Genomic DNA, 57,671 nt, shown 5'->3' on the forward strand with positions numbered 1-57,671 from the left:
TATAAGAATATATTTTTTCTTTTGTCAAGGTATCAAGTTTGAGTCAACTATTTATAATTACTCTTTAAAGATTTTTAAGCCTTTATTTGGATTAGTTGGACACTCTATTCTGAGCTCGATAGAGAATAAATTTAATTTTGTTATAGAAAATAAAAATATTGCCTAAAAGGGGATTTCCAGTTAAATAGAAAGCATTCTTTCAAATATTTCTCTCTTACCAATCTAAATATATTAATACGAGAAATATTCTCCAAGAAAATCTTGAAACAACCTGTTTTCTTCTGTATCCGCACGAGTAACTATATAGGTAGATGCCTTTGGAAGCTTTAACCCGGGCGTTCTTACTTCCAGCAATCTTCCTTCCATTAGTTCTCGATTCAAAGCGATTTTAGGAAGAAAAGAGAAACCAAGCCCCTCCTCGATAAATTTTTTCGTAATGTGGACCTGTGTAACAACCATAGTACGAACCTTGTGATACTTTACATGGATCGCATTTAATAGATCATCCCAGTATTCGGGATGATTATAGGTGAACAATGTCTGATTTTCAAATAGATCATGAATATCAATAGGCGGGCTGCTTTCTAAATCACCACCATCATGAGAGCATACACAAATCACATCATCTTCTTTTATTTTCTCCACTTGCAATGATCCTTGTACGGGTTTCATCTGCAATAGCCCTAAATCTGCTTCACCCTTTTCAATCATTTCGCTTATTTCCATGGATTCTTTTATTTGCACGATCACTTCCACATCCATGTGTCTTTCCATAAATTGTCTAATAATATATGGAAGAATAGAGGCAGCTAATAATGGAGAAATAGCGATGGTTAACTTTCTTTTATACCCCTGTTCCCAAGCTAGTAAATCATGAGTTCCACGGTCATAGTTGGATAATATTAATCGGGCGTGCGGTAAAAATCGGCGTCCAGCTTCCGTAAGAACGATATTACGTCCAGACCGACTAAAAAATTGTGTGCCAATATCTCTTTCAAGCTGTTTAATATGTGCCGTTACCGTTGGCTGTGCCATATATAGCTTTTCTGCCGTTTTTCTAAAATTTTCATTTTCTGCAGCCATAATAAAAGTCCGTAACCAATTTATATTCATCTCTTCCTCCTAATTGATTATGATTTTTAATCGTTTATTTAATAAATAACTAATATTCATTATTATACATCTCATTTATAATAGTCATAAATAGTAAAAATGGAGGGATTATTATGAATTTTAGACCTGGTCTTGAAGGTATTACAGCAGTAAAAACCCATTTGAGTTCTGTAGACGGTGAAAATGGCCGTTTGATTTTTCGTGGATACGAAGCGGACGAATTAGCTCGTAAGTATACGTTTGAAGAAGTGATCTATTTACTCTGGTACGGGGAACTGCCGGCACAAAATGAATTAAAAAAATTGAAAAAGCAGCTTCATGAAGCAAGAAATTTACCGGAGTCCATCATCCGTATTATGGATGAATTACCAGAAGACATGGAAATGATGGCAGTTTTAAGAACAAGCATATCTTCTTTGAAAGCGAATCCAGAATGGCCTCCAACATTAGAAGAAGCAACCCGTATCACAGCTATCATACCAACTATACTTGCTTATCGTTATAGAACTTTACACCATTTAGAATTTATTGCACCTGATCATCAATTAGATCATGTGTCCAATTACTTGTATATGCTTACTGGTAAAATACCAAAAGACGCACATATCAAGGTTTTAAATGCTTATTTTATACTTACGGCAGAACATGGTATGAATGCCGCAACGTTTACGTCTAGGGTAATTGCATCTACTGAATCTGATTTGTTTTCTGCCGTTTGCGGAGCAATTGGTGCTATGAAAGGACCATTGCATGGAGGTGCACCAACCGGTGTCATGTCAATGTTAAACGAGATAGGTTCAATGGAAAATACCGAAGATTGGTTAAGAAAAAAACTAAATAGAAATGAAAAACTGATGGGATTCGGACACCGTGTTTATAAAACGAATGATCCCCGGGCTGAGGCATTAAGCGATGTCATTGCAAGTTTATCGGCTGATGATGATTGGTTTGTCCTTGCAAGGCATGTGGAAAATACAGCTATTCGCCTGCTTGAAGAATATAAACCTGGACGAAGACTTTATACCAATGTTGAGTTTTATGCAGCAGCTGTTTTCAAAGCTATAGATCTGCCGGAAATGCTGTATACACCAACATTTACTGCAAGCAGGGTAGCCGGATGGAGTGCTCATGTTCTAGAGCAGGCAGAAAACAATCGGATATTCCGTCCGCTTTCTGAGTATACTGGACCGGAAAATATAATTAAAGAAAATACTCAAAGAGGCTAGGGGAAGACCAGCCTCTTTGGTAATACTGCATTAAAATATTAATCGATAAAACGAAACTTCATAATGTTTGTAAACAGATAAATCTGCATTAAATTAAAAACTTCCCTTTAAAATAGAGTATTTAATTTTATAATATGGTTCATTCATTTGTTGAAGTGATTTTTTAGTTCTATTTGATTATATTTTTTTACTAGATGCTCTCTTTACAAAGACGAATTTATATGAAAGTTGAACAATTAATATAATAATAATTCTTATCTTTAAAATATTGACCTTGTATTTCGCCTATTCCTTTAATACTTACTAATCCATTTTTATGAACTGGCTCCGTATTCAACACTACATGTACTTTATTTATAGAATTATACTCTCCATAATAATAAGTAATCGCAGGCTGATTTATTTGATATGCTTTATCATTAATACTAATGGAAATAAAGCGTTTATGTAGAAACCGCTTTTCATAAGCAATGATATTCATTGGATCGAATCCAGTCAGTCCAATTTCCCCTGTAATAAATAAGTGGTAACCTTCTCTATTCTCGAATTCTCTAAAAATATCCTGCTTGCTTTTTTTAATCTTATTAATGATAGAATTTGTTTCCTCACTAATTTTCACTTGAATATTTTTATCTATTTCCAATTCAACCGTATCTTTCAAGAGGTCGTATAAATATTTATCGGTATCAAAGAAGGTTTCTTTCCAATCAGGAGAAATTTCATCTAATAGTAAGCAGATAAATAACCCAGAACTATAATTACTTTTTCTAAGATGAAAAGTTGACTCACTGCCATCTATTAAATGCTTACCATATTTTTTCACTATAATATCATCTTTATTAGAGCTAATATGTGAATAAGAATGTGATTCTACATAAAAGGCCGGCCCTTCTACTGTTTCAATAGAATTCTCATATTCCATAAATTCCCCAATAAACATTCGTCTTTTTTCACGAAGACTAATAAAGTTATTTAGCTGTATTCGTTTTTCTATTTTAGAAGTTGATATTACTGCATCATAAAGGCATTTTCTTTCCTTATTTCTTAACTCTACGTTTTCGTTCAATAGCGGGTAAGATATTCCTAATAATTCATTAGGGAATCTATTTTCTTCCAGCAGATATTGGAAACCATGAAATAGTTCATGCACAACAATAGCATATACACTTTCCATATCATCATGATAAGAGTCTAAGTTTACAATAGCTGTTGGGTATTCTTCGTAAATTATAAGTGTGTCTGCTCCATTAAATTGATCATTCCAATTTAATAAATGGTATGGTTTATTTTCTGTTGAAAATTTTGGATGATTATATAAATATACTTTTTCTTTATCATATAAAGCAAAGACGGTTAACTGAAAGCCCTTCCAATAATAATTGATATTATGGCTTATTATTTCACTTATATTTTCAAAATTTAACATTTTGCTGCTTCCTCTCATGACTTTTTTGCCAACAGTTAAAACAGTCTATAGCACCTCAGCTATCTCCTCAAACTCAAGTTCATACTAATATCGCTTCTTTAAGAAAAACCTTTGTATACGATTCCTCTTCCGTCTTCTAACAAATTGGCTTACTTCGATATTTACCATGTCTGAAAAAATGTTTGCTATAAAACGAAACTTCATTCAGTGGGAACTTTTCTCTTCTCCCACTGAATTAGCCTAAATGATTCAGGTGTTAGCTCACCTGATCTTCCGCCTAAATACATTTATTTTCTCTCTTTATTTGAAGGCGGGAGTTTTACGGGCGCTTCTCCGTAATAAAGTTACTAAAAATTTGTAAAGAGATACCAACAATACCAATTGGCAAAACTACAGCCCACGATACGTTATGAATGTTGATTAGGTCCGTTACCCCCAATAGCTTAAACATCAAAATTAGCGTCATCCAGAAACCTGTAATACGTATGCTTTTTTTATTAAATATAGGGCCTCCTTGAATCTTTTTCAATACAAGACCTCCTCATTCTTCCACCTGATTCATGCTTACCAAACTTAAAATAGTTATATTTTCTTTAATTACCGCTTCTTCTTTCAGCAAAATTGGCTTTCTCACTAAAAAACAAAGCTTAATACAAACTCTTGCCAGATTTCTGTTTAAACAAAGCCTTTCCACTCGTCTCGTTCACTATATCAATAGTAACACCACGATTAATCCGCTTCGCACTCACATACAAGAACAACCACGCAAGGCCAATAGATAATATGAACATCAGCAATAGACCAAGGCTTATTACTATCATTGGATTGCTTGCTTTCCATGTAAGCAAAACGCCAAACAAGCTAAATACGAAGCCGAAAAATCCAGAACTTTCCGCGCCCAGATCAACAACAAATGGAGCTGCCTCACCAGGTACGAGCATTAATGCGTAAGGGATGCTTAAAACAGCCAAATACACATATGCCAACAATAATAGAAACATGGATGTTCCAAAGGTTAATCGCTGCTGGGGATTGCCCGGATTAAACCGTGCACCAATTGTCCCAATCCAAATGCCGATGGAGCTGATTCCGATTGTAATTCCTGCTTTCACCACAATTCCAAAGATGAACTGCCACCATGCCCAGCCAAGAAATACTCCTACAATACATTCCAGGATCGTTAAAATAATAAATGGAAGCAACCAGCTGATCCATAGCTTTCCTAAGGCAATATCGCGGCCTGATAATGGGAACGTGCGTAAGATCCACGCAGACAGTCCTTCCCGCGCAATAGCCGCAGCAGCGAGCTGTCCGTTAAACAATGCATAAATAAATAAAAAGAAGCCTTGGGCAATGGGCCAAGAAATATCATTAAATCCGCGAAGATCACTTAAGCGGACGTCCCCACTCATGAAGAAGCCAATCACTGGAAAAACGATGAAAAAGGCGAGAGGTAAAAATGTCATCCATTCTCTCATATCACGTTTAATGGAAAACCATTCTTTCTTCCCGATCGCAATAACTGGATGTGATACACCCTGCGCACGTTCTTTTTTAGGTTTACGCTTTTTCTTTTTCCCGCTTCCCTCACTTAGTCTAATCCAACCCGTACGAAATCCTTTTTCAACTAATGTCGTCGTAAGTAAAATCAATATTCCGGCAAAAAGTATCAATAAAATCATTGGCAGGAAAAAGCTCATTGAACCATTTGCTGCCTGAATTAATGCATTACTTCCCCAGCTTACCGGTATCCAATCCGGTAAAACTGGAAGCCCTGCCATAAGCGACTCTGATAATGAACGGTTATTTGATATTTGCGGTAACATAAATATCAAATAGACAAACAATCCTGACAGAAAGGTCATCGCTGTCATCAATTCATTTGCACGTTTTGCAGGTATAAGCTGTATGACAACCAAATTAAGCAGGTAGACAATGGAAAGCCCAATGGTAGCTCCGGCAAACAACATACATACAAGTACGAAATAATATAAAATATTTGCGCCGCTGGCCACCCCATAAGCTGTAAGTGGTACTAAAAGAAATAAAAAAACAGTCAAAGGTGTGCCGATAAAGCTTTGCATGTACTTCATTATAAAAATATGCCTCGTTTTAATCGGCATGGTGAACAGAAACTCTAAATCGGTTGCCGAGTACATGTGTTTAAACACTTCTGGCATCCCGATTAAAATAATCATTCCAATAATCATTAACAAGCTGTAAGAAAAGATCCCATCTAAAATGGGCTCAGTCACCGAACCGGCAATGTTCCATATCGCTTGAGAGACAAAAAACAGCAGAACAGCCAAGACTGCAAAAATAACAAGATAGGCAAAATAGTTTTTCAGATTTTGTGATTTAAGTGTATTTACAAATATCCTCCGCTGATTCTTGAACAAAACTTTTATCATGATGGACCACCTGGCTGATCTTCTTTCGCCATCTCTTGAATAATCGCTTCTTGATCATCACCACCTGTTAACTCTAAGAAAATATCTTCAAGGCTTCCTTCTGTACGCCCGTCTTTTTCCCTTAATTCATCCATTGTTCCAAGAGCAGTAATATTGCCATCTGAAATAATACCGATCCGGTCACACATCTGTTCCGCGATTTCAAGAATATGCGTTGTTAAAAACACCGTCATCCCATTATCGCATTCTTCTCTGAGCAAATTTTTTAGATTCCTTGCACTTTTTGGATCAAGCCCCACGGTTGGTTCATCTAAAAATAATATTTCCGGATCATGAACAAGTGCTCCGCAGATCGCGATTTTTTGCTTCATCCCATGAGAATATCCTTCTATTAATTCATTAGCCCGGTCCGTCAGTCCAAATATGGACAGTAACTGCTTCGCCCGTTCTTTAAAATGATCCGATGATATTTGAAATACAGATGCCACAAACTCCAGATATTCCCAGCCTGTCAGTTTCGGATATAAATTCGGCTGGTCTGGAACATAAGCAATCTGTTTTTTTGCTTCAAGCGGATTCTTCCAAATATCATTTCCATTTATTTCAACTGTACCGCTTGTCGGCTCAAGCAATCCCGTCATCATTTTAATCGTCGTTGTTTTACCCGCTCCATTCGGCCCTAAAAATCCAAACAATTCTCCTTTTTTCACTTGAAAATTAATACGTTCTACAGCAGCTTGTTGTCCATATTTCTTTTCAAGCTCTGCTATTTCAATGGATAATTCACTCATCTTATGACCTCCTTTGTATTTATTGTAAAAAGAAATATTGCTCATCTAAGCAAGAGAAAGCTCTCTTTTAATTGTATTAGTGCAATTTTACCCCGGAGAATCGTCCATAAAAACTCCCGCCTCAAAATAAAGCGTAAAATAAATTTATTTAGGCGGGAGATAACGAACGCTACCTCCCTGAATCACTTAGGCTAACTCAGCGGGAGAATGAAGGAAGCAGACTAAGTTCGCGACGTCCTGGGACTGGGGCTGCGATTACTCGCCCCATCGAAAACCGTTGTCGCAACGTCTGCACTAGCACATCCTGGGACTGCGGTTACTCGTCCCATCGTAAAGAGTTGTGCGTCGAAAAACTCCCACTGAGTGAAGTTTCGTTTTATTTCCAATATATGATATTCAGCCCTAAAGACGCTCCATTTTTGTATTTAAATCAATCATGACTTACCTTATAAACAACACTGCCAAATGTAAATTTGACGGGATATAGTGAAAGAATGATAGCAATAATCTGGCTAAATGTCTTTATCCATCCTGTTAAATGCAATACATTGTTGATTAAGTAATTAGCTAATTGAATAAGCCCAAAAACAACAGCGATGGATACAATAAATGCAGCTACAATTAATATGACCTGCTTTATTGAAAGTTGTTTTATCTTTTCTAACTTTTAATACTTCCATCATTAATAGCAAAACAAATATAAGCTAACGGGAGAAGTAATAAGAACCAGCTTGAATAGCCAAAGCCAATCCAAGTCACCATCATAACCAAAAGCAAACCCCAGCCGATGATGCTGAAAAATTTTTTATTCACATAATACCTCCCTTACGTTACTAAAAACTGATAGATTACAGCGTATTTATCTTTTTAAAACAAAACTTCCTTCGAGGGGAGTTAATGCCCGGTATCCCCCGCCTAAATAAATTTATTCTATCTCTTTATTTGAAGGCAGGGAGTTTTACGGGCGGTTCTCCGTGATAAATAAGATAGCTTATTATCAAACTGCCTCTCAAAATACCAATTATTATAGTTTAAAAGATTTTGATATTTGTAATGTAAAATCCTAAAAGCAGACTCAGTCCAAAACTTAGAGCGTAGAATAATCCATAAGGAGATCAGCACTTTAAAGGAAGCTGGGAGGGTTTTGTTTAAAATGAGTTCCTCCCGCTTATTTCAATAGAATCTACTGTTAGTTGAACCTATGACTCCTTCACTTTCGGGCAAAACACATACTGCCGCTGATAAGTAAAAAGATGCCTGGTAAAATACCGATTCCTACAGTGAAAATGGCACCTAAAATGGAGGTGACAATAAAAATAGTACCAGCCATTTTCGGTCGCTTATTCCCTTTAATCAAGAATATCGCGACAAAACTTAATATGATCGCAATAATAGAGGTAATGGTAAGAGTCCATCCCCCTGAACCCATTCCTTCCATAACGGTGTTTAAATCACCAAGCCCTATATCTGGACTTTGCTCTACTACTTCTTGAAGGACATCTTCATTATTTTGCAGAAATAACATAAACCCGCCTAAAGCGGTAATCAGTCCATACCCCAAAATTCCAATGACGCCCAATACAATCTCTACTGTTCTTTTCATTATCTTTATACCTCCCTAAATATCTTATTGACCTGCGATATCTCTTTTAGTAAATATTCCCCAAGATGCTGCTAAAAACACTACAAAATAGACAAGTAAAACTATGATTGAAAACGGTAACGTCATTCCTTCCACCCATGGCGCGCCGTTTGCATATTGGCTTAAATCTGTATTCGCAAATAAAATATACTTAGCCCAGCTATATTCCGAGAAGAAGCTGACAATGGAATTCCCGGCCATCATTAGAAATACAGCTGTTCCAATGGCAAGTGCACTATTTCGGAAAATACTTGAAATCATAAAGGCAAAGGTAGCCATCATCACTAAATTAACGAGTTTATATCCATAGTTAGTAATAATCTCATGAATAACCGATACGTATTCCAAACCGCCGGCCTTATCCATGACGATATGCGGATTCAATCCTTCCACACCAAAGAACAATGCACCAATGATCCATGAAAAGATAACGACAAATAACAGCGTGATCAAAGCAAATAGCAGGACAGCCATATATTTGGATAATAATATTTTTGATCTGGAGATAGGACGGATCAGTAAAAGCTTTATCGTCCCCCATCTAAATTCATTCGCAACAATTCCTGCCGCGATAATGATCGTTAATAAACTTACGATGGACAGCATGATATTCATTTCCATCACAAATTGCCACGCATCATAACTCGCCGGCTGAATATCATTTTCTAAATAATAATTGTTTTGCTCAATCAAACCCGTATTAAAATCTTGAAGGAGCTCTTCCTCTTCCATCTCCTTGGTCAGCTCTTCATTCTCTTCCTGCAGTTCCGCACGCCATGAATCCTCGCTGTAACTTTCCCTCACATCTCCAAAGAAGTTCGTTAACATGCCGTACCCCAAAATAATAACTGCTAAAAATATGTACATAATCCAGGTGGATTTTTGAATATATATTTTATTTATTTCATTATGAATTAAGTTCATCAAGTTACTCAATGACATTCTCTCCAATCAAATCAAAGAATTTTTCTTCTAATGTTGCTCTGGATACTTCTACCTGGTAAATGGAAATATCATTTCGTACGAATGTTTGAATGATTTTAGGAATTTCTTCTCTTTGACTTTGAAAGGTTATCAAATCACTTTTTAGTACAGCATCGATCTCATACTCTGTGTTTAACAGTTCCATTGCTTTGTCTACAGGTGTTACTTCCATTTGAATCTGATGGGAATCCTGCGTTGTATCTGCTGCATCATGAACATTTTGAATTGTAACAAGCTCTCCATTTTTAATAATTCCAATCCGGTCACACATTAATTCGATTTCTGATAACAGATGACTAGAAATAATGACGGCAACATTTTGTTCTTCAGCCAATCGTCGAATATAGTGCCGGATCTCCCGGATACCAGCAGGGTCAAGCCCGTTCGTCGGTTCATCTAAGATTAAAACAGACGGATTGTGTAATAAGGCTTGAGCAATTCCTAACCTTTGTCGCATCCCTAACGAGTACTTGCCGACTTTTTCATTCATTGCCTTTTCAAGCCCTACTAAGGAAATAACCTCTTGTATCCGCTCCTTGCTAACATCAGGAAGCATACGGGCAAAGTGGACTAAATTCTGCTTCCCCGTCATAAACGGATACATTTCTGGATTCTCGACAATGGCTCCAACCTTTTTTATTGCCTCCTTATAATCGTTTTTAATACTTTTGCCTAAGATCTGTACGTCCCCACCGCTCATTTTTATTAAGCCTACCATCATTCGAATAGTCGTTGTCTTCCCTGCTCCGTTTGGTCCGATAAAACCAAAAACTTCTCCTGATTTAATCTCAAAATTTAACCCTTTAATAATTTCTGTTTTTCCAATTGTTTTCTTTAAATCGATCAGTTTCATTGCTGTATTTTCCAAAAAGTTCCCTCCCTAAATAGCATAATCATTTCATTATTAGCTTTGTTTCTTTATCAGAAGCTGAAAGATGTTCAATTATTTTTCATTATTTTATCTGCTCTCCGCAGGCTTAAAGTCAAAACAATCATTGATGTTACAGAGAATAATACCCAATAACGAATATGGTTTGTTACCAGTACGAATGCTATTATTACTAAAATAATCGATGATATGAACCCTAATACTGCTTTCCCATCTTTCATCACTTTATAATTCAATAAATCTCCCCCTTGAAATAATAATCGTCATTCGTCAGGCTTTTGCAGGAATTCCTTCATTCCACAAAAATAGAACTACGAATACGATCACGCCATCTGTCAGCATGCCAAAGAAAGCTGTTGCAATAGTAAGTTAGATGAGCTTTTTTAGAAATCAGATTGCTTTGTTAAATCCATCAAAATACAAATAATATAAAATCTCCTTTTTTAAACATGCATCGAATAACGTTACGAGATTATATTCAAAATGTAATCGTTTCAAAAAGCTGGATCATTAGTATCATGGTCGCTAAACAGCCCGCAGACATCAACAAAGTGATTAACTTTCCATTCTGCTCTTTTGAAGATTTGGTAAGCTCCCAGGACACTGCACTCCATATAATAATGGAAACAACGCCTGCGATAAGCGTTGCCTCTATGGACATGTCCGACCTCTCCTCACGTTTCATTTATTTTCCGATTTCGAATAATACCATAAACAGCTAACGTCAATGTAAACAAACACAATACCGTTAAAGCAATAGAAGCTGTTCGGTCATCATCATAAAGACGATAAGCAGAAAATCCATTTCCTAATGTATTAATAAATAAGCCGACAATAATCAGCGGATGTATCTTTACTTTTTTCATGGTGAATTACCTCCTGTTTCAAGAGTGTCTATTTAAATCCGAACTCAGCACCATGCTTTCCGCCTTCTTTATCATTTCACCTTTCTCCATACCGGAACCAATCATAATGATAGAATATCGCAAATCCCCTTCATCCCAGGTAATACTATTAACAACCTTTTCATAGGCCGCCTTCTTTCCCCGAATTTCCATATCAGCTTTTTCGATTTCCATTCCTTCAGGTGACCGGAAAATAGATAAATAGAACATTGGCATATCCGCTTTGGAATAGTATGTTAAATTTAGCTCATCACGAGTTATTATTCCCTCGATATGATGCATTTCTATATCTTTTAAAGTAAATTCATCCTCAGGAAACAGATAAAATGCCTGTTCGAGACTTTCTTCTGCCTCTGCTAATGTTACTGTATCTGGAGTAAATGCTTCTAAATCCTTTATTTCAACATCATCTGGAATATCCAACGTGAAGGTATTCTCTGCAAATGCTGGTGATAAGTCGATTTCTTTATATTCCAGTTCTGTTCGTACACCGTCCGCTTCGGAAATCATTTTAATAATAAACCCAGTTTTATGGTCCACCCATAAGGCTGTATCTCCAAATACATGATCGGAGGTTTTTGCTTTTGCTTCAATATGGAATGTATCAAAATCTAGTATTTTTTCTTCTCCCATTAATTCAAGCTCATGAGAATCCTTTGTGATGCCCATCATTCCATTCATTTTTTCTTTAGGATCAAATGATTCTATGTCTCCATCTGTTGTTATATCCATCTCGAATGCGCGACGGTTATATTTATCATAGATAATTGTTTTTGCACCATCGTTTAAGGCTTCCGTACTTTTTTCTTCCTCTGCCAGCTGGTCATGCGTAACAGTTTTTCGCTTTTCATTTGCGACATATTCTTCTAAGAAACTATGCTCTATTAATTCTGTTCCTTGATATACTTTTGATTCGGATAACGTATAATAATGATCCATTCCTATTCCTGCTTCAACCGCCTTGCTTACCAGTTCCTCTGCTGTAAGCTTCATATCGTTTCGCCTCCATTCATTTAGAAAAACATCGCTCTTATTAAAGAGAGCCTTAAAGTCCTCTAAAAAGTATATTTTGCTTTCTTAGAATTTCTTTTTTCTATGAAATACAAGCTATTGGCTGAATTCCTTACAGGTAACAAGTTAGATCGGTATTTCTAATTTGTTTCTGAACTCAGCACCATATCTTCTGCCCATTCAACGATCTCATCTACTCCTTCTTCCTCATCCATTCTGATAAGGTAATAATTTAATCCCTCTTCATTCCAAGTTAGGCTCTCGACCATTTCTTCATATTTGGCAGGCAGTCCCCGGATTTCCATATTAGGTTCTTCTATTTCCGTATCATCAGCAGATGAAACAAATAAATTAAATAAAGGAACATCGTCATTTGTGCGGTAAGTTAATTGTATCTCTAAATCAACTTCTTCATTAGAAAGCTCATATACCTGTATATCCGTAAGTTGAATGTCTTCTTCAGAGAAGATGAAAAATTCCTGCCCTAAAGCTTCCTCTACTTCTTCCAATGTTACCGATTCGGAAGTGAACATATCATCAATGTTTGTAATCTCTACATCATCAGGAATATCCATCGTGAACGTATCCTCATCAAAATCTGGTGAAAAATCGAGTTCTGTATATTCCGTTTCTGTTCGAATCTCCCCTGTTTCTGTAATTGTTTTTACAACAAACCACGATTCCTTATCCACCCAAAGTTCCATATCCCCTAATAGATTATTCGCTTCTTTTGACTCCAGCTTAATATGGAAAGTATTCCGGTCCAGCAGTTCTTCTTCACCAATAACTTCATAGGTATGCGAATCTTCCATCATTCCGATCATACTTTGGAAATTTTCCTTTGGACTTAAAGCAAATACGTCTCCCATTTCTGAAGTATCTACTTCCATTACAGTTTCATCCGATTTATTATATACCAGCATCTTTTCACTATCGATGATTGTCTCAATTTCCAAACCAGTTAACTGTTCCTTCGATACTGTTCTCATATCATCGTCCGAAACATATTCTTCTGAAATCATTTCCCCAGTTATTTCTTCCCCTTCAAACGTCTTCATTTCTGCTTTTCCATAGAAGTCCGTAATTTCATTCTCTGACTCTATCGCATTATGAATGATTTCTTCTGCAGAGACCTGCATATCCTGCGAACAGCCTCCTAATAAGATTAGGAAAATACTAAGACCAATAAAATATTCTTTCCCTCTTCGTTTTAACATTTTTTATCCCCTTTCTTTTATCCAGCATGCAAATAAAGTTCCTTCATTGTCACTTGACCAAATATTTATTTTTCCTTCGTGGTTTTCCATAATTATTTTCGCGATACTTAGGCCAAGGCCTGAGGTTGCTCCTTTTCCTCTGGACGCATCATCCTGGTAAAAGGGTTCAAATACTTTCTGTAATTGACTTTCCGCCATTCCTTTTCCTTCATTTTGAATCAATATAACTGTTCCAGCTTCTCTCCATTGATCTACTTCTTCTTTAAAAGTAGGAAAAATCCAATCTGGCAATGGCTTGGTTGACGCAATGGCGGCCAGCCAAATCTGCCTGTGCTGCGGTGTATATCGGATACTATTATCCATTAGATTATCTACCAGCCGGATCATCTGCTTCGGATCCAGCTCATAAGCATTTCGAACCTTCCATTCTGTAGTTAAACGAATATCCTTTCTTGCACATGGTTCTTCATAACCGGAAAATAACATTTCAAAAAATTCATTCCCGTTCACTTGAACAGACTGAAGCGTATTTTTCGATGATTGAAGTGCTGTAAAAATCGATAAATCATCAATCATTTGTTTCATATGTGTTAATTTATCGTTAACAATCATTTGGTATTCTGCTCGTTCTTCTTTAGATAAATGGTGATTTTCCAAGGCTTCCGTATACGTGCGGATTACTGTCAATGGTGTTTTTAAGTCATGAGATAAAGCAGCTACCATATACTCTTTTTCTTCCTGTTCTTTGACAAGTTCTTCTCTTGTCTCCATAATTTGATCTTTCATTTCTTCAAATTGGTGATTTAAAGCGCCAATTTCATCTTTGGATTGATTCAGCTTTTTATCCGTATCTTTCCCGGCTGCAAAAGCCCACATATGCTCCTGTAATTGATGAAGCGGACGGTTTAGTTTGCGATTTATTGCTACAATAACAATGATGTAAAGCAGGATGAAAAAGATTCCCGAAAGAATGAAAGTAAGTAAAAGCTGCTGATTCGAGGTCTCCACCCAACCTGTTCTCCCGAGCGTAATTTCGTAAACACCCGCCAACTGTTGATTTTCATCTAATACAGGCTTCTTATAAACGTAGGTTTTCGCCCGTCTCTGCGTTTCATTTAAATTTTCAAACATTCTATCTTGATCCTGTGATAGAGAATACGTTGCTGCTCCTTCCATCGTTGTAAATAAGTGCAATCCATCATAACGGTATAAATCAATACTGAGATGGTCATCACCGAGCTGGCTCAATGCTTGAAAACGATTATTTTCCAAAGATTCATACAAAGATGCATCATTCAACTCCCTATCTAAATCCGAAACAAGTATTTGAAAATCAAGATATTCCTTTAAATCCTCTTCCTGATTATAACTCTGCAAACTGACATAAAGCAGATACACCGCCACAATCGGCAGCAGCATTACCACAAGGTGGCTCACCATCAGCCAATTTTTAATCTTCATGATAACGGTTCTCCTACAAAGCGGTACCCCGCTCCCCAAACCGTCTGGATAAATTTCGCCTGCTTTCCGGTATCCATGAGTTTCGTGCGGAGGCTTTTAATATGAACAGTCACGGTATTATTGCCATTCACATTTTTCAGCTGCCAAATATGCTCATAAATCCTGGCTTTCTCAAACGTAATAAACGGGTTCCTGGCAAGTAAAAACAAAATTTCCTTTTCCTTCGCCGTCAGAACAAGAAGCTCTCCCTCCAAAAATACGGTATCATTTAAAAAATCAATGGCTAATCCATAGGTATACTTTGACATTTCTGCATCATAGCTTTTACTTGTATAACGCTGATACCTTCTTAAATGGGACTGTACGCGTGCCGTTAATTCCTTGAGACTGAACGGTTTGGTTAAATAATCATCCGCGCCTAAATTCAGTCCGCGTATTTTACTGTCATCCTCTCCTTTTGCACTGACGATCAATAAAGGTACATCGCTTTCTAAACGAATCTTTTCACACAGCTCATAGCCATCCATCTCCGGCATCATTAAATCGACAAGCACGATGGAAAAGCTGCCTGCTTTAAAATCCTCCCAGCCTTCTATTCCAGTAGATGCCCACGTCACCTGAAAACCTTCCCTGTCTAAATGATCCTTCATAATCCGGGCAATTTCATAATCATCTTCTACAATAAAAATGTTTGTTCTCTCTTCCATTGAAACCCCTCTTCTCTGTCTACTTTAAGTATAAATCACATGCTATGTTATCTTTGAATTCTTTATTTTTAGTTAATAATTGCTATGTAAGAACACGTTACAGTTTTTTCGCATGCTGCAACGCATTCTTTGATCAATCTTTATCATTTGGTAAAAATACCGTTACCGTTGTGCCCCGATCTTTTTCTGATTGTACAGAAATTGTTCCTTGATGCAGCTTGGCGATTTGCAAAGCAATACTCATGCCAAGTCCTGTTCCTTCATTTCTCTCTTCTGTATTTGTCCCGCGGTAATAGCGGGTGAATAGATGTTTTTGCGTTTCTTCATCCATCCCTGTGCCGTTATCGGTGATTCTGATTTCCAGTCCCTTTTCTTCTTCAGATTGCGTAACTGCGACTTTTACCGCTGTGTCCTGCGGGTTATGCTTCCAGGCATTATACATCAGATTATCGATCATTCTTTCAAACAACCGCTCATTGACTTCTATTTTTCTATCTGGTCGAACCGGTTCGTACACAACCGAATAATCCTTAAAGGCGACATCCTTCCGAAACTTCTCTATAATCTGTTCCATTGATTCATTCATACTCACCAAGTTAAACGTCAAGGTATTGGCATCATTTTTCAAACGAAAGCTGAGCGTAAAGTCTTCGATTAGATCAACCATATAACCACTTTTTTCAGTGATCGTATCTCCAATCTCTTGAAGCTCCTGCTTCGACCATTCATATTGTTCATTCCCCAGCATCCTGCCATAGCCTTCCATAGTGGTCAGAGGTGTGCGAAGATCATGTGAAATTCCCGCAACCCATTCCTCTCTGCTTTTTTCCAACTGTTCTCTTTCTTTTTGAGAAGCATCCAATTTTACAGCCATCTCATCAAATGCTTGGAAAACCTCTTTATATAATTTATACCTTCTTTTTAACTTGCCATTTTTACGATATACTTTTTTCTTCTCCTGTTCAGTTAAAACTTCTTTATAGTTTCCGTTACCCATCCGGTTCAGCCAATTCGCAAAAATAAACAAAGGACTTCCATAACGAAAGCTGTTCCAAAAAGCGATCAGCAGCGTAATCGCCAAAATAGCTCCAGCTAAAGCAGCAACGATAAAAACAGGTTTTTTTAACATTGTTGATGATTGCTTCTGATTTTGCTTACTCGGTGCAGTTAAAATCCATGAATTTCCAGACTCTCTATCTAATAAGGTATACTGGTTTTCATCGTAATGATCTGGAGAAATGTCTCTTTCTATCATTTCTAATGGCGATACTTCTATATGCTCATTACTGCCAAATTGCTGGACAATATCCCCATTATCATCGTAAATAGCAAGTGTTCCTTCAAGCTGATTCAGTGTTTCTTCCACCTCAGACTGGTCTGCTTCTGCAATACTGCCATTGGTATTGACATTTTCTATCAGCTCATTTATAAGAAGAGCTCCCTGTTCCTGATACCCTAGTACAAATAAATATGTGTCTGCGAATAATGGTTTTTCTAATGTATATTTGATAGAATACTCCGCAAGCTGTTCTCTTTCTTTCATTTGTGCTATATCGATACTGTTATAACGCTCCTTTAAATCTGCTGGCACATTTTCAGATTCAATGACATTTCCCTCTTCATCAATAATTTGCAACCACATGTTCTCTGTCTTCAATACATCACTAATATCATTATCATTCTTTTTATATTCCAGAGGATCACCAACATCAATAGCAAGTTCTTCTACCTGATACTGATAATAATCTGCGTCTCTATCCATCTCAACAAGAAAATAGCCGCCTATAAGTGTGGCAAGAAAAACGACAACAATCATTAACAAAGCAATAAAACCGAACTGAATGGAGAAATGGAAAAACAACCGTCCTCGCAGCTTTTTCATGAGACATTTCCTTTCACTAATTTATATCCCAATCCCCGAACAGTCAGTAAAAATTCCGGTTTACTTGGATTTTCCTCAATTCTTTCTCTGATTCTTCTAATATGTACCGAGACCGTATTCTCATCTGCAAAGTGTTCAAAACCCCAAACAGCCCCTAATAAGTCCGCTTTAGAAAAAATTCTATTTGGGTGTTTACATAAATAGAGAAGTAATAAATAAACCTGTGTTGGGCACGGAACATCTTCTCCATTAACGCTTAATACACCCGCATTTTCATCCAATACAAAACGGCCAAAGTCATATCTGCTGGATTTTTCAGGTGAAACTGCTTCTGTTTTAGCAGATCTCCTTAAGTAAGCTTTAATTCTTGCTGCTACCTCTAACGGATTAAACGGTTTGGTGACATAGTCATCTCCCCCTGTTGCAAAACCTGTTAACACATCTAAATCCGACACTTTTGCTGTTAAGAAAAGAATATACGCGTCGGTCAGCTCTCTGATTTTCGGACAAAAATCAAAGCCGCTCCCATCCGGAAGCATCACGTCCAAAATAATCACTTCTATGTTCTGTTCTTTTAATATATTAATGGCTTCCTGCCCTGTATAAGCTTTTTGTACACGTTGAAATCCTTCTTTCTTCAGCATCATCTCCAACATATTCACAATTGCTTTTTCATCATCGACGATCAAAATATCTGTTTGTTCCTCCATGTATGACACCTCCATTGGTATCGTACCATAGCAAGTTTACGAACAGTTGAACAAATGAAAGCTTTTTTAATTTATTGGTAAAGTTCTGTTCAAATAACAGACAGCTTCATTTGCTAGAGTAAAAATAAAGAAACTTGAAGAGGAGAAATGGATATGAAATACAAAACAAAAATGATTTTAACAGCCATTGGCATTTTATTATTTGGCGTTTTATTTGCGGGGAGTATCCTGTTGTATGGCAATGTCGAAGGAAGTCCTGAGACGCTGGAGCTCGCCCAGTCCTTTATGAAAGATGAAAATATCGTTGAATTCAGCGAACAGCAAATTGTTACCTATATAGGTTATCTGTTTATCTATTTAGCTGTCATTTCATTTGTCTGGATAATCTTAGGGACAGCAGCTATTTACTTATTGAAAAAAGAAAGCAGAGGAAAACCTGCTGGAATTCTATTAATTGGGATAGCCATACTCGGCACCCTATCAACGATCGGTTTAGGAATGTTCAGCGGTATAGCCTATTTGATTGCCGGAATCATGGCTGTAATCCGCAGTCGTCCTGCCTAATAACATACAGAAAAAGAGGAGATGAATTTATGTTTACCGTTGCTTTTAGAGAGTTTAAAAGTTTATTTACCAGCATCCGCTCGATCTTAATGATCGGCGTCCTGTTTGGCGTCACGGTTGGTGCTGCCAGATTAGTCCGCCAATTTGAAACATACCTTCAAGAGGCAGGACTTGGACAGGATGCTTATGTGATGGGATTAATGCTTTTATTGATTTTAGCTGGACCTTTGTTTGTAACCAGCCTATCCCATAATATCGTCAATAAAGAGATAGACACACGGACCATCCGTTTTTTAGCAACAAAAACAAGCAGGAATAATATTATCCTTGGGAAATTTATCGGGAGCTTTTTATTTTGGGGTGTATGTATTACCGTTGCTCTGTTACTCGTCATTCCATTTTCAAAATCGTTTTCCATTTTAAATCTGATTCAGTCGATTATTTTGGTGTCTTACTTTATCGGTTTGACGTTGTTTCTATCAACCGTCATTCCAAAGCCGTCTTTAAGCATGTTTTTAGGGATCATTATTTCGATTGCTCTGCCGGTACTTGGTTTATGGAGTACAGGGACAGATCATCTTTTGGTGAAAGCCATTGGGTACGTAACTCCTTATTTTTATTACATGCAGGAAGAAAAGTTCAATTATTACGCTTATTTCGTAGCACTTTTCCCTATTTTATTTATTTTACTAAGCTTATTTATCTTTAGAAAGAGGGATTTATAATGGTAGCTCTGCAAACGCATCAGTTAACTAAAATATATGGAAAGAAACCGGTTGTTGATTCCGTTGATTTACATATTCCCCAAGGAACAATCTTTGGCTTCCTTGGAAAGAATGGAGCTGGTAAATCCACTTTTATCAATATGGTGACCGGACTTATCATGCCCAGCTCCGGTTCCTTTGAAGTTTTGGGACAGCCTGAAAAAAAACTTGAATCTATTCAAAGCGAGATTGGTGTGCTGCCGGACTACTCTACCTTTTATGATGATTTAACAGCATACAAACATTTAAACTACTTTCGGAAATTAGTAAAACAATCCCTTTCCAAACAGGATATTATCCGTGTTCTCGAACAAGTTGGATTAGAGGATGCCGTCCATGTCAAAGTGAAAAAGTTTTCGTTTGGAATGAAAAAGAAACTGGGAATCGCCCAAAGTATCATTCATCAGCCTAAACTGCTCTTTCTTGATGAACCAACATCCGGCGTCGATGCCAATGCGGTCTTGAATATCCATGCCTTGATCAAGGAAATTGCTGTCCAGGGAACAACCATTCTCTTAACTTCCCATAATTTAAATGAAGTAGAGAAGCTATGTGATGAGATCGCCATTATGAATAAGGGAAGTATACAAACACAGGGAACAATGAAACAGCTGCGAGAACAGTATCAACAGGACATCGTGATTCATATTCATCATCACACCCTATCTGAAAAGGAGCAGTTACAATTACAGAATTCCTTCACAGACCTTGCTGAGAAAATCCAAATCGGAGAAACTGATTCCGAAATCACCGTGCCCTCCAAGGAGCTGATTCCGCAAGTAAATAAACAATTTACAGGTCAGGACATCGATGTATTTCGACTTGAAGTAGAAGAACCTTCGCTGGAGGAAATTTTTCTTAATCTGGAATAATAAAACGAAACTTCATTCAGCGGGAGTTTTACGGGCGGTTCTCCGTGATAAAGTCTGCATAATACAGCAGAAGAAATGAAAGGTGATTTAATTTGATGAAAGACATTCCGGCACCACAACGCAGGCTGTCCAAAGACAGTATCAAAGTTTGGCTTATTAATGAAATACTATCGAATGCGATTGGTTTATGTATACTTGGTCTATTACTCTATCTAGGCTACTATTTTTCATGGAAAGAATGGATAGCTTGGATAATCATGGGGCTGATTTTGTTTACGATTATCGATATAGGCTTCTCCCCTTTTAAACTCAAAAGGCGTTATCAGCATTGGCGTTTTGGAGTTAGCAAGGAATTTTTACAATTACGGTCAGGGGCGCTTTTCCAAAAACATCAGGTGATACCCATGACGAAAATACAATCCGTATCCATTCATCAAGGACCATTATTAAGAAAATATAAACTTTATCAGCTGAAGGTCAACACGATAACAACACGGCATACCATTCCTCCCTTAGATGAAATAGAAGCAATGGTACTTCGCCAGCAAATCGCAAGCTATGCGAATGTGAAGGAGCGGGACGCATGAATCACGAGAAACGTTATCATCCCTTGCTTATGCTCTATGATGTTTGGCGCTTGATCAAAAACATGTTCTTCTTATTTCTTTTTTTATTTGTTATTCGAGCAAATTCTGATTTTTGGCTATTTACTTATGGACGTTTTGCCATCGTTTTGTTATTTCTGTTTATTCTTTTAGCTATTCCAATGCGATGGTTGACAAGCAAATTTAAAATCGGAAATAAAAACTTACAGCTAAACCGGCGATTCTTGATAACAAGCAGCCGTACGATACCTTATGCAACGATTCAACATACCAGACAGAAAGCAACTTTATTTCATCGCATGTTCCATATGACTTCATTGACGTTAGAAACGAGCACCACAGGAGGTAATAGTACCATAATATTTCATGTTTTAAAGCAGGAAGAAGTACAGGAAATCGAAAAATATATTCGCGAAAAAAAGGACATTAACATTTCAGAGCATAATGATGAGGAAAATTTGTTGGACCCGGCATCTGAAAATGTTCAGACAGATAAGGATAAAGCAAATCGTGTCGTCCACTTCTCGCCGACAGCCTATGATATTTTCAAAGCTTCCCTGGCATCATTTAGCTTTATAGCAGTATTTCCCATTGCATGGTCGCTGATGTCAAACTTCATCCAATTATTTTCTATCGGCGGAAAGGTGGAAGATGTGTTTACCGATATTCTGGGTTCGTGGCCATGGTGGGTCATGCTCATATTCCTGATCTTGATGATACTAGTGGCTATTGCAGCCGGTGGTGTATTAACGATATATCGATATGGTAAATATGAAATTACTTCTGATTTCGAAAAAATTTATATCACCCAGAGATTTTCGGAGAGAACTACCTTTAGCATTTCAAAAGTAAATGTGCAAGCTGTACATATACATCAATCAGTGATAAAAAGAATTCTCGGTCTTGCCGAAATAAAATTAATTTGTGCAGGAAGTACAGGAAGAGAAGATGCAGAAGTGAACAGATTGTATCCATTTCTTCCTGTACAACGCGCATACACAATGGTTGAAGAGATGTTACCCTCCTATCAAGTAACTTCGGTAATGAATCGTCTGCCTAAAAATGCTTGGTGGATTCAGATGTTAAAGCCCAGTTGGTTTTGGATAATCGCGACAGGTTTTCTTTATTATGTCAAACCTGACTTTTTAGGGTTGGAAGTACCTTGGTGGATTCTTTCCATTCTTATGTTCATCCTGATAATGGTGTCCAGACTGCTTTATTTCTATCAGACTCGCTATACGATAAACAAATCAATGGTCCAGTTTAAGACGGGTGGTTTTAACACAAGCGTTTTCCTATCTACTAAAAATAAAGTAGTGGAATTACAACTGACACGCCATATCGTACAGCAAAAGCTGGGGTTAGCTTCTATTGTGATAAGTAACCATGCAAAGCCTGTCATGCAGACAAAAATAAATAACCTTCCGATTGGGTGGTGTGAAGAATTTAGTAGATGGTATATGGCGAAAGAATTATCAAAATGAAATTTTCCTTAATAGCATGTTCTCAGAAAGACAATACTCTAAAAAAGGGATGTTGTCTTTCTCTTCACTAATTGGAGAAACAAACTTAAGAACGTTCATGTATGTATAGCATAAAACAATTAACTAATTCAATCGACTTCGTATTTCTAGTATCTATACACGCTTCAAATTCAACAATCTTATATTCTTTTATTAATTTATTTATCATCAACGACAGAGCTTGTGTAGCATATCCTTTTCCCCAATAATTTGAATTTAAAATGTAGGCAACAGATGCCTTTTTATCGGTCATGAATATTGTCGCTTGAAGGGTTCCAATATATTGTGATATTTCACTATCATACACTGCATAATTTAACCATAATTCATCCAAATGAGATGGCGTAAAATAATATCTTTCACTAATATCTCATCACTAATACAAAAATCACCATAACAAAGAAAAATAGGATATCATCTTTAATTGTTATTTTATTTTCAGCAAAAAATAAACGGCTAATAATAATAGAGACAATCGGTACAACAATAATCCCTAAAAAAAACAAAAAACCTTCTAGTATTCTACTTACAACTAGTAAGCTGAAAACCGAAGAAATTCTAAAAATAGAATAAACCCAACTTGTTTTTACTTTTTCATCAAAAACGGAGTATACTACCTCTAAAGCAGTAACAAATACGAAAATTATGATATAGGACATGATACGCTTCCTTATTTTTAAAATAATAACGGTAGTGTCAATAAGGTTATGCCGCGTTTGACGTCAAGGGTCCGTTTATAATAACCATTTTTACCCCGCTCGAATTCAGGCTGTTCAACTTCAAGGAACTGTTTTCCTTCATCCATTATATTCATTGAGCTTTGACGAAATCACGCACAAGGTCTAGTTAACCCATAAACTTATTAACCGTTATACTTTGAGACATAGTAAGATTTCTCATTTTTATTTTTTTATGTCTAATTCTGAAGATAACCTACCTCTTCTTTGTCTCAAAGATTCTACACAAACTATTTTACTTCATCCTTTATTTTAAAGCTATAGTAAACGAAAGCAGTGAACTTGTTTCCTTTAATAGCATGTTAATCATTTCTTAGAACTTCACATCTGTAAAGAAGTCTGGAGATCTTGAAGATAGTAGAAATAAAAGGTATTGATTCCCTGTTATTTATTCTGTATAATCCCACTTTCCAGTATTTGAATAATTCTTTCCGTCTCCACTTCTTCATCATCCCAATTTGCCTCCGGAAGAAATACATAACGCGCCACAATATACGATAAGATAGATGTAGCAACAGTACGTATAATTGTATCTGTCTTCATATCAGCCAACTGCCCTTTGTCTTGATAATACTTGACGATTTCCCGCAGCTTATCAAAAATATCATTCCCTACATATTCAATAAACTTTTCTTTCAAATCGGGATGAAATGGGATTTCTTGCACTAATATTTTTAACATCGGCAAATTTTTTTTGATAAATTCTTTTCGGTTCTCAATCATCGCCCGGATAAAATCTTGAATATATTCAAATTCCTGGTCAAGCACCTTATTGAGATCTTTTTTTATCATTGGTGCAAGCCATTTCACCATCATTGGCGAAACGACTGCCAGCAGTAGCCCTTTTTTTGATTTAAAATGTTTGAAAATCGTTCCTTCTGCTACCTCAGCTTTATTGGCAATTTCACTTGTTGATGTCCCAGCATAGCCTTTTTCTGCAAATAGGTCTGTTGCCGCTTCTAATATTGCTATTTGTTTTTTGGTTAATTTTGGTTCATTATTTGTCATTAAAACTCGCCTCTTATCACGTTAGACATATCTCTAATTACACTATATAGGATAAGCATCTAATTTGTCATGAATAATGAGATTTCTTAATTATATTTATTGTTACTGTTTGCTCAGCAGATAAAACCTGCTGTTCAATGCGAACTCGAACTGCAGGTTTATAATCTCTTTATTTCTTTGGTAAATTCTCTATATCGTTATAATTATCTATAAATAACTTTTTATAATAGGGGGTTGTTTCAGTTCGCCTTCTCTGAAATTCGTTATAATCAAATGGCACAACCTGTTCGTCTGGCGGCGCAAACGGATCTTTATCCAGTATCATTGGGGTATGTTTGAAATCTTTCGCAATTTCGAACATGCATAGCTCGCATAAAGTAAATTCAAAGAAACAATCATCGTATGGACTGCCATACCCAAAATAGGCGCTAAAATCATGAAAGAAATTCCCTTCGAAGTTATCCATTTCATATTCTGTATGATAACGTCCACAACGATTACAGTGAAATGTACGGTTTTCTCTTTTAGCCATTTAATCCCTCCAAAGTAGACTTTTCATAATTATAAGAATAATACTTTCCATTGTAAAGTTTCCAATCCATACGATAAGTAATTTCAAATTTAGAGAAAAAAATAAGGATAATCAACCTGCTTCATATGATAAACTTAATTTAGTATTAAAGAGGATGTTCAAAAAGTCCAATAAAAATGACACGGCGAATTTCTGCGTTGACGTGTTTTTTCCGATACTCACGTATTATAAAGCATACGCTCCGCTCGGAAAAAACACGTCGCCTTGAACTTCTTGGTCCTATTTATCGGACTTTTTGAATACGTACTTAAAATAAAAATTTCAAATTGCTATCAAGGGATGTGACTCTTTGAATTTTATCGATATTAATGGCCATAAGTTAGAAATCTTACATCAGGGTACAGGTAAACCAGCAATCCTCATATTATCCGGAATGGGATCTCCCTTCTATGAATGGGAAGAAATTACATCTGCTCTTGCGGAAAACTATCAAATCATCATGTACCATCGTCCAGGGCTAGGTAAAAGTGAATACACCACTGCAAAAAAGTCTACTGAAAACGTTACGAAAGAAATCATGCAAATCCTAAAGAAATTAAATATAACCGAACCTATCCTTCTAATAGGTCATTCTTATGGCGGCTTATGCGCACAGCATTTTTCAAAAGTATACCCGGACAAAATTAGAGGTTTATTACTATTAGATTCTACCTCTGTAGATTTGTATAAGCTGGACCGATTAGATTTACCCTATCTAAACGAAAATGATTCGGATGCTGCATGGATTGAAAAATGTAAAGAATATGCAGCATTATCTTCCATCGAGCTTTTAGGGCAGTTAGCACCTGTGTTAACGGAAAGTCAAAAAAAGCTTCCGCAAAAGACGCAAGAAAAATTAATTGCATTTTACACAAATCCTTCATTATATAGAACCATGATTCAAGAGATTTCAAATTGGGAAAAAGATGCTGAAATCATTAAATCTTTACCTGTCAAGGACGCATTTCCAGTAACGATTATTGGTCGTGATAAGAAAAAAAGTATATCCGATCATGTGGAAAGCGGCATCCCTAAAGATGAGGCAGCATTATTGGAAGAAACCTGGCATCAATTAATCATTGAACAGCAAGATTATTATAAAGATGCTAAGCTTCTTTTTGCTTTACATACCGGTCACGATTTTTATTCCGACCAGCCTCAGTTAATAATCAACGAAATAAAAGCGTTAATCCATCAAAGAAGATCTTACTAAAAAGAAAGGAAGATTCACTTTATACCTGATTGCAAATTAAAACTATCTTTTACCAAGTTTTATCAATAAATCTGCTGGGAATAGTATTACAAGAAATCCCAGCAGATTTATTATTTATTGGGAATTTGGAGTGATAAACAGATGTTAGAATTCTTTTACCAAACACCTGCTATAGGAAAATCTACAAAAGAAATGCAACTGAAACAAGGTAGACAGGTGATTGGTTTTATGCATATTTTCTTTCGTCAAGAGCGAGTCCATCATCCTAGTAATGATATTAATATCGAGGTCCGTTCAGCACAAACAGAAGATATTATTACTATTGAACAAGAAGCATTCAGTTTTAAAGATGGTTATTATAAGTGGAAGGTTTACAAAAATAATCAGGAGATTGGAGAGATGGAAGCACCAGAAGGGAACCTCCTGCAATTTCAACAAGTCAATGTCCATATTGATGACTTCCCTAAAATTTCTATTCATGAAAAAGCAAGTGGAAAACATGTCATCTTAGATGAGGCAAATCACCCTGTTGGGGAAACAAAAAAAGCAAATCGATTTCATCCGCTAAAAATTTTTAAAAGAGAGCTTGAAGGATACATTTCTCAGGAGCATATAACGGAAATAACCCCATTATTTTATGGCGTCATTCATACATTTTGGTGTTCATTAAGAGACCGGTATTAAAATAATCCAAGCTGCTAATCTTATAACCACGCAACGAAGCTTTATCTTTACATAAAACAAAGGGGGTATCATAATGGCATCCAAAGAAAATAATGAAAAAAATCAAGAAAACAAACCGCATTATACAACACGTAACTGGGTCGGGCTCATTCTGGGGCCGGTATTATTTGCCCTCGTTTATTTCCTCATTCCTGAAAACGTTTTACCTCACGAGCAGAAGGTAGTACTGGGAGTAACACTGTTAGTCGCGACCTTCTGGGTTACAGAACCTGTTCCAATGGCTGCAACTTCCGCATTGCCGCTTGTCCTGTTTCCTGCTTTTCACGGTGCAGATATTGATACAGTCGCACCTGCTTACGGCAGCTCTGTTATTTTTATGTACGGAGGCGGTTTTGTTATTGCCTTGGCTATACAAAAGTGGAATCTGCACCGGCGGATCGCACTCAATGTGATTAAAATGATTGGAACGAAAAGCAATCGTATGATACTAGGAATCCTGATTGCCACAGCAGGAATTTCCATGTTCGTTTCCAATGCTGCAACTGCTTTGATGATGCTGCCAGTTGCTATCGCACTTATTGATGAAGTGAGGGATAAAGAAATACTTAAAGGACAAAACTTTGATTATTTTTCAAAAGGTATCTTACTTGCTGTCGCATATGCAGCAACAATTGGTGGTCTTGCGACGCTGGTATCTGCCGTTCCGAATGCCCTCTTAGCGGGAATTGCATCTTCACAGCTTGACCGGACAGTTACCTTTGCGGAATGGCTGTTCTTTACAGGACCTATTGCAATTATCTTGTTAGTTATCTTATATTTTTATCTTACAAAGGTTAAATTTAAAGTTAAAGCCTCCGAAGAAGCTGATGGTGCATTGAGTTTCATTAAAGATGAACTGAATAAACTTGGCAAACTTACTACAGATGAAATAAAGGTTGGCATTGTCTTTTTAATCACAGTCACGTTATGGATTGTATCACCATTTGTTTCCAGCGTCGGATTCATACCTGACAACATCGGTACATTCTTTGATGAGCTGGATGATGCGACCATTTCTGTCTTTGGGGCAGCACTTTTATTCTTTCTGCCAAGCTCCCATAAAGCAGAACGCATCCTTGAATGGAAAGACATGAAGGATTTGCCTTGGGGAATTCTCCTTCTTTTCGGAGGAGGTATGTCTATCGCAACAGCATTTAGTGAATCTGGCTTGAATGATTCTATCGGAGAAGTACTGCAAATGCTTCAAGGAATGCAATATATCTTTGTACTACTACTGCTTGTTGTTTTTGTACTTAGTATTACGGAGATTCTTTCAAATACAGCTGTATCGAACCTATTCTTGCCGCTGACTGTCGGGTTGGGGATTGCTATTGGAATTGATCCGCTTCCACTTATGGCAGCCGCAGCATTATCAGCAGGATCCTGTTATATGCTTCCTGTTGCAACTCCGCCGAACACAGCAGTATTCAGCGCTGGATATTTAGAAGTTTCCGACATGGCTAAAGCCGGGGTATGGTTGAATATCATATCCGTTGTGGTTATTACCGCTGCAGTGTATTTCTGGATGCCGATTGTTTTCAACTTATAAGCTAAGAAAATGCACCACTACAATCGCATATCTATCAACTGCTTATGAAAATAATCCAATACAAAATGGTTCCGGTTATCAACAATAGATAACCGGAACCATTTTTTAGTTATTTTTGGTTGGTCAGGTCTTAGCCTTTTCTTTTTGAGAAATTGAATTAAAGCGAGCTGGTAGAACCGCCATCAATCGGAAATTCAGCACCTGTTGTATACGACGAATCATCTGATGCTAAGAACAGCACTGTTTTGGCTACTTCTGCCCGTTTCCCTAAACGACCAAGCGGATACGTATTACCGACTTCATCCGCGGTCTTTCCCTGCTGCTCTGCTCCATAGTCCGCCATTTGTGTATCGATATAACCGGGATGGATCGAATTCACACGAATCTGGCCTTTGGCGACTTCCATCGCAACATCCTTACTCATAATACGGACTGCACCTTTGCTTGCACCGTATAATGCATGTCCAGGAGCTCCGCCAAGTCCTGCGACAGAGGAAGCGTTAATAATCGAACCGCTTTTTTGCTTTTGCATCACTGGCAATACATGCTTCATGCCCAGGAAGGTTCCTGTTACATTGATATTCATTAATTTGTTCCAAGTATCTAATTCAATTTCCGTGACTGGCTTGATGATATAGATGCCGGCATTGTTAAACAGGACATCAATTGTTCCAAATTGATCAACGCTCTTTTTAACAACGTCTTGCCAGTCTTCTTCCTTACTGACGTCATGCTTTATCGAAATAGCCTCTGCTCCAAGCTCTTTTACTTCCTTTTCTGTTTCTTCTATACCTTCTACATTCACATCTGTCAAAATAAGCTTTGCGCCTTCTTTTGCAAATAAATGAGCTGTCTCTTTTCCAATCCCTGTTCCAGCACCTGTGATTAATGCTACTTTATCCTGCACTCTCAATTTAACTCCTCCTTGAACGAACTAAAATTATGAAATTTGCTTCTTTTATATTCATCTCCTTAATTTATATATTTAAACACACTTCATATTTTCTTAGCAGTACACTAATAGATTACTTGCAAATTCCCTTTTCCTGATCATTTATTACGGAGAACCCGTCCGTAAAACTCCCGCCTCAAAATAAAGCTTGAAAATAAATTTATTTAGGCGGGAGATCAAGTAAGCTAACTCCCTGAATCACTTAGGCTAACTCAGTGGGAGAAGAACGGCAGACTAAGGTCGCGACGTCCTGGGGTTGGGGCTGGGACTGCGGTTACCAATGTTGTCAGGTTAATGATTTTTTTAATATTTTATTGGTTACAGATAGATAACAACAACTATCTAGCGGAGGAAAAATACGGAGACTCCTGTGGGAATGCGCAAATGTCTTCGGTGGGGCGAGTAATCGCAGTCCCAGTGGGAAGACCCCGCAGAAAAAAAGTGCTCTTCTTTTTTTCGAGGAGGCTGAGCTCAAGCCCACGGAAAGCGTAGTGTTTTTCTGGGGTTGCGATTACTCACCCCACTATAACCCGTCGCAGCGGTCGTACTAACCTGACAACATTGAGACCTGCGATTACTCGGTCTATTAAAATCGTTGCTGCGGTTACTCGTCCCATCGTAAAGAGTTGTGCGTCGAAAACTCCCACTGAGAGAAGTTTCGTTTTATAACCAAATAAGGATATGCTACGATGAGTATAAACTCAGCCATTATTTTATATAGATTATTCGAGTGATAACCGAGCGGAGGAAGATCTAAATGAAAAATAACCTGCATCAACCCATTACAGGGACCATTCAGACACCACAGGAAACGACACGACTTCTTAAGCGGGTGATGAAGCTGTTTATAATCATCTGCATTATTACCAGTGGAGGCGGTATCTATTATCTTGTTTCCGAGCCACCTCACTGGATCCTTGCTTCTACCCTGCTTTTTGTTGGAATTGGATTTGCATTTTTGATTTTTTTGATTATATATTTCATAAAAAAAATGAAAAGATACGAAGTTGATTATGAATTAAATGAACAAGGATATTTCCAAGTTAAAAGAGATCTTAGGACAGGTACAAAAGAGAACATAGCTGTACCCTTTGATTCCATTCATGAAATCATTGTAGGAAATAATATGATTGACCGGTCTCAATACAGGGTTGTTCAGTTCTACACCGGTGCTTTTATGGTAGTAAAATACGGTAATAATCAAATTTGCTTTATCGAATTTTTTGATAATAACGAACTTTACCAATGGATTGACCGCTTTCATGATAAAGGTATCCCATTGTTTAAGACGTATCATGATCTTCGTCCTGCTTACTTAGATGCTCAAAAGATGTCTGCCGATTTTAACCAGCTGGAGGGTAAACCTTGGAATGGCAAAAATTTACCGATAACATTAGGTGAAACAATACAAGGAAACCCTTTCCCTCCATGGGAGCCCGAATCTGAGAAAGCTTCCGGCAAGCAAAAACCTGATATGGATATTAGAGAACAGACAAAAAAGTGGGAGTTCAGAACTGGAGTAGTGCTGTTCATCTACGCTGTTATTCTCGGATTTACAGTCATGCCTTGGCAGCCGGTCGATGAAGATAATGTATGGGTGATGGGGTCTCTGTTTATTCTTGGTGTTTTTATTCTGAATATATTGCTGCCCATTATCCTTGTTTTTTGGAGAGCTTATACAAAGTGGTATCTGCCTATTGTTTATTTTGCTGTTATATTAATTGGACACAGCCTTCCTGTATGGTTTGTCTCGTTATTTGTTGACACGCCACCTCTGTTGCTTACCGTTTTTTCCTTTGATTTGCTCGTTTTTCTATTTGGATGGATTCCTGGTTTCATCTTGGTCAAAATATTAAAAGGTATCTATCATTTTTGGAAATACAATCTGCGCAGAGAATCATAAAAAGGGGGAATCCGCTCCCTCCCCCCTTCATTACATATTCATTTGTTCATATTCCATTTTCTTTCCTCTTACAATCCTTCTATATTCACTTGTTGTCAATATCCTTTTTGAACATCTACCTCGTTTGCCAAGTATTGCTCTTTTTCCACTTTATCCAACGTGGTAACAAAACAATCTACGGCTTCTTTTGCCGTTGTCACAGCCGATATATGCGGGGTGACGGTTATCTCAGGATGTTCCCAAAAAGGATGGGATGCAGGCAGCGGCTCTTCCTGGAAAACATCTAATACGGCAAAGCGTACCTGCTCCTTCTCCACAGCTCTGATCAGATCTTCCTCAACAACAGATCCACCTCTTCCCACATTAATCAAACCAATATTACTGGTTTGATTAAATAATTCTTTATTAAATAAATTTGCTGTTTTATCAGTTAATGGCAGTGTATTGATGACATAATCTGCTTCTTTTAGTATAGAAAATGATGCATCCACGGCTATAACTTTCTCAAAACCAGGCTTTTGCTTCCCGCTTAAAGAAATACCATATACTTTCATTCCAAACCCGGATAGAATTTCAGCCACTTTGGTGCCGATTTCACCTGTCCCATAAATCACAGCTGTCTTCTCACTCAATAATACAGGAGTTTTTTCTTTCCAGACTTTCTCTTCCTGCTGAGAAGCAAACGCTTGATGATTTTGACTATCCCTTAATATATAGCTTAAACAATATTCCCCAATCCGCTGTCCAAACGAGCAAACAGTCCGTGTTAATAATACGTTTTCATTCCAGTTCTGATTATACAAAAAGCCATCGACACCGGCTCCCAGAGAATGTACCCACTTCACTTTGCTGTAGTCCGCAGCTTTCTTGATTTGAAATCCGCAGAAAGCATCAGCCCAGTCCAGCTCTTTCTCAGTCAACATATCTTCCGTAACATAACGGATTTCTTTATCCAGGTTCTCGTGTTCTATGTATGCTTTCAGTTCCTCTATCATGGGACTGACAACAATTATTTTTTGAATATCCATCGTAACCGCTCCCTTCTCTTTTAATTCTTATTATAAAGGATTTTTTCATGTTTGTACGGTAGAAAAGCTTTGTTCTTAGGCTCTTACCACACTGTTATTCAACATGTCTAGTCAATATATGTAAATATTGATATACTGGATCTTTCATATTTTCATACATAAGGAGTTTACTAATTATGAAGGATGTATTTCTAACCGTTTTATTTTGCATGATAGCTTCTATCGGTGTCATGTACTTATTTTACCCGCTTATAGACTTGATACTTACAGGGATAAACTTACCTGGACTTTTCGATTTAATGATTTTCTTTTTACTGCTCGTGATTCTAAAGATTTCACTTGATAATAAAAGGAATATTGAAAAATAAAGTAATCCTGTTAGAAACTAATTTTTAAACTTCAGGAATTCTCAAGCCTCTTTACAACTCATATAAATTTAGTTATGATATGAATTACCATAACAACTGCATAAACCGAATCTCACTAGGGGAGCTTTTTTAAATAGCTGAGAAGGTGAAAACCTGACCCTTAATACCCGATCTGGATAATACCAGCGTGGGGAAGTGTAGTGGACCGTATGTCAATCGTTTTATTGATGCTACATTTTTTCATACATACGAACAAACTGCATTCCCGTCGGAGTGCAGTTTTTTTATGGATAAATATTATTGGAGGTATGGAAATGACGATCGAATGTGGTACAAGTCGAATTGCAGGGTGTCAATTTACGCTGTTTCCGATGAGCGATGATTTTGCGGAGGTTATTTTATCAACATTAGAAGAAGTCGATATGTCCAAGGTATGGAAATCAACCGATGATGTAACGACATGTATCAGAGGCAAAAGAGTGCATATTTTTGACGTTACAAAAGCGCTTTTTCTTCATGCTGCCAAGACAGGGAAGCATGTGGCAATGAGCGGCACGTATTCTATCGGCTGCCCTGGCGACTCATCAGCTGATGTCTATATGGACGAGAGTAACGAGCTGATGAATGAATCCTCTTCGAAAGAGGTTCAGCAGCAAGCCGGATGTAAATTCTCTCTTTATCCTTTAGGCGAGGAAGATTATATGGAAAAAATATATCAACAGATCGATTGGTCCAAAACTACGGAAGTGTCTGTTAGCCACGCTCATTATGCTACAAGATTAGACGGAGATGTGCATGATATTTTCCGCGTTTTACAGCAATCCTTCGAGCAGGTGCAAGAGGTGGTTTCACATGTGACGATGACGTTTACGATTTCAGCAAACAGCCCTTCTAATCAAAAAGAACAGGAGCAATAATCATGAAACAATGGAAATTGAAAGATATCGTTTTGATGTCCATTCTTGGAGTTGTTTTTGGACTGATCTACCTTGCTTTTTTCGGAGTGGGAAATGTGCTTTACGGTGTCTTGACGCCGTTCGGCTTGGGACCGCTAAGCTATGAGCTCATCTTTGGTGTCTGGTTTATTGTCTCGATTATTGCTGCTTATATTATTCGAAAACCCGGGGTAGCTTTTACCTCAGAGACCATTGCAGCACTAACAGAGGTGTTAGTCGGCTCTACTGCAGGACCAACTTTGATTTTATCCGGTATGGTACAAGGTCTTGGCGCAGAACTTGGCTTCGCTGTCACAAGGTGGAAAGATTATCGCCTGCGGGTTTTGATCCTGTCAGGTATGTTAGCAGCCACGGTAAGCTTTCCTTATGCTTACTTTATGTCCGGGTATGACGCCTATGCGAACTGGCTTGTTATCGCTATGTTTATTACCCGTGTTATTAGTGGTGCGCTGATTGCCGGTTTATTAGGAAAATATATCGCCGATCAATTAGCAGCTACAGGAGCACTGAGCGGTTACCCGTTAGGAAAGGAGAGGCAGAAGCGACATGAGCAATCAAGCGCATCGTAACCCTTTATTTCAATTGAAGGACTTTTCTTTTTTCTATCAAGATCAGGCAGAAGCCGTTATCAACCAGCTTACTGTTTCTCTTTATGCGGATGAAGTTACTCTATTAATGGGGGCGAGCGGTGCAGGCAAAAGCACCCTTGCCCTCTGCCTTAATGGTCAATACCCTGAAGCAGTGGAAGGAACAGCCAAAGGGGAAATTCTTTTTCAAGGAAAAGCCACACAAGATTATGCAAAAGGCAAGCTTAACCAAAAGGTCGGCATTGTTTTTCAGGATCCAGAGAGTCAATTTTGTATGATTCGTGTCGAGGATGAATTAGCTTTTGTCTTAGAAAACATGGCCATACCTGGAGAAGAAATGTATATGCGTATCTTAACAGCACTAAAACAGGTAGGCATGCAAGATTTTCTCTATCATAAAATCCATGATTTATCAGGAGGACAGAAGCAGAAAATTGCCTTGGCCTCCGTATTGCTTATGGAACCGGATTATTTAATTTTAGATGAACCAACAGCCAATTTAGATCCAGTTTCCAGACTTGAATTCATTGAAGACATTATGCGACTTCAAAAGGAATTGCAGCAAGGGGTGCTGGTCATTGAACATCAAGCTGAAGATTGGGTGGATTATGCAGATCGGATGCTGGTTTTAAACCATGCCAGTCAAGTGGTTATTGATGATCAGCCAGCTACGGTTTTTTCAGCCTATCAGGAGGAACTGCGTTCACATCATATTGCCTTTCCGCCGGCCTATCGGGAAGAACAGAAGCAAGCTTTACCAGCCATTCATGAATACGATTCAGCACCTCTTATGGATATTGATCAGCTCGCTTTTCAATATAAAAAACAATCGATCTTAAATCATGTGTCCTTTTCTATTTATCCAGGTGAATTAATGGCCATCTTAGGTGAGAATGGTGCGGGCAAATCCACATTACTACAATTGCTCACACGATTAAAACAACCTCAGGGCGGTCAGATAACCTTACATCAGAAAAATCTAAATGCTTGGTCAGAACATGAATTAAGAAAACGGACCGGTTTTGTTTTTCAACAGCCAGAACATCAGTTTATACGCGACACCGTTTATCAAGAAATAACATTTGGTATGCAATTAAATGACATGTCAGCAAAACAATTGGAGAGCAGAGCTTCTGCCTTATTGAAATTATTACATTTAGAAAAGCATCAGGATCGTAATCCTTTTATGTTAAGCGGCGGTCAGAAGCGGCGCTTAAGTGTGGCAACCATGTTGGATGAAACCCCTGATCTATTATTCTTTGACGAACCAACGTACGGGCAGGATCATCAGACGACCAAGGAGTTGCTGGATATTATTCACAGCTTGAGAGAGCAAGGAACTGCTGTCGTGATCGTCACCCATGATATGGAATTAGTTGCCCAACATTGCCAACGGGCAGTTGTATTGAACGAAGGCGGCATTGCTTTTGATGGGGCTCCTGATCATTTATGGGAACAGACGCCGCTTTTAAATAAGGCAAGACTTAGAGCGCCTTACCATAAGCGCTTCCCTAACAAGGTGGCGAGCATGCTATGATCCAATCAGTCAATCCCACAATAAAAGCAATTGCTGTTTTGGTTCCAGGCATTCTGTTAAGTTTCGCTTTCGATATGATCACGCCGCTTATTTTCTTGATATATATATTGATGCTAACTTTATTTTTCACTAATATAACATTAAAAAAATGGCTATTGTTTTTTGTTCCGCTTTCTCTATTTGCTATCGGTCTGGCTTGGATGACGATGCTTTATACCGATGAATCTTACAATACCGGTCCGGTAGTATTTCAGTTTCTATGGTTCGAGATCACCTCCGGAAGCTTTCAAGTTGGAATCAGCCTGGCATTACGCTCGTTATGCTTTATCTCATTATCCTTGTTATTTGCCCTGACGACGGATCCGACTAAATTTATGCTCAGTTTAATGCAGCAGGCAAAGCTCTCCCCTAAACTGACCTATGGTATTTTAGCAGGTTACCGTTTTCTGCCTACCTTTAAAACAGAGCTTAACTTAATCAGGCAAGCACATCAAATACGCGGAGTACAGCGAACAAAAGGGCTTCGTCAAAAATGGCAGAACAACAAACAATATATTATCCCGCTGCTTGCCAGTTCGATTCGAAAGGCAGAGCGGGTGGCGATTGCAATGGAATCTAAAGGGTTTACCGGGGAACGCAACCGTACCTTTTATCACAAATTAACCGTTTCAAAAAAAGACTGGATTTTCTTAATTTCCATGTTCGTCGCCTTATGTTTCGCCTTCTTTATATCGGATCAGCTTGGATTTCTTCGCCTGATCGGGCAGGGTTAATCGTTTATCGTGCACATTCAAAAGTTGACTTTTCATTTTTAATCGGTTAGGATTGTTGTTAATTTAATATCCAAATTCAATGACGGGAAAGAGTAATTATCCCCTCTTATCTACAGAGAGTTGATGCTATGCTGAAAGTCAACGTTAAGAAAGATAATGAAAATCCTCCCTGAGAAGCAAAGTTGAAAAGAAAAGTGGAAAGTGCCCGTTTTAAAACGTAGAGATTGCGCCCCCGGTTTTTGGGGGTGGTTCGACTTTAGTCGAACTTCCTTTATTCTTGAGATAAAGGAAACACGGTGAGGTGACGAACCGATGTTGACTTTCACCCAAGGGCATAAGTGCGGCTTCACTTCTGTCTGCGCCTGCCGGCTTGCCAATCAGTAAGCCTTCTTTATCGTAGGGCGTGACGTGAAATCTCTAAAGTTTGGCACTTGGAACTAGACAGTATATTAAACTTTGACGGCATTCTACCGATATCTAGAACGCGTATGATAGTACGTAGTGAAAATCCATTCCAAAAACCACTACTTATGATGGTTTTTTATTTTTTATGAAGAATGTAAGCCTCCCGATTCTCTCTGCGTAGAATCGGGAGTTTTTAATTTAGCACAGTGAATTGCCCGAAAACCCTCACTGAGTAAAAGTTCATTTTATAATGAGGTGAAAAAAATGAAGGAATCAAGTGTAGAACGTGAAACAAGAATCCGGGAAGACTGGGAAAAAAATCATACTTTCCAGCGCTCTATTTCCAACAGAGAAGGCCAAGAAACCTTCGTCTTTTACGAAGGACCGCCGACAGCAAATGGCCTGCCACATGCTGGTCACGCCCTTGGCCGGACCATCAAGGACTTTGTAGCAAGATATAAAACCATGTCCGGCTATCAGGTTTTACGAAAAGCAGGCTGGGATACGCATGGATTGCCTGTTGAACTGGAAGTAGAAAAACAACTAAATATCCGCGGCAAGGAAGAGATTGAGGAATATGGTATTGAGAATTTCATCGCCAAATGTAAAGAAAGCGTCTTTACCTACGAAAATGAGTGGAAGCAATTCACCGATGCGCTTGGGTATTGGGTAGATATGGAGAATCCTTATGTCACATGGAATAATGACTATATCGAATCCGTCTGGCATATCCTTTCTGACATTCATAAGAAAGATTATTTATATCAGGGTCACCGTGTTGTTCCTTATTGTCCGCATTGTGAGACATCTCTAAGCTCTCACGAAGTAGCTCAAGGGTATAAAGATGTTACTGATCTATCTGCTACTGCCAAGTTTCAGATCAAAGGAAAAGATCATGAATATCTGTTAGGCTGGACCACAACGCCTTGGACACTTCCAGCTAATGTGGCGCTCGCTGTTAATCCGGAAATGGATTACCTGCGCGTACAGCAAGGAAATGAAATATATATTGTAGCAAAATCATTAGTCCAGGATGTGATGCAGAACGATTATAAAACCTTAGAAGTGATCAAAGGCAAGGATTTAATTGGATTGTCCTACTATCCCCCATTTGATTTTGTAAATGTTTCGAATGGGCATGTAGTGATTGGCGCAAATTTTGTAACAGATGCAAGTGGAACGGGCGTTGTTCATGTAGCACCGGCACATGGAGAAGATGATTATAAAGCGGTTCAGGAGAATCAACTTGATTTTATTCATGTTGTCGATACAAAAGGCCGCTATCAAGAAGAAATCACACCGCTTGCAGGAAAATTTGTGAAAGACTGTGATGTAGAGATTATCAAAATGCTTGCTGAAAATGGTCTTCTGTTTGCTAAAGAAAAATACGAACACAGCTATCCGCATTGCTGGCGCTGTGATACGCCCCTTCTCTATTATGCGATGGAAGGATGGTTTATTAAGACAACTGCGGTCAAAGAAAAGATGATAGAAAATAATCAAGGGGTGGAATGGTTCCCTGCTCATATAAAAGATGGCAGATTCGGTAACTTCTTAGAGAATATGGTTGATTGGAATATCGGACGGAACCGCTATTGGGGTACACCACTAAATGTCTGGGTTTGTGAAGACTGTGGTGTACAGAAATCCCCGGGCTCCATCAAAGAATTAAAAGAGCTGTCTATCGATCCAGTCCCTGAAAATATTGAATTGCATAAGCCTTATGTAGATCACATCCACTTTGCTTGTGCCTGTGGAGGAAAGATGCACCGGACCAGCGAAGTGATCGATGTTTGGTTTGACAGTGGCTCCATGCCTTTTGCGCAATATCATTATCCTTTTGAAAATGAAGCATTATTTCAAAGTCAATACCCTGCTGATGTTGTCATTGAAGGAGTTGATCAAACAAGAGGCTGGTTCTACAGTTTATTAGCCGTATCCACCTTATTCACTGGAAAATCGCCGTACAAACGTGTGCTTTCGCTGGGGCATATCTTAGATGAAAACGGACAGAAAATGTCTAAAAGTAAAGGGAATGCCTTATCACCGATTGATTTAATCCATGAATTTGGTGCGGATGCACTCAGATGGGCTTTGCTTGCTGACAGTTCTCCCTGGAATAACAAACGTTTTTCCAAAAAGACAGTCAGCCAGGCCAAATCAAAAGTGTTGGATACACTTCTAAATGTGTATTCCTTCTATCAGATGTATGCCAAAATCGATAACTTTCAACCGGAAAAAGGTAGAGCAGGTAATCCAACCATGCTCGACAAATGGGTGCTCTCCCGTTTAAATACCGTGATCCAGGAAGTTACTCAAAGTTTAGATGCCTATGATATTACCAAAGGAGCGAGAGCCATTGCATTGTTTATTGATGAACTCAGCAACTGGTATATCAGACGTTCCCGGCAACGCTTCTGGAGTGAAGGAATGACGGAGGATAAACGTGCAGCGTTCCATACTCTATTTGAAGTATTGACTAAACTCTCACAAATAATGGCACCTTACACACCATTTGTGACAGAAGATATTTACACTAATTTAACCGGAACGAGTGTCCATTTATCTGATTTCCCAAAAACGGATCAAACCCAAATTGACGCAGAACTGGAAAAGGATATGGACGCTATATTACAGATTATCGAGCAAGGGCGTTCTCTTCGAAATACAGCTGGCATTAAAACCAAGCAGCCATTATCTCAACTGATCGTAATGCCAAAAACGGACTTTGATCTGTCAGCTTTAGACAACTACAAATCGATTATTAAAGAAGAGTTGAATGTCAAAGCTGTGTCATTTAAGAAGATGGATTATCAGTACTTGCATTTCGCCTTCAAATTAAACTTTTCTGTTGCTGGTCCAAAGGTCGGCAAGGCTGTTGGTGAATTAAAAAATAAAGTAGAAGCTTTAGATCATCCTGAAAAAGAAAAATTTATCGCAGACAAGGAATATCCTTTTACACTGCAATCCGGTGAAATAATGACTTTATCAACAGAGGATGTGCTGATTGAAAAGGAAGGAACAGACGGTTTTGTATTAGTGGAAGGAAATATGTTTATGACACTATTAGATATCCGCTTAACGGAGGAATTAAAAGAAGAAGGTTTTGTCAGAGAATTTGTTCGTGCTGTGCAGACCTATCGTAAAGCGTTAAATTTGCCTGTTGAACAGCGTGTGCAGTTATTTGTGGATACAGATACTGCTTCACAGCACATTTTAACAAAGTTTGATCAGCTCGTGCATCAGCACCTTATTCTGGATTCCATTCAGTTTGAGAAAAAGACAGATATGAAGTATTTTGAAGTAGAAGGACATGAGGTAGCATTATTTATTCAGGATTAATCGGAAAGAGGTAGATCTGACATGATAGGTGATCTACCTTTTTCTTGTGTTACTAATAAAAATGGGAGGAGAATCTAATTGGCGATTTCTTCATCTGCTCTATCCAATTCCACATGACAACATCCTTTTGTATGTTTTCCAGTAACAAGTAACATACAGTTCTTTCGTGAAGATGTAAAAGAAAAAGATCCCTTTTCGCTATGATAAAATTCTTTATGGAAAACGACATCCCTTCGCTGCCTGAATGTTAATTCAAGCGATCCCTCTTCTACCACAACATCATAATCAAAGTGCACATTTTGATTTGTGCCTACAACAAAAATATGATTGGAAATACCATTAAATTTTTTATAGCGGATGCGTAACTGTTTGTTTTTCAGGTGATTGGTAACAAATCCAACTTTGATAACGGGAAATCGAATATTTTTTATCACCCCTTTTTTGTATAAGAAATAGACAATACCAGCAGTAATTAAAATACCGATAAACTCCATGGAGACACCTCTGTTTTTAAATGAATAGTTTATACTTATTTATCACGGAGAAGCGTCCGTAAAACTCTCGCCTCAGAATAAAGCGTGAAAATAAATTTATTTAGGCGGGAGATCAGGTGAGCTAACTCCCTGAATCACTCAGGCTAACGCAGTGGGAGAAGAACAAAAACTCCCACTGAGTGAAGTTTCGTTTTATATCCATTGTACCTGTTTCTTCTATACAAATGTGAGAATTTAATTACTTTTACTTTAAAGATAGAAAAAAATGTGCAAGAGGCATCTAAAAATAACATGACCCTTGCACGTTTTAAACAGCATATAAGAATAATAAGTAACATTTATTTAAACGTCCGCCAATTAAGCTGGTTAATATGATTCCTGGAATAATTTCGTTTACTCTAACATTATATTTTCAGGTTCAAATGTCTAATCCCTAATCAATACGCTAAAAACTCCTGTTGATGCAACGTACTGAACACCTTTTTCTTTAAATTATAAATTCATATATCGTTTCACATTGTAATTAATCATCAGCTTGAACTAATTTATCCAGGTATTAAAACCAAATATCACTAACTTGATGTCCGGATTGAATCGGGTCTGTAGGATCCACTCTCAGATTTATTAAGCCAGTTATCCATGCCTGGCCTGATAGTTTTGGGACGACGGCATCTTTATCTTTAACTTTAGAAAGGGATATGATTTTACTATTAAATTTGGTTCCAGTAATCGATTCATTTTCAAATTCCTCATGAACATCAATTAACCCCTTTGCATACATTACTGCCAAACGTGCACTGGTTCCAGTACCACATGGTGATCTGTCCATTCTTCCATGTAAAACAACCGTACCATTTTTACTGGTGACACCTGCTTGAGAACGTTTTGAGGGTCCTTCAAAAATAATATTAGACACATTGCGAATTTTGCGATTCTCTGGGTGAACAACCGTTAACTGTTCATTAACGGCCTTTTTAATTTTTTGCCCGACTAAACACATTTCATGTGCTTCATCGGGTGTAATATTAAATCCTAACTCCTGTGCATTAACATGCGCAAACATCATTCCTCCATAAGAGGTGTCAACATTAATATCTCCTATTCCCTCAACATTCACAACGGTATTCAAATGGATTGGAAAAGCAGGAACATTTGTTAACTCTACCTTCTTTACTTTTCCATCTTCGCATGCACACGTTACTTTAATGAGTCCTCCAGGAGCTTCCAGAACTAATTCAGTGACAGGTTCTTTCATAGAAAGTATCCCATTTTCCAATAAAACAGTAGCTACACAAATTGTATTTGAACCTGACATTGGTGGATATTCTGTGCTTTCTAAAATAATATAGCCCATATCTGCTTCCGGATGAGTAGGAGATACAAGAATATTTGCATTATGGAACGGACCGCCGCGGGGTTCAAAAAGTAATAGTTTTCTGATATCATCCATATTTTTTTCGAAGTATTCTTTTTTTTCGAACATTGTATCACCAGGTATAGGCGGGATACCTCCTACTACCACGTTGCCTACTTCCCCTTCTGCGTGAGCGCCAACTACATCAATTTTACGCGACCATTTCATAAACCTTCTCCTTCAGTGAACAATTTGAATATGATGCTGCCTTTATATAGTTAAAGTATTCCAATCAATAAAGGAAACGCTTTCAATACTTTAAATAACTTTAGTTCCGCTTTTAGATGGTTGAGAACTTTCCTCTTCCCTTGTTTCCCAATAATCTGCATTCTTAATTCCTAACTTTACTGGATCAAAGACAGGATCTTTACCTGCTTTTTTCTGTTCTTTATAGTCCTTTAAAACCTTCAATGCTACCCCAGACAATAGCAACGTACTGATTAAGTTCAAATACGCCATACTTCCTAATCCAATATCTCCCATTGCCCATGCTGTAGACGCGGAAACAACTGCACCAACAAAAGCAAAAATAAGAATACCTATACGCAATGGGAATAAAAATACTTTTTCATTTTTATTGGAATGGCCAATGATATAGGTAGCACTAGATTCAGTCTTGTAATAGTAAGTTATCATAGTTGTAAAGCAAAAGAAAAATAAGGCAATTGCCATAAAAGCAGATCCAAATCCTGGTAATACTGTGTCTACTGCAAGTTGCACATTTACTGATCCAGCTTCTACACCGGGAACATTGACAACAGATGCTGCTCCTTCAACATTGTACATCCCTGTAATTAAAATCATAAAAGCAGTTGCCGAACAGATAATCCACGTATCTACATATACAGCCAGCGCCTGAACCAATCCTTGCTTTGCTGGATGCGATACTTCAGCAGCAGCCCCTTCGTAAGTTTCTGAACCTGCACCTGCCGCATTAGAGAAAAACCCTCTTTGAACTCCCCACGATATAGCCGCCCCAACCATACCGCCAAATGTTGCTTCTGCACCAAAAGCGCTTGATATAATCAATGAAAATAAATCTGGAATAGCTTGAAAATTAAATCCTAAAATAATGATACAGACGATGATATAACCAATTGCCATAAAAGGTACTAAATATTCTGCGGCTCTAGCAATTCTTTTTACTCCACCAAACACGCATAGCCCCATTAAAAGAACTAAAATAATACCAATGATATATGGCGGAATTCCAAAAGCTCCTTCCATCGAAGCTGCAATGGTATTAGATTGGATATTCATTAGAAAAAATCCAGTTGCCAAAGTTGTTAATATTGCAAAAACAATGCCTAATGTTCTAAATCCAAGTCCTTTTTCAATAAAATATGGTGTACCACCACGGAGCTCACCATTAATCTTACTTTTATAAACCTGTGATAATGTAATTTCAATAAAACTTGTCGCTGCTCCAAAGAAAGACATGACCCACATCCAAAATACTGCTCCGGGCCCTCCAAGTGTAATCGCTGTTGCAACTCCTGCAACATTACCAGTTCCTATTCTGCTGCCAAGTGACATAGAAATGGCCTGGAAGGAAGATACTCCAGATTCAGATGATTTTCTCACAAACATTAGCTTTATCATATCTTTTAAATGTGTCACTTGTACAAACCTAGTAATAATTGTAAATATCAAACCAATCACTAAAAAACTGAAAATAAAATACTGATTCCAGACAGCTCCGCTTAACCAATCTATCAATGCACTCATATAACTCTCCCTTATCTATTTCAGATATTTAATCTTACTGATTTCTCCATTCTTTGTAGTTATCTAAAGTCATGCGATTCTATTGGTTGTCTATCTCTATGTCTGAACTAAAAATGCTTTCTCTATCAAGGAAGTGATCCATAATTATTTTCGTCACATCTTTTGGACTTGCATAGCTTTTAAGTTCTTCTGGTTCATCCTCACGCCAAAGGCTGGTATCCATATTTCCCATGTATGCAGCGAGTACTCTAATATTTGTGTCTTTCGTTAAATCCGTCAGAGCTTCCGAAAACCCCCGCATTCCAAATTTACTGGCGCTATAAATGATTTCATGTGCTTTTGCAGTTTTTCCAGAATTGGAAATGATATTTAAAATATCTCCTTTATTCCTGCGCTGCATATCCGGCAAAACTTCTTTGGTGCAATAAATTGCTCCTTTTATATTTGTATCAATCAACAAATCTATTTCCCTGTTATTGATATCATCCAGTGTTTTAAAAATGCCAACCCCTGCATTATTTACTAGACAATCTACATTATCATGTGATTCATATATTTCCCTGAACACTTCCGCAACACTCAAGGGGTCTGCAATATCTACTTCATAAATAGAAGATTTTCCTTTCATGTTTCGGGATATTTTCTCTAATTTATAGCGGGTTCTGCCTAACAGACATACCTTATAATCAAGCTTCGAAAAAGCATATGCTAATTCTGAACCTAATCCGCTTCCAGCCCCTGTAATAACTGCTGTTTTCATAAAGCAAAACCACTCCTTATACATCTGTTGGACTTGTCCACTTTACAAGGCGTACCTTAAAATGCACTTAAGCCCATTCGAACAAAAATGGATTTAACTAGCAAACGCTTACATTAATCTAAACAACTTTTCGATCTTTTTTCGCCGGCTGGGCACTTTCTTTTTGTTCCGATTTCCAAAAATCCGCATTTTCTATTCCTGCTTTCTCAGAATCAAATACTGGATCTTTCCCTTGTTTCTTCTGCTTATCATAATCCTTCACTGCTTTTAAAGCTGGTTTTGTTAAAAATATCAATGCGATCATATTCAACCAAGCCATCACACCAAATCCTAAATCGCCAAAACTCCATGCCAGAGCAGCGGAATTTGTACTATTATATAATACTGTAATTAAGAGCCCGCATTTCAATACTGTTAACGGCCATAACAGCTTCTTTTTTCGGTTTCGATTAAGATAAGCAAGACTTGTCTCTGCTTTATAGGAATACGTAATCAGACTGGTAAAGGCAAAGAAAAATATAGCGACCGCAACGAAAGGACCACCAAGCCCGGGTAAAATCGTTTCCACGCTTAGTTGTACATTATTAGAACCTGCTTCAACCGCACCAATATTATTCTCGACCATGGTCCCATCACCTAATTGAACATTATACATTCCTGTAATTAAGACCATAAATGCGGTAGCGGAGCAGATTACCAAGGTAGTAATATATACAGATAACGCTTGCACCAACCCTTGTTTAACAGGATGTGATACTTCTGCTGCTCCTGTTTCAAACGTTTCACTGCCAAAACCGGCAGCGTTCGAAAATGCACCTCTTTGTACGCCCCAAACAATTGCCGAACCTATGATACCTCCAAATGCAGCATCTGGATTGATGGCACTGGACACAATTAATGAAAGCACATCTGGAATTGCCGTAAAGTTAACAGCTAGAATGACAAGACAAACAATGATATAACCAATGGCCATAACCGGAACAATTGTTTCAGCTGTTTTTGCGATTCTTTTTACCCCGCCAAAAATAACAGCAGCAAGTAAGATGACAAGAAATATACCTGTTATTGCCGGAGTTATTCCAAATGCATCATCCAATGAAAGGGCAATAGTATTTACTTGAATACCTGGGACAAGCAGTGTCATGGATATCATGGTCACTATAGCAAAAAGGATAGCAAACCATTTTTTCTTTAACCCTTTGTCAATATAATACGGGACGCCTCCACGGTATTCACCATCTTGTTTCACTTTATAAACCTGTGCGAGTGTCGTTTCAATAAAAGCGATACTGGCAGAGAAAAAAGCTAAAATCCACATCCAGAATATAGAGCCTGGTCCCCCTAGTGTTATAGCAGTTGCTACCCCAGCTATATTACCAATACCGATTCTGCTTCCTAGCGACATCGACAATGCCTGAAACGACGAAATACCCGCTTCTGATTTACCTCCAGTAAATGTAAGTATAAACATATCTTTTATATACCTAAAATGAATAAATCGAGTAGCTATCGTGAAAAACAACCCCAGCGCCAGGATTAAAATAACTAATGCCGGACTCCATACAATATCATTTAATCGGCCTATAAATTCGCCCATAGTATCCCCCTTGCTTATGGTGGGCCTAAATTATTTTAGACCCTATACAAAATCTATTAATATACGTTATACGCCTGTCCAGTCTGCGCGCCAAATACACTTTTACGATAAGCTAAACCAATTCGCTCAGACGAAACAGGTTGGAATCCCTGGAATAGCTTTCCATACTTCTCTTTTGACTTCTCAACCATCGATGGACTAACATGATTAATCCGGATTCCACGCGGCATTTCAATCGCGGCTGATTTCACAAATGCCGATACCCCGCCATTTGCCATCGCAGAAGAGGATGCTGTTTTTAGCGGATCATCCATCAGTACACCCGTTGTCAGTGTAATACTTCCATGATCCTTCAGATAGTGCAGGCCGATTAATACTAAATTCACTTGCCCAAGCTGTTTACTGTTTACGGCAATCATATTCTGCTCCGGTGTCAGTTCATCTACGGTTGCAAAATGCGCAGATCCTGCTGCACAAATAATCGCATCTACCTCGCCTACTTTTTCAAACAGTGCTTTTATGCTTTCTTCTGAAGTAATATCTATCGGGTATTCCAAAGAATTTCGGCTCGCTTGGATGATTTCTGCGTCATTCTTTAATTCCTCATATGCTACCTCGCCGATTGATCCAGTTGCTCCTACTAATAGTATTTTCATATGACATGTCTCCTTACTTTCTTGATTTTAAGCATTTTGTTGATAATCTTGATATAATGTTTTTCTTTCCTTCTCAATTTCTGGATGGAATTGAATGAGTGCGGCTGCTCTTACCTTTTCTACATTTTGAACCGCATGCTCAATGTTTTCTGTTAGTGCCGGACTGCTTCCGATTACTTTCGATGCAATCGTTAATCCGGCTACTTCTCCTTGTGCCATAGCCACTTTGGAGCTTTCTACTCCTGTTATATTGCCGGATACATATAAATCAGGCAGCGTCGTTTCCATTTTTTCATTATGAACAGGAATATGTCCTCCTAATGCTTCCACGTATTTAAAAGAACAACCGGCAACAGAAGCCAATTCTGCCATTGGAGTCAGCCCACCTGAAATACATACCACATCTGCTGCTTCCATTTTTTCCGTTCCCGGAACAGGTTCGCCTGCTGTGTTAATTTTTACGGTTTTCACTCCTTCAACAACATCTTCCCCAATAATCTCTGTAACAGCAGTTTTCAATTTAATCGGAATACCGTTCATTTTCAATCCACTACTTGGATAAAACTTTGTGGCAAAGCTTACTGGCACACGTTTTCCCAGCTTTCCCAGCTGCTTCAGTAAAGGAGAAGGAGCCAGGTGTGTCAAACGCATTAAAGATGCCAAAACTTCTTGAGGCTGACCCGCTTCCTTTTCTATCTGTTCAGTTACTGGCAAAATAATGGCCTTCACATCCACCCCGCATAGTTTTAACTCATTAGCAATGGCCATGGATAATACATTTGCGCCGATAATAATACAAGTATTCCCAGGTTTTACTCTGTGCACGTTTCCCATAACCTGTGCTGCTCCAATCGACATGACTCCCGGCAATGTCCAACCTGACAATGGAATATGTGTCTCACTGGCACCAGTTGCCAAAAGCAGATGTACGGTATCTATGATTCCGTTAGAAGTATAAATTCTCCATCCTGTTTCTATCTTTTCCAGATTATAAACAGATGTTTCACATTCTACTTCCACACCCAGAGATACAGCTCTCTGTTCCAGGTTTTCTGATTCTTTCATTCCATTCCACCACTCTCCGTTCGGCTCTTCATGCAATTGTCCTAACAATCTGCCCCCCGGGCGGGGAAATTCATCGATCACTTTAACGGCGACTCCATTTTCTGCAGCTGCTATTCCTGCCGTTAATCCTGCAGGCCCTGCACCGATAATCACCAGATTCCACATAAACCCATCACTTCCTTAAAGAATAAACAGCCATCCCATCCTTAACAGCGGTTACACAAGCGCGGACAACCTGTCTGTCCTCCAGTTGAACCCTGCATTCAAAGCAATGACCGATATTACAATAGATTCCTCTGCCGTTTCCACTCACATCATGCTTTCTTAATTCCTGATATCCTTCTGCTAATAGAGCAGAAGCAATTGTATCTCCTTCAAGTGCTTCCACCGTTTGATGATTAAACGTAAAAGTTAATTTCGTATTATTCGATAACGACCCTAAAACTGGGTGATCTTCAATCCTCGCTGACAAGATCCATTCCTCCCAACGTACCAAACGATACTGGTCTAACCGGCGGACGATAGCTGAGAGAAATTTCATCTGTCTTTGGAGCAGCTTCATGAGACTGAACAATTTGATCAATCATGCTCCGGCATGTTCTTCCTCCACAATATCCCATGCCTGCTCTTGTTCTCAGCTTCACTTCACGAGAGGAACAATGGTAATGATCTATCGTCTGATTAATTTCTTTTAGTGTTACCTCTTCACATCTGCAAATGATGATATTTTCATCCGCCATCCATACTCCTCCTTTGTTTTAAATAAAACCATAATACGGTTTCTGAGCCGTAGCCATATGCGCCCAGCGAATCATGGTGATAAAGTCAAAGACCGGCAATCCGACCGCTTGTTGAATTGCAGCGGCATACGGAGGCAGATCACTGCATTCCAGCAAAATCGCTCCAATATCCGGGTTATCTTCCACCAGTTCTTTTGCTGCTTGTACAACCTCTTCTCTGACTACTCCGTTATCAAAGCTTCCTCTGCTTTCTACGATGGCAGAGAATTCCGGTAATTTCCCCAAGTCTTTTACTACGACATCCTTTATATTGGTCACTCCACAGCTATCAAATAAACTTTCCGTTATGCCATCGCTGTCTGCTGTGAGCATGCCGATACGCTGATGACCTTTTAACCCTGTTTTAATCCATGGAATCTGGACTACGCTTGACATAAAAACCGGAATATCTACAGCATCGGCAACCTGCTTTTGATAATTTCCAAAGAAACCGCATGCCCCGCAGATGACTCTTGCTCCTTCTCTTTCCAGCTGCTGGGCTGTTTGAATCACATCATCCACTAGTGTCGGGTCTCCTACGTGAATTCTATCCTGCGTACAATTCGGAACAACTCGCGGAACAACAGGAAAATCATAGGTGGATAAATTAGCTACATTGCCAGGTAATACAGGGTACCAGCAATCATCCAGGAAAAGGATCCCTACGGAGAAGCCTGCGACATATTGCCCTTTTTTCATTTCAATTTGTTGACTGTGATCCGATTTCACAAAGCCATATTCTCGATCTCTGCTGCTCGCCATATTTTTTCCTCCATCATCTCAATTCAAAACAGAAGCACAGAGAAATAAAACAAAATAAGTAGATACATCTTTGTATACGCCTTTTCTTATGCTGTTTTTCTCTGTGCTGATGCCTGCTTAAAACTATACTGGCTTCACTTCATAGCCTAATTCTTTTAATGTTTTACTCATTTTCTCTTTTAACTCGTCTGAAGCTGGCACTAATGGTTTACGTACCGTTCCGCCTTCCAGACCAATAATATCTAAACCAGCTTTTACAGGACCCGGTACAGGCTCTGCTTCCACATAATCATATAGCGGAAGTAAACGCTGATTGATAGCTAATGCGCCATCAATATCTTTTTCCTTTGTAAATAACTCATACATTTCTACAATTTCTTTTGGAACCAGATTATGAATAATTCCAGTTGCCCCGTGTCCACCAACAGATAACGTCGGCAGGATCAAGTGTTCAAAGCCAGTTAATACAGTAAAGTCATCGTTATCCTTTGTTAAAGCAATGACTTTACAGGTATGCTCCTGATCTGTTGTATTTTTAACTGCTACAATTCCTTCCTCTTCACTTAACTCCGCAATAAATTCAGGGGAGAGCTCTACATTAGTTGCTGCAGGATAGTGATAAATTACAATTCCAATTCCTGCTTTGGCAGCTAATTTTTTATAATATGCTTTTAGCCCTTCTTCACTTGTTGTCATATAATATGGCGTTACAACAAGCGCACAATCTGCCCCTACCTCTGCTGCATATTTTGTCAGTTCCAGCGTTTCTTCCTCGCGGTGCGCGCTCGTACCTGCCATGATAGGCACACGTCCGCCAGCATATTCTACTGCTGCTTTTAATAGACTCTTTCTTTCTTCTAGTGACATCAGTGAATACTCTCCTGTGCTTCCTCCAGCAAGCAGGCAGTGTACACCGCCGTCAACCAGGTGATTAATTAAGCCTTGATAGGCAGAAAAATTAATCGATCCGTCCTCATTAAATGGTGTTGGCATTGCAGGTATCATTCCAGTTGGTTTATACATCATTCATTCCTCCAATAATTAAATAGTTTGTAATATTTCTTCTTGCGCTTTATATCTTGAAAATTTTAAGCGATCAATATTAAATTCGGTTTCTTTTCCTGAAATAAGCTCTGTCATCATCTTTCCGGTAATTGGCGCCATGCTGATTCCATCGCCCTCATGACCGCTTGCAATATAGAAGCCCGGCACCTCATCTACCTCCGATACAATCGGCAAATGGTCAACTACCCACGGGCGGATGCCGGCGTAAGCACGAATACAATTGACATCCGTTAAAATCGGCAGGAAACGAGTTGCCCGTTCAGCAATTCCCCGCATCACATCATGCTCCGCACTTGTATCATAGCCTTTAAAAGCGCGATGCCCGCCGACCAAATAATTACTTGCTTCTGTCGGTTCAATAGTAAAAGCAATGTTATAGTCTTCTACCAGTTTACTGACATTTCTCTTGTAATTGATATCTTCAAATTTAGAGAGCATGTAGCCAAACTCATGTACTTTTTGATGAACGATCCTGTCTGTCCGCTCTGTGACAAGAACCATTCCTTTTCTTGGCCGAATCGGAATGTCTATCCCGACCATCTCCCCAATATGACTTGCCCAGACACCGGCACAATTGACCACATTTTTCGTATATAACGTCGTGGTGCTGGTTTTTACAGACTCCACTGAACCATCCGGTCCCTGTGTAATTTCCTTTACCTCTTGGTTAGTAAAGACTTCTAAACCATATGTTCTTGCTTCTTCAATAAAGGCATAACAGACAAGGTATGGATTCATCGTAGAGTCAACCTCTGTCCAGACACCGCCTGCCAAATCATCCGCCAGATGCTTTTCGATATCGGGAAGCTCCTCTTTACTTACCATCTTCATATCATAACCGGCAGCAGCCTGCTGCTTGACATACCCATTTGCGACTTCTAATTCCTGGTCTGTTTCACAAACGTATAAGCTTCCCCGTGAGAAAAACTCGAAGTCAAAAGAGAATTCTTTTGCTAACTTTTTATAAAGCTGGATACTTCGAAAGCCAATTTCCGTATCGATTCCCGGCTTTTTATCACAAATAAGTGCCACCGCATCACATCTGCTCGACGTTCCAGCAGCTATATCCCCTTTCTCTACCAAAGCAACTTGATAACCTTCTTTAGAAAGATAATAAGCTACGCTCGAACCGATGATGCCTCCACCGATAACAATCACATCAAAACTATTCAATCTGCCACCCCCTTTTAAAAATAGATTGATAGATTACCTATCTGTATTGGAATAAGCACCAGAAGGCTTCACTTCTAAAGCAATGTTCACCTGTTTTTTATACAGATACTCTTCAAAGCCATATGTGCCTAAATCTCCGCCAATTCCACTCTGTTTATAGCCGCTCCAAGGAGCTTCATTGAATGTTGGATGATAGCTGTTCACCCAGGTGATTCCTGCATGTAAGCCGCGGATTACCCGTTGCGCTTTCGCACCATCATTCGTGAACACTGCTGCCGCTAATCCAAAATCCGTTCCGTTCGCCAGCTCTAATGCTTCTTTCTCTGTTTCAAATACTTGGATAACCAGTACTGGTCCAAAAATTTCTTCTTGTACAATCCGCATATCTGGTGTTGTATTTGTAAAAATCGTCGGAGCTACATAGTTTCCTTCTGCAAGAGAACCGTCTGTTAGCCGTTCTCCGCCACATAGTAATTCTGCCCCTTCATCCAATCCTACTTTGACATATTCGAGAACTGACTCGGCGTGATCCGGAGAGATAAGCGGTCCCATTTCTGTTTGCGGGTCCCATCCTGGTCCAATCTTGATTTTATTCGTTCGTTTTACTAATTCATCTACAAACTTTTCATAAATACTTTTCTCCAAAATTAGTCTGGACCCCGCGGAGCAAACCTGCCCCTGTCCGGCGAAAATACCCAACATGGCATAATCGACTGCTGTTTCAAAATCCGCATCGGAGAATACAATATTCGGAGATTTTCCTCCCAGCTCCAGTCCGACTTTTTTGATCGTATCAGCTGCATCTTTCATAATTTGCTTCCCGGTATCTGTTCCACCGGTAAACGATATTTTATCAACATCCTTATGCTGTACTAAACGGTCGCCTATCACAGCTCCCGACCCCAATACCAGATTCACCACACCTGCTGGAAAATCAATTTCATCTATAATTTCAAATAATCTCAATACAGTTAATGGTGTCTGGGAAGCTGGTTTGACCACAACTGTACACCCTGCAGCAAGCGCAGCAGCCATTTTTTGCGTAGCCATCACTAAAGGAAAATTCCATGGAACGATGATACTGACCACACCTACCGGCTCCCGAATCACCATTGCCTGAATTTCATCCGGCACTTCATAGGTTTGGCCATGCGGCTGCATCGCTAAGCCGGCATAATATTTAAATTGATGAATCGCATCTTCCACATCAACGATCGAATCCTCATACATCTTTCCATTGTTTAATGTTTCTAATTTTGCAATTTCCTCTTTCCGTGCTTCCAGCTTTTCAGCCACATTCAATAATAAGTCAGCCCTTGTTCTCGCATAAGTTTCCCGCCAGCCATCCTCATAAAATGCTTTTCTTGCAGCTTCAATTGCTTGGTCTGCATCTTCTGCTCCTCCGTCCGCAACGGTTGCAATCACCTGATTATTTGCCGGATTATACACTTTTCGTGCATTCCCTGTACTTCCGCTGGTCCACTTCCCAGCGATATACATGTTCTGAGCTTCTTGGGTATCTTTTAAAACTTCTTCAAACGCTGTTGCTACACGCATGATATCTTCCTCCTTTGCTTCTGCCTATGAAACATCTCATTCATTCAACGCTGAAATACTTTCTGTCACTGTTTTCACAATGAATTGATAATCCTCTTCCGTAATATTCAGCGGCGGGGCCAGCTGAAGAATATTATTAAAGCCTGCTACGGTATCCCCATTTTTTCCAACCAACAGGCCGCTTTGCTTACATTGAGTTACGATCTGATTGATTTTATCTACATGAACCGGCTCCTTTGTCTGCTTATCCTCTACCAGCTCTATCCCGATCAATAAGCCCTTCCCGCGAACATCTCCGACATTCGGTTGGGATAATAGCCCTTGGAAATCTTCCAATAATCTCTCCCCAAGCTGTTTCGATTGCTGGAATAGATTTTCCTGTTCCATAATTTCAATGTTCTTTAAAGCCACGGCACAAGCTGCTGGAGATCCGCCGTACGTATTCACATGCCTGAAACGATCATAGACATCCTCGCCATCAAATTGCTCAAATATTTCTCTTTTGACTGCAGTAGCTGATAAAGGCATATAACCGCTTGTAATTCCTTTTGCCATCGTAATAATGTCCGGCTTTACGTCATAATTCATAAATCCAAACGGTTTTCCGGTCCGGCCAAACCCGCAAATGACTTCATCCACGATGAGCAAAGCTCCGTGTGCCTCGCAGATTTCTTTGACCCGCTTCAGATAATTCTTAGGCGGCATCAGAATGCCTCCGCCGGTAATAATCGGCTCCATAATCACACCAGCAATCGTTGAACTAAGCTCCCAGGTCATTAACTCATGGATTGCTTTAGCGGAGGACAAAGAATTTTCATCATCCGGATTGCGATACAGATCAGGCGGTGCTACATGCAAAAAACCTTGTGCTAATGGCTCATATTTATATTTTCTTTCTGCCTGCCCTGTTGCAGCCAGCGCTCCCATTGTATTTCCGTGATAAGCTCGATACCTTGAAACGAATTTAGTCCGCTGCCCTTCCCCTTTATGCTGATGGTATTGTCTCGCTATTTTAAAAGCAGTTTCATTTGCTTCTGATCCACTATTGGAGAAAAAGAACACATACTCATCGTCTAAAAAGCTATTTAATTTTTCAGCTAACTGAATCGCAGGTTGATGACTATGTGCCAACGGAAAATATGCCAGCTTTTCCAATTGTTCGTAGGCAGCCTGCGCTATTTCTGTTCGGCCATACCCTGCATTGACGCACCATAATCCAGACATTCCATCTAAATATTTATTTCCTTCCACATCTGTCACCCATGCTCCTTTTGCCGTTTCAGCAACCAGCAGATTGGGATCCGGTTTAGATCCTTTCATCGCATGCCAAAGCTGTTTCGCGTCTTTCGCTTTCACATCATTTGCTTGATTCATCGATTGAAGCATTTGCCACCCTCCTCCATACACTTAGTATCGTGCTGTCACCATTTTCTTTCGGGTATAAAAATTGACCCCGTCTTTTCCATTTGCATGTAAATCGCCATAAAAGGAATTTTTATATCCTGAAAACGGGAAAAATGCCATTGGTGCAGGAACACCTAAGTTAATTCCCAACATTCCTGAGTCGATTTCCTCTCTAAACGTTCTCACCGCTTTTGCACTATCTGTATATAGGCAAGCTCCATTAGCAAACTCTGATTCATTTGCCACCTCAATTGCTTCTTCAATCGTATTTACACGGACAACAGAAAGTACTGGTGCAAACATTTCGTCTTCCCAAATTTTCATATCGGTACGAACATGATCAAATATCGTTGCCCCGACAAAATAGCCATCGCTGTCTTTTTTATCTTCCCTGCCGTCTCTTAGTAATGTTGCTCCTTCTTCTAAACCGGCTTCAATATAATCTAACGTTCTTTCTTTTTGCTCTTTCCGGATAACCGGACCAAGAAATGACGCTTTATCCGCTCCATCTCCAATAACCACGTTATCTGCTGCCTGCTTTAAGCGTTCCGTCAACTCATCTGCAACATCTCCTACTGCAACTACTACAGAAGCTGCCATACATCTTTGCCCGGCCGATCCGAATGCCGCTGCCGTAATATTTGAAACTGCATTATCTAAATCTGCATCCTCTAACACAATGCTGTGATTTTTAGCACCGGCTAACGCCTGCACACGCTTTCCATTGGCTGCAGCTGTTTGATAAATATATTTTGCTACAGGCTGCGAGCCGACAAATGATACCGCTTTAATTTTTTCGTGTTCCAAAATTCCATTAACCACATCATTGGATCCATGCACGATATTCAATACACCGTCAGGTAAACCTGCTTCTTTAAATAATTCTGCTAGACGATTAGCAAGCAATGGTGTTTTTTCAGATGGCTTCAAAATAAAGGTATTTCCACACGCGATTGCTAATGGGAACATCCAGCAAGGAACCATCATTGGAAAATTAAACGGTGCAATCCCGCCAACTACGCCGATTGGATAGCGGTACATTCCTGATTCGATCCCTGTAGCGATATCTGGCAGTTGTTCTCCCATCATTAAAGACGGAGCACCAGCAGCAAATTCAACGCATTCAATTCCTCTTTGTACTTCCCCCGCTGCATCATCAATTGTTTTTCCATTTTCTAAAGTAATAATTTCGGCTAACTCTTCGCGGTTCTCCATTAATAATTGCTGATATTTAAATAGAATGCGTGCTCTTTTTGGAACAGCAACCTTTTTCCAATCTTTAAAAGCAGCCTCTGCACTTTTGACAGCGCTCTCAATTTCCTCAAAACTTGAAATGGGTACCTTCCCAATCTCTTCTCCAGTAGCCGGGTTAAAAATCTCTGTATAATTTCCTGAAATCGGATCTACCCATTCCCCATTTATAAAATTACTTACTTTTTTGGCGGTTTTTACTGTTGACATTATGTGACCCCCTATTGGAATTTGTTTGACATGATTTCATTTTATTTGGATAATTAGCATAAGTAAAATAAATGTTAATTATGTCTAACATTCAAAAAAATTATACTAAGGAGAATTGCCATGACATTGCAGCGGTATGAAATCTTCAATAAAGTCATCCAACTGAAAAATATCAGCAAAGCAGCTAGCGAGCTCCACCTTACTCAACCCGGGCTTAGTAACGCGATTAAAAGTCTGGAATCAGATTTAAATTTAAAATTATTGAACCGTAACAGAAGTGGAATTTCCTTAACCAAAGAAGGAGAAAAGATTTATCATTATACATTGCAAATAGAAAAAATGAATGAAGCTTTAATGCAAGAAGCAAGTCACCTGAATGGCTTAAAGACAGGAACGGTAAATGTAGGCTCTTTTTCCAGTGTGACAGGCAATTGGATTCCTCCTATTGTGAAGAAAATGCAGGAAGAGTACCCGGGGATTGAAATAAATATTCATGAGGGAGATTATGAGTCTCTTAAAAAAAGAGTATTGACCGGGGAATTAGATTGTTGTTTTAATACCGGTGCTGACAATAGCAGTTTAACCTTTATCCCGCTCCAAAAAGATGAATTATTTTGCATTGTTTCGAATCAGCATCCTTTACATACCAAAAATGAAATCAGCGTGAAGGAGCTATCTTCTTATCCATTTATTAAACCTAAAAAAAGCTGGGATGATGAAATTATCGGGCTATTTTCAAAATATAATCTATCTCCCAATATAAAATATGAAGTTTCTGAAGACCTGCCTATCATTGCACTTGTAGAAGCAAACCTTGGAATAAATATTAGGCCTGAACTGGTACTCCAAAAGGAAAAAACATCTAAACGCATTAAAGTTATTAAATTAAAAGAGGATGCTTACCGAATTTTAGGGTTGTGTACATCAGCGGAGCCATCCCATGCTACACAGGTATTTATTTCTGTTACAAAGGAGCTTTATAAGGAAGATTTCCAGTTATAGAGATTTCTTATCTTTGGAGTTATTAATATCCGATCAAATAAAAGCAGATCAAACCTGAATCAGTTGATCTGCTTTTTGAATGTAACGTTTTTTAGTTAGATAATTCTTCTTAGTATACCTTATACCCCTGCCCAGTCTGCGCACCAAAAACACTTTTACGATAAGCTAAACCGATTCGTTCAGAAGAAACAGGTTGGAATCCCTGGAATAGTTTCCCATACTTCTCTTTTGATTTCTCAAGCATCGATGGACTAACATGATTAATCCGGATTCCACGCGGCATTTCAATCGCGGCTGATTTCACAAAGGCCGATACCCCGCCATTTGCCATTGCCGAAGAGGATGCTGTTTTTAGTGGATCATCCATCAGTACACCCGTTGTCAGTGTAATGCTTCCAT

At 38.6% G+C, this 57,671-nt stretch carries 57 protein-coding genes and 1 riboswitch (1 of these 58 cut by a window edge); of the genes, 17 read left to right on the forward strand and 40 right to left on the reverse strand.

The window, feature by feature from the left end:
- Window positions 1-231: 231 nt before the first annotated feature.
- On the reverse strand, window positions 232-1,113 hold the full coding sequence (locus BN986_RS17475; RefSeq protein ID WP_040982543.1) for a LysR family transcriptional regulator: 882 nt from the start codon (window positions 1,111-1,113) through the stop codon (window positions 232-234).
- Window positions 1,114-1,226: 113 nt separating this feature from the next.
- Here BN986_RS17475 and BN986_RS17480 point away from each other — a divergent pair, with 113 nt between their 5' ends.
- Window positions 1,227-2,339, forward strand: coding sequence for a citrate synthase/methylcitrate synthase (locus BN986_RS17480; RefSeq protein WP_040982544.1), 1,113 nt, complete (start codon window positions 1,227-1,229; stop codon window positions 2,337-2,339).
- 217 nt (window positions 2,340-2,556) lie between these two features.
- Here the strand turns inward: BN986_RS17480 and BN986_RS17485 are convergent, their stop codons facing one another.
- From BN986_RS17485 to BN986_RS17565, 17 genes are all read right to left on the reverse strand, one after another.
- On the reverse strand, window positions 2,557-3,765 hold the full coding sequence (locus BN986_RS17485; protein WP_040982545.1) for a hypothetical protein: 1,209 nt from the start codon (window positions 3,763-3,765) through the stop codon (window positions 2,557-2,559).
- A gap of 319 nt (window positions 3,766-4,084) precedes the next feature.
- Entirely contained in the window at window positions 4,085-4,294 is a 210-nt protein-coding gene (locus BN986_RS17490; RefSeq protein WP_040982546.1) for a hypothetical protein, read from the reverse strand.
- 118 nt (window positions 4,295-4,412) lie between these two features.
- Window positions 4,413-6,176 carry a putative ABC transporter permease subunit gene (locus BN986_RS17495; RefSeq protein ID WP_040982547.1) on the reverse strand — a complete coding sequence of 588 codons (1,764 nt, stop codon included), beginning with the start codon at window positions 6,174-6,176 and terminating at the stop codon, window positions 4,413-4,415.
- On the reverse strand, window positions 6,173-6,967 hold the full coding sequence (locus BN986_RS17500) for an ABC transporter ATP-binding protein (RefSeq protein WP_040982548.1): 795 nt from the start codon (window positions 6,965-6,967) through the stop codon (window positions 6,173-6,175). Before BN986_RS17500 ends, BN986_RS17495 begins: the two co-directional genes overlap by 4 nt.
- 660 nt (window positions 6,968-7,627) lie before the next feature.
- Entirely contained in the window at window positions 7,628-7,780 is a 153-nt protein-coding gene (locus BN986_RS27720) for a hypothetical protein (RefSeq protein ID WP_244445035.1), read from the reverse strand.
- A gap of 397 nt (window positions 7,781-8,177) precedes the next feature.
- On the reverse strand, window positions 8,178-8,570 hold the full coding sequence (locus BN986_RS17510; protein ID WP_040982549.1) for a DUF4064 domain-containing protein: 393 nt from the start codon (window positions 8,568-8,570) through the stop codon (window positions 8,178-8,180).
- Between the two features lie 24 nt (window positions 8,571-8,594).
- A complete protein-coding gene (locus BN986_RS17515) occupies window positions 8,595-9,545 on the reverse strand; it encodes an ABC transporter permease (RefSeq protein WP_040982550.1) in 951 nt (316 codons plus the stop codon).
- Entirely contained in the window at window positions 9,538-10,461 is a 924-nt protein-coding gene (locus BN986_RS17520) for an ABC transporter ATP-binding protein (RefSeq protein ID WP_148417159.1), read from the reverse strand. Before BN986_RS17520 ends, BN986_RS17515 begins: the two co-directional genes overlap by 8 nt.
- Before the next feature lie 71 nt (window positions 10,462-10,532).
- Window positions 10,533-10,718: a hypothetical protein gene (locus BN986_RS17525; RefSeq protein ID WP_040982551.1), complete on the reverse strand. Its 186-nt coding sequence runs from the start codon at window positions 10,716-10,718 to the stop codon at window positions 10,533-10,535.
- A gap of 242 nt (window positions 10,719-10,960) precedes the next feature.
- On the reverse strand, window positions 10,961-11,143 hold the full coding sequence (locus BN986_RS17530) for a hypothetical protein (protein ID WP_040982552.1): 183 nt from the start codon (window positions 11,141-11,143) through the stop codon (window positions 10,961-10,963).
- Window positions 11,144-11,156: 13 nt separating this feature from the next.
- Entirely contained in the window at window positions 11,157-11,348 is a 192-nt protein-coding gene (locus BN986_RS17535) for a hypothetical protein (RefSeq protein WP_040982553.1), read from the reverse strand.
- Between the two features lie 18 nt (window positions 11,349-11,366).
- On the reverse strand, window positions 11,367-12,380 hold the full coding sequence (locus tag BN986_RS17540) for a LolA family protein (RefSeq protein WP_040982554.1): 1,014 nt from the start codon (window positions 12,378-12,380) through the stop codon (window positions 11,367-11,369).
- 158 nt (window positions 12,381-12,538) lie between these two features.
- On the reverse strand, window positions 12,539-13,615 hold the full coding sequence (locus BN986_RS17545) for a LolA family protein (RefSeq protein WP_040982555.1): 1,077 nt from the start codon (window positions 13,613-13,615) through the stop codon (window positions 12,539-12,541).
- Window positions 13,616-13,618: 3 nt separating this feature from the next.
- A complete protein-coding gene (locus BN986_RS17550; RefSeq protein WP_040982556.1) occupies window positions 13,619-15,076 on the reverse strand; it encodes a HAMP domain-containing sensor histidine kinase in 1,458 nt (485 codons plus the stop codon).
- The gene (locus BN986_RS17555) at window positions 15,073-15,783 is read right to left on the reverse strand and encodes a response regulator transcription factor (protein ID WP_040982558.1); all 711 of its coding nucleotides are present in this window, start codon (window positions 15,781-15,783) and stop codon (window positions 15,073-15,075) included. Before BN986_RS17555 ends, BN986_RS17550 begins: the two co-directional genes overlap by 4 nt.
- A gap of 133 nt (window positions 15,784-15,916) precedes the next feature.
- Entirely contained in the window at window positions 15,917-17,665 is a 1,749-nt protein-coding gene (locus BN986_RS17560; RefSeq protein ID WP_040982560.1) for a sensor histidine kinase, read from the reverse strand.
- On the reverse strand, window positions 17,662-18,375 hold the full coding sequence (locus tag BN986_RS17565; RefSeq protein ID WP_040982562.1) for a response regulator transcription factor: 714 nt from the start codon (window positions 18,373-18,375) through the stop codon (window positions 17,662-17,664). The genes BN986_RS17560 and BN986_RS17565 overlap by 4 nt, the downstream gene beginning before the upstream one ends.
- A 153-nt stretch (window positions 18,376-18,528) precedes the next feature.
- On the opposite strand from BN986_RS17565, the gene BN986_RS25815 reads away from it, so the two are divergent.
- From BN986_RS25815 to BN986_RS17590, 5 genes are all read left to right on the forward strand, one after another.
- Entirely contained in the window at window positions 18,529-18,939 is a 411-nt protein-coding gene (locus tag BN986_RS25815) for a DUF4064 domain-containing protein (RefSeq protein WP_052400871.1), read from the forward strand.
- Window positions 18,940-18,968: 29 nt separating this feature from the next.
- Window positions 18,969-19,664: an ABC transporter permease gene (locus tag BN986_RS17575; RefSeq protein ID WP_040982564.1), complete on the forward strand. Its 696-nt coding sequence runs from the start codon at window positions 18,969-18,971 to the stop codon at window positions 19,662-19,664.
- A complete protein-coding gene (locus BN986_RS17580; RefSeq protein WP_040982566.1) occupies window positions 19,664-20,575 on the forward strand; it encodes an ABC transporter ATP-binding protein in 912 nt (303 codons plus the stop codon). Before BN986_RS17575 ends, BN986_RS17580 begins: the two co-directional genes overlap by 1 nt.
- Window positions 20,576-20,670: 95 nt before the next feature.
- The gene (locus tag BN986_RS17585) at window positions 20,671-21,162 is read left to right on the forward strand and encodes a PH domain-containing protein (RefSeq protein WP_040982568.1); all 492 of its coding nucleotides are present in this window, start codon (window positions 20,671-20,673) and stop codon (window positions 21,160-21,162) included.
- Window positions 21,159-22,664 (forward strand): PH domain-containing protein, encoded by a 1,506-nt coding sequence (locus tag BN986_RS17590; RefSeq protein WP_040982570.1) that lies wholly within the window; start codon window positions 21,159-21,161, stop codon window positions 22,662-22,664. Before BN986_RS17585 ends, BN986_RS17590 begins: the two co-directional genes overlap by 4 nt.
- A gap of 85 nt (window positions 22,665-22,749) precedes the next feature.
- Here the strand turns inward: BN986_RS17590 and BN986_RS17595 are convergent, their stop codons facing one another.
- The 4 genes from BN986_RS17595 to BN986_RS25820 all read right to left on the reverse strand — a co-directional run bounded on the left by BN986_RS17595 (window position 22,750) and on the right by BN986_RS25820 (window position 24,980).
- On the reverse strand, window positions 22,750-23,037 hold the full coding sequence (locus tag BN986_RS17595; RefSeq protein ID WP_052400872.1) for a GNAT family N-acetyltransferase: 288 nt from the start codon (window positions 23,035-23,037) through the stop codon (window positions 22,750-22,752).
- 28 nt (window positions 23,038-23,065) lie between these two features.
- Entirely contained in the window at window positions 23,066-23,362 is a 297-nt protein-coding gene (locus tag BN986_RS17600) for a hypothetical protein (protein ID WP_040982572.1), read from the reverse strand.
- Between the two features lie 462 nt (window positions 23,363-23,824).
- The gene (locus BN986_RS17605; RefSeq protein WP_040982574.1) at window positions 23,825-24,448 is read right to left on the reverse strand and encodes a TetR/AcrR family transcriptional regulator; all 624 of its coding nucleotides are present in this window, start codon (window positions 24,446-24,448) and stop codon (window positions 23,825-23,827) included.
- 169 nt (window positions 24,449-24,617) lie between these two features.
- Window positions 24,618-24,980: a hypothetical protein gene (locus BN986_RS25820; RefSeq protein ID WP_052400874.1), complete on the reverse strand. Its 363-nt coding sequence runs from the start codon at window positions 24,978-24,980 to the stop codon at window positions 24,618-24,620.
- 349 nt (window positions 24,981-25,329) lie between these two features.
- Between BN986_RS25820 and BN986_RS17615 the strand changes: the two genes are divergently transcribed.
- From BN986_RS17615 to BN986_RS17625, 3 genes are all read left to right on the forward strand, one after another.
- Window positions 25,330-26,232 (forward strand): alpha/beta fold hydrolase, encoded by a 903-nt coding sequence (locus BN986_RS17615; RefSeq protein WP_081922249.1) that lies wholly within the window; start codon window positions 25,330-25,332, stop codon window positions 26,230-26,232.
- A gap of 141 nt (window positions 26,233-26,373) precedes the next feature.
- On the forward strand, window positions 26,374-26,916 hold the full coding sequence (locus tag BN986_RS17620; RefSeq protein WP_040982578.1) for a hypothetical protein: 543 nt from the start codon (window positions 26,374-26,376) through the stop codon (window positions 26,914-26,916).
- Window positions 26,917-26,989: 73 nt separating this feature from the next.
- Window positions 26,990-28,504 carry an SLC13 family permease gene (locus BN986_RS17625; RefSeq protein ID WP_081922250.1) on the forward strand — a complete coding sequence of 505 codons (1,515 nt, stop codon included), beginning with the start codon at window positions 26,990-26,992 and terminating at the stop codon, window positions 28,502-28,504.
- 157 nt (window positions 28,505-28,661) lie between these two features.
- On the opposite strand, the gene BN986_RS17630 is transcribed toward BN986_RS17625, so the two are convergent.
- Entirely contained in the window at window positions 28,662-29,417 is a 756-nt protein-coding gene (locus BN986_RS17630) for an SDR family NAD(P)-dependent oxidoreductase (protein WP_040982580.1), read from the reverse strand.
- Window positions 29,418-30,213: 796 nt separating this feature from the next.
- Between BN986_RS17630 and BN986_RS17635 the strand changes: the two genes are divergently transcribed.
- Window positions 30,214-31,359 carry a hypothetical protein gene (locus BN986_RS17635; protein ID WP_040982582.1) on the forward strand — a complete coding sequence of 382 codons (1,146 nt, stop codon included), beginning with the start codon at window positions 30,214-30,216 and terminating at the stop codon, window positions 31,357-31,359.
- A 95-nt stretch (window positions 31,360-31,454) separates the two neighbouring features.
- On the opposite strand, the gene BN986_RS17640 is transcribed toward BN986_RS17635, so the two are convergent.
- Window positions 31,455-32,387 (reverse strand): D-2-hydroxyacid dehydrogenase, encoded by a 933-nt coding sequence (locus tag BN986_RS17640; RefSeq protein WP_040982584.1) that lies wholly within the window; start codon window positions 32,385-32,387, stop codon window positions 31,455-31,457.
- Between the two features lie 176 nt (window positions 32,388-32,563).
- On the opposite strand from BN986_RS17640, the gene BN986_RS17645 reads away from it, so the two are divergent.
- The 6 genes from BN986_RS17645 to ileS all read left to right on the forward strand — a co-directional run bounded on the left by BN986_RS17645 (window position 32,564) and on the right by ileS (window position 40,355).
- Entirely contained in the window at window positions 32,564-32,755 is a 192-nt protein-coding gene (locus BN986_RS17645) for a hypothetical protein (protein ID WP_040982586.1), read from the forward strand.
- Between the two features lie 107 nt (window positions 32,756-32,862).
- Window positions 32,863-32,966: riboswitch (TPP riboswitch) on the forward strand.
- 103 nt (window positions 32,967-33,069) lie between these two features.
- Entirely contained in the window at window positions 33,070-33,672 is a 603-nt protein-coding gene (locus BN986_RS17650; protein WP_040982588.1) for a YkoF family thiamine/hydroxymethylpyrimidine-binding protein, read from the forward strand.
- Window positions 33,672-34,280, forward strand: a complete 609-nt coding sequence (locus BN986_RS17655) for an ECF transporter S component (protein ID WP_040982590.1) — start codon at window positions 33,672-33,674, stop codon at window positions 34,278-34,280. The genes BN986_RS17650 and BN986_RS17655 overlap by 1 nt, the downstream gene beginning before the upstream one ends.
- On the forward strand, window positions 34,258-35,835 hold the full coding sequence (locus tag BN986_RS17660; protein ID WP_052400876.1) for an ABC transporter ATP-binding protein: 1,578 nt from the start codon (window positions 34,258-34,260) through the stop codon (window positions 35,833-35,835). Before BN986_RS17655 ends, BN986_RS17660 begins: the two co-directional genes overlap by 23 nt.
- The gene (locus BN986_RS17665; RefSeq protein ID WP_040982592.1) at window positions 35,832-36,608 is read left to right on the forward strand and encodes an energy-coupling factor transporter transmembrane component T family protein; all 777 of its coding nucleotides are present in this window, start codon (window positions 35,832-35,834) and stop codon (window positions 36,606-36,608) included. The genes BN986_RS17660 and BN986_RS17665 overlap by 4 nt, the downstream gene beginning before the upstream one ends.
- 669 nt (window positions 36,609-37,277) lie before the next feature.
- Window positions 37,278-40,355: an isoleucine--tRNA ligase gene (gene ileS / locus BN986_RS17670; protein WP_040982594.1), complete on the forward strand. Its 3,078-nt coding sequence runs from the start codon at window positions 37,278-37,280 to the stop codon at window positions 40,353-40,355.
- A gap of 74 nt (window positions 40,356-40,429) precedes the next feature.
- Here ileS and BN986_RS17675 read toward each other — a convergent pair whose 3' ends face one another.
- From BN986_RS17675 to BN986_RS17745, 15 genes are all read right to left on the reverse strand, one after another.
- Window positions 40,430-40,849: a hypothetical protein gene (locus tag BN986_RS17675; RefSeq protein WP_040982596.1), complete on the reverse strand. Its 420-nt coding sequence runs from the start codon at window positions 40,847-40,849 to the stop codon at window positions 40,430-40,432.
- A gap of 556 nt (window positions 40,850-41,405) precedes the next feature.
- The gene (locus tag BN986_RS17680; protein ID WP_040982598.1) at window positions 41,406-42,431 is read right to left on the reverse strand and encodes a proline racemase family protein; all 1,026 of its coding nucleotides are present in this window, start codon (window positions 42,429-42,431) and stop codon (window positions 41,406-41,408) included.
- A 90-nt stretch (window positions 42,432-42,521) separates the two neighbouring features.
- Entirely contained in the window at window positions 42,522-43,991 is a 1,470-nt protein-coding gene (locus BN986_RS17685; protein WP_040982600.1) for an alanine/glycine:cation symporter family protein, read from the reverse strand.
- A 79-nt stretch (window positions 43,992-44,070) separates the two neighbouring features.
- The gene (locus BN986_RS17690) at window positions 44,071-44,751 is read right to left on the reverse strand and encodes an SDR family oxidoreductase (RefSeq protein ID WP_040982602.1); all 681 of its coding nucleotides are present in this window, start codon (window positions 44,749-44,751) and stop codon (window positions 44,071-44,073) included.
- A 118-nt stretch (window positions 44,752-44,869) separates the two neighbouring features.
- On the reverse strand, window positions 44,870-46,348 hold the full coding sequence (locus BN986_RS17695; RefSeq protein WP_040982604.1) for an alanine/glycine:cation symporter family protein: 1,479 nt from the start codon (window positions 46,346-46,348) through the stop codon (window positions 44,870-44,872).
- A gap of 56 nt (window positions 46,349-46,404) precedes the next feature.
- Window positions 46,405-47,004, reverse strand: coding sequence for a short chain dehydrogenase (locus BN986_RS17700; RefSeq protein WP_040982606.1), 600 nt, complete (start codon window positions 47,002-47,004; stop codon window positions 46,405-46,407).
- 27 nt (window positions 47,005-47,031) lie between these two features.
- A complete protein-coding gene (locus tag BN986_RS17705) occupies window positions 47,032-48,234 on the reverse strand; it encodes an NAD(P)/FAD-dependent oxidoreductase (protein ID WP_040982608.1) in 1,203 nt (400 codons plus the stop codon).
- 7 nt (window positions 48,235-48,241) lie between these two features.
- Window positions 48,242-48,541, reverse strand: a complete 300-nt coding sequence (locus BN986_RS17710; protein ID WP_040982610.1) for a (2Fe-2S)-binding protein — start codon at window positions 48,539-48,541, stop codon at window positions 48,242-48,244.
- The gene (locus BN986_RS17715; protein ID WP_040982612.1) at window positions 48,525-48,809 is read right to left on the reverse strand and encodes a (2Fe-2S)-binding protein; all 285 of its coding nucleotides are present in this window, start codon (window positions 48,807-48,809) and stop codon (window positions 48,525-48,527) included. The genes BN986_RS17710 and BN986_RS17715 overlap by 17 nt, the downstream gene beginning before the upstream one ends.
- A gap of 18 nt (window positions 48,810-48,827) precedes the next feature.
- Window positions 48,828-49,610 carry an aspartate/glutamate racemase family protein gene (locus tag BN986_RS17720; protein ID WP_040982614.1) on the reverse strand — a complete coding sequence of 261 codons (783 nt, stop codon included), beginning with the start codon at window positions 49,608-49,610 and terminating at the stop codon, window positions 48,828-48,830.
- Window positions 49,611-49,733: 123 nt separating this feature from the next.
- A complete protein-coding gene (dapA, locus tag BN986_RS17725) occupies window positions 49,734-50,633 on the reverse strand; it encodes a 4-hydroxy-tetrahydrodipicolinate synthase (protein WP_040982616.1) in 900 nt (299 codons plus the stop codon).
- An 18-nt stretch (window positions 50,634-50,651) separates the two neighbouring features.
- Entirely contained in the window at window positions 50,652-51,848 is a 1,197-nt protein-coding gene (locus BN986_RS17730) for an NAD(P)/FAD-dependent oxidoreductase (RefSeq protein WP_040982618.1), read from the reverse strand.
- Window positions 51,849-51,881: 33 nt separating this feature from the next.
- Window positions 51,882-53,405, reverse strand: a complete 1,524-nt coding sequence (locus tag BN986_RS17735; RefSeq protein WP_081922253.1) for an aldehyde dehydrogenase family protein — start codon at window positions 53,403-53,405, stop codon at window positions 51,882-51,884.
- Window positions 53,406-53,441: 36 nt separating this feature from the next.
- Window positions 53,442-54,791: an aspartate aminotransferase family protein gene (locus BN986_RS17740; RefSeq protein WP_040982620.1), complete on the reverse strand. Its 1,350-nt coding sequence runs from the start codon at window positions 54,789-54,791 to the stop codon at window positions 53,442-53,444.
- Window positions 54,792-54,812: 21 nt separating this feature from the next.
- Window positions 54,813-56,270 (reverse strand): CoA-acylating methylmalonate-semialdehyde dehydrogenase, encoded by a 1,458-nt coding sequence (locus BN986_RS17745; protein ID WP_040982622.1) that lies wholly within the window; start codon window positions 56,268-56,270, stop codon window positions 54,813-54,815.
- Between the two features lie 120 nt (window positions 56,271-56,390).
- Here BN986_RS17745 and BN986_RS17750 point away from each other — a divergent pair, with 120 nt between their 5' ends.
- Complete coding sequence (locus BN986_RS17750; RefSeq protein WP_040982624.1) at window positions 56,391-57,272, forward strand: LysR family transcriptional regulator; 882 nt, start codon at window positions 56,391-56,393, stop codon at window positions 57,270-57,272.
- 109 nt (window positions 57,273-57,381) lie between these two features.
- On the opposite strand, the gene BN986_RS17755 is transcribed toward BN986_RS17750, so the two are convergent.
- Window positions 57,382-57,671 carry the end of a short chain dehydrogenase gene (locus BN986_RS17755; RefSeq protein WP_040982626.1) on the reverse strand. Its footprint extends 310 nt past the window's final position, so the window shows 290 of its 600 coding nt (coding positions 311-600); its start codon lies beyond the right edge, outside the window; its stop codon occupies window positions 57,382-57,384.

Origin of the sequence: Oceanobacillus jeddahensis (assembly GCF_000750635.1) — a bacterium.
Classification (GTDB): domain Bacteria; phylum Bacillota; class Bacilli; order Bacillales; family Amphibacillaceae; genus Oceanobacillus; species Oceanobacillus jeddahense.

Coding starts and splice junctions, on each gene's coding strand:
- BN986_RS17475 (WP_040982543.1), bottom strand. CDS start 1,113: ATGAATATAAATTGGTTACGGACTTTTATTATGGCTGCAGAAAATGAA.
- BN986_RS17480 (WP_040982544.1), top strand. CDS start 1,227: ATGAATTTTAGACCTGGTCTTGAAGGTATTACAGCAGTAAAAACCCAT.
- BN986_RS17485 (WP_040982545.1), bottom strand. CDS start 3,765: ATGTTAAATTTTGAAAATATAAGTGAAATAATAAGCCATAATATCAAT.
- BN986_RS17495 (WP_040982547.1), bottom strand. CDS start 6,176: ATGATAAAAGTTTTGTTCAAGAATCAGCGGAGGATATTTGTAAATACA.
- BN986_RS17500 (WP_040982548.1), bottom strand. CDS start 6,967: ATGAGTGAATTATCCATTGAAATAGCAGAGCTTGAAAAGAAATATGGA.
- BN986_RS17510 (WP_040982549.1), bottom strand. CDS start 8,570: ATGAAAAGAACAGTAGAGATTGTATTGGGCGTCATTGGAATTTTGGGG.
- BN986_RS17530 (WP_040982552.1), bottom strand. CDS start 11,143: ATGTCCATAGAGGCAACGCTTATCGCAGGCGTTGTTTCCATTATTATA.
- BN986_RS17535 (WP_040982553.1), bottom strand. CDS start 11,348: ATGAAAAAAGTAAAGATACATCCGCTGATTATTGTCGGCTTATTTATT.
- BN986_RS17540 (WP_040982554.1), bottom strand. CDS start 12,380: ATGAAGCTTACAGCAGAGGAACTGGTAAGCAAGGCGGTTGAAGCAGGA.
- BN986_RS17545 (WP_040982555.1), bottom strand. CDS start 13,615: ATGTTAAAACGAAGAGGGAAAGAATATTTTATTGGTCTTAGTATTTTC.
- BN986_RS17550 (WP_040982556.1), bottom strand. CDS start 15,076: ATGAAGATTAAAAATTGGCTGATGGTGAGCCACCTTGTGGTAATGCTG.
- BN986_RS17555 (WP_040982558.1), bottom strand. CDS start 15,783: ATGGAAGAGAGAACAAACATTTTTATTGTAGAAGATGATTATGAAATT.
- BN986_RS17560 (WP_040982560.1), bottom strand. CDS start 17,665: ATGAAAAAGCTGCGAGGACGGTTGTTTTTCCATTTCTCCATTCAGTTC.
- BN986_RS17565 (WP_040982562.1), bottom strand. CDS start 18,375: ATGGAGGAACAAACAGATATTTTGATCGTCGATGATGAAAAAGCAATT.
- BN986_RS25815 (WP_052400871.1), top strand. CDS start 18,529: ATGAAATACAAAACAAAAATGATTTTAACAGCCATTGGCATTTTATTA.
- BN986_RS17575 (WP_040982564.1), top strand. CDS start 18,969: ATGTTTACCGTTGCTTTTAGAGAGTTTAAAAGTTTATTTACCAGCATC.
- BN986_RS17580 (WP_040982566.1), top strand. CDS start 19,664: ATGGTAGCTCTGCAAACGCATCAGTTAACTAAAATATATGGAAAGAAA.
- BN986_RS17585 (WP_040982568.1), top strand. CDS start 20,671: ATGAAAGACATTCCGGCACCACAACGCAGGCTGTCCAAAGACAGTATC.
- BN986_RS17590 (WP_040982570.1), top strand. CDS start 21,159: ATGAATCACGAGAAACGTTATCATCCCTTGCTTATGCTCTATGATGTT.
- BN986_RS17600 (WP_040982572.1), bottom strand. CDS start 23,362: ATGTCCTATATCATAATTTTCGTATTTGTTACTGCTTTAGAGGTAGTA.
- BN986_RS17605 (WP_040982574.1), bottom strand. CDS start 24,448: ATGACAAATAATGAACCAAAATTAACCAAAAAACAAATAGCAATATTA.
- BN986_RS25820 (WP_052400874.1), bottom strand. CDS start 24,980: ATGGCTAAAAGAGAAAACCGTACATTTCACTGTAATCGTTGTGGACGT.
- BN986_RS17620 (WP_040982578.1), top strand. CDS start 26,374: ATGTTAGAATTCTTTTACCAAACACCTGCTATAGGAAAATCTACAAAA.
- BN986_RS17625 (WP_081922250.1), top strand. CDS start 26,990: ATGGCATCCAAAGAAAATAATGAAAAAAATCAAGAAAACAAACCGCAT.
- BN986_RS17635 (WP_040982582.1), top strand. CDS start 30,214: ATGAAAAATAACCTGCATCAACCCATTACAGGGACCATTCAGACACCA.
- BN986_RS17640 (WP_040982584.1), bottom strand. CDS start 32,387: ATGGATATTCAAAAAATAATTGTTGTCAGTCCCATGATAGAGGAACTG.
- BN986_RS17645 (WP_040982586.1), top strand. CDS start 32,564: ATGAAGGATGTATTTCTAACCGTTTTATTTTGCATGATAGCTTCTATC.
- BN986_RS17650 (WP_040982588.1), top strand. CDS start 33,070: ATGACGATCGAATGTGGTACAAGTCGAATTGCAGGGTGTCAATTTACG.
- BN986_RS17660 (WP_052400876.1), top strand. CDS start 34,258: ATGAGCAATCAAGCGCATCGTAACCCTTTATTTCAATTGAAGGACTTT.
- BN986_RS17665 (WP_040982592.1), top strand. CDS start 35,832: ATGATCCAATCAGTCAATCCCACAATAAAAGCAATTGCTGTTTTGGTT.
- ileS (WP_040982594.1), top strand. CDS start 37,278: ATGAAGGAATCAAGTGTAGAACGTGAAACAAGAATCCGGGAAGACTGG.
- BN986_RS17675 (WP_040982596.1), bottom strand. CDS start 40,849: ATGGAGTTTATCGGTATTTTAATTACTGCTGGTATTGTCTATTTCTTA.
- BN986_RS17680 (WP_040982598.1), bottom strand. CDS start 42,431: ATGAAATGGTCGCGTAAAATTGATGTAGTTGGCGCTCACGCAGAAGGG.
- BN986_RS17685 (WP_040982600.1), bottom strand. CDS start 43,991: ATGAGTGCATTGATAGATTGGTTAAGCGGAGCTGTCTGGAATCAGTAT.
- BN986_RS17690 (WP_040982602.1), bottom strand. CDS start 44,751: ATGAAAACAGCAGTTATTACAGGGGCTGGAAGCGGATTAGGTTCAGAA.
- BN986_RS17695 (WP_040982604.1), bottom strand. CDS start 46,348: ATGGGCGAATTTATAGGCCGATTAAATGATATTGTATGGAGTCCGGCA.
- BN986_RS17700 (WP_040982606.1), bottom strand. CDS start 47,004: ATGAAAATACTATTAGTAGGAGCAACTGGATCAATCGGCGAGGTAGCA.
- BN986_RS17705 (WP_040982608.1), bottom strand. CDS start 48,234: ATGTGGAATCTGGTGATTATCGGTGCAGGGCCTGCAGGATTAACGGCA.
- BN986_RS17715 (WP_040982612.1), bottom strand. CDS start 48,809: ATGGCGGATGAAAATATCATCATTTGCAGATGTGAAGAGGTAACACTA.
- BN986_RS17720 (WP_040982614.1), bottom strand. CDS start 49,610: ATGGCGAGCAGCAGAGATCGAGAATATGGCTTTGTGAAATCGGATCAC.
- dapA (WP_040982616.1), bottom strand. CDS start 50,633: ATGTATAAACCAACTGGAATGATACCTGCAATGCCAACACCATTTAAT.
- BN986_RS17735 (WP_081922253.1), bottom strand. CDS start 53,405: ATGCGTGTAGCAACAGCGTTTGAAGAAGTTTTAAAAGATACCCAAGAA.
- BN986_RS17740 (WP_040982620.1), bottom strand. CDS start 54,791: ATGCTTCAATCGATGAATCAAGCAAATGATGTGAAAGCGAAAGACGCG.
- BN986_RS17745 (WP_040982622.1), bottom strand. CDS start 56,270: ATGTCAACAGTAAAAACCGCCAAAAAAGTAAGTAATTTTATAAATGGG.
- BN986_RS17750 (WP_040982624.1), top strand. CDS start 56,391: ATGACATTGCAGCGGTATGAAATCTTCAATAAAGTCATCCAACTGAAA.